General features: G+C 45.3%; 47 protein-coding genes and 1 riboswitch. Of the genes, 14 read left to right on the forward strand and 33 right to left on the reverse strand.

Features of this window, described 5'->3' with window-relative positions; all coding sequences use genetic code 11:
* Positions 1-262: 262 nt before the first annotated feature.
* The gene (locus NV381_RS34995) at positions 263-1,399 is read right to left on the reverse strand and encodes a SpoIIE family protein phosphatase (protein ID WP_258217901.1); all 1,137 of its coding nucleotides are present in this window, start codon (positions 1,397-1,399) and stop codon (positions 263-265) included.
* Positions 1,400-1,713: 314 nt separating this feature from the next.
* On the opposite strand from NV381_RS34995, the gene NV381_RS35000 reads away from it, so the two are divergent.
* Complete coding sequence (locus tag NV381_RS35000; protein WP_258217902.1) at positions 1,714-2,163, forward strand: general stress protein; 450 nt, start codon at positions 1,714-1,716, stop codon at positions 2,161-2,163.
* 70 nt (positions 2,164-2,233) lie between these two features.
* The gene (locus tag NV381_RS35005; RefSeq protein ID WP_258217903.1) at positions 2,234-2,398 is read left to right on the forward strand and encodes a DUF1328 domain-containing protein; all 165 of its coding nucleotides are present in this window, start codon (positions 2,234-2,236) and stop codon (positions 2,396-2,398) included.
* A gap of 116 nt (positions 2,399-2,514) precedes the next feature.
* Here the strand turns inward: NV381_RS35005 and dgoD are convergent, their stop codons facing one another.
* The 3 genes from dgoD to NV381_RS35020 all read right to left on the reverse strand — a co-directional run bounded on the left by dgoD (position 2,515) and on the right by NV381_RS35020 (position 5,396).
* On the reverse strand, positions 2,515-3,663 hold the full coding sequence (gene dgoD / locus NV381_RS35010) for a galactonate dehydratase (protein WP_258217942.1): 1,149 nt from the start codon (positions 3,661-3,663) through the stop codon (positions 2,515-2,517).
* Complete coding sequence (locus NV381_RS35015; RefSeq protein ID WP_258217904.1) at positions 3,660-4,346, reverse strand: FadR/GntR family transcriptional regulator; 687 nt, start codon at positions 4,344-4,346, stop codon at positions 3,660-3,662. Before NV381_RS35015 ends, dgoD begins: the two co-directional genes overlap by 4 nt.
* Before the next feature lie 276 nt (positions 4,347-4,622).
* Complete coding sequence (locus NV381_RS35020) at positions 4,623-5,396, reverse strand: SDR family NAD(P)-dependent oxidoreductase (RefSeq protein ID WP_258217905.1); 774 nt, start codon at positions 5,394-5,396, stop codon at positions 4,623-4,625.
* A gap of 207 nt (positions 5,397-5,603) precedes the next feature.
* Here NV381_RS35020 and NV381_RS35025 point away from each other — a divergent pair, with 207 nt between their 5' ends.
* Complete coding sequence (locus NV381_RS35025; RefSeq protein ID WP_258217906.1) at positions 5,604-6,323, forward strand: response regulator transcription factor; 720 nt, start codon at positions 5,604-5,606, stop codon at positions 6,321-6,323.
* A gap of 209 nt (positions 6,324-6,532) precedes the next feature.
* Positions 6,533-7,708 carry a sensor histidine kinase gene (locus tag NV381_RS35030; RefSeq protein ID WP_258217907.1) on the forward strand — a complete coding sequence of 392 codons (1,176 nt, stop codon included), beginning with the start codon at positions 6,533-6,535 and terminating at the stop codon, positions 7,706-7,708.
* A gap of 230 nt (positions 7,709-7,938) precedes the next feature.
* On the opposite strand, the gene NV381_RS35035 is transcribed toward NV381_RS35030, so the two are convergent.
* The 3 genes from NV381_RS35035 to NV381_RS35045 all read right to left on the reverse strand — a co-directional run bounded on the left by NV381_RS35035 (position 7,939) and on the right by NV381_RS35045 (position 9,688).
* The gene (locus NV381_RS35035; protein ID WP_419182330.1) at positions 7,939-8,421 is read right to left on the reverse strand and encodes a C40 family peptidase; all 483 of its coding nucleotides are present in this window, start codon (positions 8,419-8,421) and stop codon (positions 7,939-7,941) included.
* A 228-nt stretch (positions 8,422-8,649) separates the two neighbouring features.
* Entirely contained in the window at positions 8,650-9,081 is a 432-nt protein-coding gene (locus tag NV381_RS35040; RefSeq protein ID WP_258217908.1) for a chemotaxis protein CheW, read from the reverse strand.
* A gap of 40 nt (positions 9,082-9,121) precedes the next feature.
* Positions 9,122-9,688: an HD-GYP domain-containing protein gene (locus NV381_RS35045; RefSeq protein WP_258217909.1), complete on the reverse strand. Its 567-nt coding sequence runs from the start codon at positions 9,686-9,688 to the stop codon at positions 9,122-9,124.
* A gap of 132 nt (positions 9,689-9,820) precedes the next feature.
* Here NV381_RS35045 and NV381_RS35050 point away from each other — a divergent pair, with 132 nt between their 5' ends.
* Positions 9,821-10,774 (forward strand): tyrosine-type recombinase/integrase, encoded by a 954-nt coding sequence (locus NV381_RS35050; RefSeq protein ID WP_258217910.1) that lies wholly within the window; start codon positions 9,821-9,823, stop codon positions 10,772-10,774.
* A gap of 248 nt (positions 10,775-11,022) precedes the next feature.
* Here the strand turns inward: NV381_RS35050 and NV381_RS35055 are convergent, their stop codons facing one another.
* The 3 genes from NV381_RS35055 to NV381_RS35065 form a co-directional block, all read right to left on the reverse strand.
* Positions 11,023-12,108, reverse strand: coding sequence for a DUF3048 domain-containing protein (locus tag NV381_RS35055; protein WP_258217911.1), 1,086 nt, complete (start codon positions 12,106-12,108; stop codon positions 11,023-11,025).
* Positions 12,109-12,348: 240 nt separating this feature from the next.
* Positions 12,349-12,570, reverse strand: a complete 222-nt coding sequence (locus NV381_RS35060) for a DUF2905 domain-containing protein (RefSeq protein WP_258217912.1) — start codon at positions 12,568-12,570, stop codon at positions 12,349-12,351.
* Between the two features lie 189 nt (positions 12,571-12,759).
* Positions 12,760-13,617, reverse strand: coding sequence for a sugar phosphate isomerase/epimerase family protein (locus tag NV381_RS35065; protein WP_258217913.1), 858 nt, complete (start codon positions 13,615-13,617; stop codon positions 12,760-12,762).
* A 171-nt stretch (positions 13,618-13,788) separates the two neighbouring features.
* Here NV381_RS35065 and NV381_RS35070 point away from each other — a divergent pair, with 171 nt between their 5' ends.
* Both NV381_RS35070 and NV381_RS35075 read left to right on the forward strand, forming a co-directional pair.
* Positions 13,789-14,559, forward strand: a complete 771-nt coding sequence (locus tag NV381_RS35070) for a DODA-type extradiol aromatic ring-opening family dioxygenase (protein WP_258217914.1) — start codon at positions 13,789-13,791, stop codon at positions 14,557-14,559.
* A 42-nt stretch (positions 14,560-14,601) separates the two neighbouring features.
* A complete protein-coding gene (locus NV381_RS35075; RefSeq protein WP_258217915.1) occupies positions 14,602-15,843 on the forward strand; it encodes an MFS transporter in 1,242 nt (413 codons plus the stop codon).
* Between the two features lie 36 nt (positions 15,844-15,879).
* On the opposite strand, the gene NV381_RS35080 is transcribed toward NV381_RS35075, so the two are convergent.
* The 7 genes from NV381_RS35080 to NV381_RS35110 all read right to left on the reverse strand — a co-directional run bounded on the left by NV381_RS35080 (position 15,880) and on the right by NV381_RS35110 (position 22,864).
* Complete coding sequence (locus tag NV381_RS35080; RefSeq protein ID WP_258217916.1) at positions 15,880-16,683, reverse strand: aminoglycoside adenylyltransferase domain-containing protein; 804 nt, start codon at positions 16,681-16,683, stop codon at positions 15,880-15,882.
* Between the two features lie 665 nt (positions 16,684-17,348).
* Positions 17,349-17,669: a thioredoxin gene (gene trxA, locus NV381_RS35085; protein ID WP_258217917.1), complete on the reverse strand. Its 321-nt coding sequence runs from the start codon at positions 17,667-17,669 to the stop codon at positions 17,349-17,351.
* Positions 17,670-17,773: 104 nt separating this feature from the next.
* Positions 17,774-18,166, reverse strand: a complete 393-nt coding sequence (locus NV381_RS35090; RefSeq protein ID WP_258217918.1) for a hypothetical protein — start codon at positions 18,164-18,166, stop codon at positions 17,774-17,776.
* 240 nt (positions 18,167-18,406) lie between these two features.
* Positions 18,407-18,832, reverse strand: coding sequence for an RrF2 family transcriptional regulator (locus NV381_RS35095; protein WP_258217919.1), 426 nt, complete (start codon positions 18,830-18,832; stop codon positions 18,407-18,409).
* Between the two features lie 216 nt (positions 18,833-19,048).
* A complete protein-coding gene (locus NV381_RS35100) occupies positions 19,049-19,999 on the reverse strand; it encodes a polyprenyl synthetase family protein (RefSeq protein WP_258217920.1) in 951 nt (316 codons plus the stop codon).
* Positions 20,000-20,015: 16 nt separating this feature from the next.
* Positions 20,016-20,648 (reverse strand): response regulator transcription factor, encoded by a 633-nt coding sequence (locus NV381_RS35105; protein WP_258217921.1) that lies wholly within the window; start codon positions 20,646-20,648, stop codon positions 20,016-20,018.
* On the reverse strand, positions 20,645-22,864 hold the full coding sequence (locus NV381_RS35110; protein ID WP_258217922.1) for an ATP-binding protein: 2,220 nt from the start codon (positions 22,862-22,864) through the stop codon (positions 20,645-20,647). The genes NV381_RS35105 and NV381_RS35110 overlap by 4 nt, the downstream gene beginning before the upstream one ends.
* 191 nt (positions 22,865-23,055) lie before the next feature.
* On the opposite strand from NV381_RS35110, the gene NV381_RS35115 reads away from it, so the two are divergent.
* Both NV381_RS35115 and sda read left to right on the forward strand, forming a co-directional pair.
* On the forward strand, positions 23,056-23,268 hold the full coding sequence (locus tag NV381_RS35115; RefSeq protein ID WP_258217923.1) for a hypothetical protein: 213 nt from the start codon (positions 23,056-23,058) through the stop codon (positions 23,266-23,268).
* Between the two features lie 247 nt (positions 23,269-23,515).
* A complete protein-coding gene (sda, locus tag NV381_RS35120; protein ID WP_258217944.1) occupies positions 23,516-23,716 on the forward strand; it encodes a sporulation histidine kinase inhibitor Sda in 201 nt (66 codons plus the stop codon).
* 157 nt (positions 23,717-23,873) lie between these two features.
* Here sda and purD read toward each other — a convergent pair whose 3' ends face one another.
* From purD to NV381_RS35200, 16 genes are all read right to left on the reverse strand, one after another.
* The gene (gene purD, locus NV381_RS35125; protein ID WP_258217924.1) at positions 23,874-25,133 is read right to left on the reverse strand and encodes a phosphoribosylamine--glycine ligase; all 1,260 of its coding nucleotides are present in this window, start codon (positions 25,131-25,133) and stop codon (positions 23,874-23,876) included.
* 12 nt (positions 25,134-25,145) lie between these two features.
* Positions 25,146-25,883: an IMP cyclohydrolase gene (locus NV381_RS35130; RefSeq protein WP_379366891.1), complete on the reverse strand. Its 738-nt coding sequence runs from the start codon at positions 25,881-25,883 to the stop codon at positions 25,146-25,148.
* Positions 25,884-26,079: 196 nt separating this feature from the next.
* Entirely contained in the window at positions 26,080-27,258 is a 1,179-nt protein-coding gene (locus tag NV381_RS35135; RefSeq protein ID WP_258217926.1) for a phosphoribosylaminoimidazolecarboxamide formyltransferase, read from the reverse strand.
* 14 nt (positions 27,259-27,272) lie between these two features.
* Positions 27,273-27,926, reverse strand: coding sequence for a phosphoribosylglycinamide formyltransferase (gene purN, locus NV381_RS35140; protein WP_258217927.1), 654 nt, complete (start codon positions 27,924-27,926; stop codon positions 27,273-27,275).
* On the reverse strand, positions 27,923-28,963 hold the full coding sequence (gene purM / locus NV381_RS35145) for a phosphoribosylformylglycinamidine cyclo-ligase (RefSeq protein WP_258217928.1): 1,041 nt from the start codon (positions 28,961-28,963) through the stop codon (positions 27,923-27,925). The genes purN and purM overlap by 4 nt, the downstream gene beginning before the upstream one ends.
* Positions 28,964-30,097: 1,134 nt before the next feature.
* Entirely contained in the window at positions 30,098-31,582 is a 1,485-nt protein-coding gene (gene purF / locus NV381_RS35150; RefSeq protein WP_258217929.1) for an amidophosphoribosyltransferase, read from the reverse strand.
* Positions 31,567-33,810 carry a phosphoribosylformylglycinamidine synthase subunit PurL gene (gene purL / locus NV381_RS35155; RefSeq protein ID WP_258217930.1) on the reverse strand — a complete coding sequence of 748 codons (2,244 nt, stop codon included), beginning with the start codon at positions 33,808-33,810 and terminating at the stop codon, positions 31,567-31,569. Before purL ends, purF begins: the two co-directional genes overlap by 16 nt.
* Positions 33,788-34,483 carry a phosphoribosylformylglycinamidine synthase subunit PurQ gene (gene purQ, locus NV381_RS35160; RefSeq protein WP_258217931.1) on the reverse strand — a complete coding sequence of 232 codons (696 nt, stop codon included), beginning with the start codon at positions 34,481-34,483 and terminating at the stop codon, positions 33,788-33,790. The genes purL and purQ overlap by 23 nt, the downstream gene beginning before the upstream one ends.
* A 54-nt stretch (positions 34,484-34,537) precedes the next feature.
* Entirely contained in the window at positions 34,538-34,780 is a 243-nt protein-coding gene (purS, locus tag NV381_RS35165) for a phosphoribosylformylglycinamidine synthase subunit PurS (protein ID WP_171656641.1), read from the reverse strand.
* 234 nt (positions 34,781-35,014) lie between these two features.
* The gene (locus tag NV381_RS35170) at positions 35,015-35,899 is read right to left on the reverse strand and encodes a phosphoribosylaminoimidazolesuccinocarboxamide synthase (RefSeq protein WP_258217932.1); all 885 of its coding nucleotides are present in this window, start codon (positions 35,897-35,899) and stop codon (positions 35,015-35,017) included.
* Between the two features lie 217 nt (positions 35,900-36,116).
* Positions 36,117-37,412, reverse strand: a complete 1,296-nt coding sequence (gene purB / locus NV381_RS35175; RefSeq protein ID WP_171656643.1) for an adenylosuccinate lyase — start codon at positions 37,410-37,412, stop codon at positions 36,117-36,119.
* A gap of 337 nt (positions 37,413-37,749) precedes the next feature.
* Entirely contained in the window at positions 37,750-38,931 is a 1,182-nt protein-coding gene (gene purK / locus NV381_RS35180; RefSeq protein WP_258217933.1) for a 5-(carboxyamino)imidazole ribonucleotide synthase, read from the reverse strand.
* Positions 38,928-39,413 carry a 5-(carboxyamino)imidazole ribonucleotide mutase gene (gene purE / locus NV381_RS35185; RefSeq protein WP_258217934.1) on the reverse strand — a complete coding sequence of 162 codons (486 nt, stop codon included), beginning with the start codon at positions 39,411-39,413 and terminating at the stop codon, positions 38,928-38,930. The genes purK and purE overlap by 4 nt, the downstream gene beginning before the upstream one ends.
* 198 nt (positions 39,414-39,611) lie before the next feature.
* Positions 39,612-39,713: riboswitch (purine riboswitch) on the reverse strand.
* Between the two features lie 138 nt (positions 39,714-39,851).
* Positions 39,852-40,523, reverse strand: a complete 672-nt coding sequence (locus NV381_RS35190; protein WP_258217935.1) for a DUF6483 family protein — start codon at positions 40,521-40,523, stop codon at positions 39,852-39,854.
* A gap of 96 nt (positions 40,524-40,619) precedes the next feature.
* Positions 40,620-42,899: an S-layer homology domain-containing protein gene (locus tag NV381_RS35195; RefSeq protein WP_258217936.1), complete on the reverse strand. Its 2,280-nt coding sequence runs from the start codon at positions 42,897-42,899 to the stop codon at positions 40,620-40,622.
* Positions 42,900-42,999: 100 nt separating this feature from the next.
* Positions 43,000-44,490, reverse strand: coding sequence for an O-antigen ligase family protein (locus NV381_RS35200; RefSeq protein WP_258217937.1), 1,491 nt, complete (start codon positions 44,488-44,490; stop codon positions 43,000-43,002).
* Between the two features lie 282 nt (positions 44,491-44,772).
* Here NV381_RS35200 and NV381_RS35205 point away from each other — a divergent pair, with 282 nt between their 5' ends.
* The 5 genes from NV381_RS35205 (at position 44,773) to NV381_RS35225 (ending at position 53,189) form a co-directional block, all read left to right on the forward strand.
* The gene (locus NV381_RS35205) at positions 44,773-47,076 is read left to right on the forward strand and encodes a glycoside hydrolase family 95 protein (protein WP_258217938.1); all 2,304 of its coding nucleotides are present in this window, start codon (positions 44,773-44,775) and stop codon (positions 47,074-47,076) included.
* A 97-nt stretch (positions 47,077-47,173) separates the two neighbouring features.
* Positions 47,174-49,489: a helix-turn-helix domain-containing protein gene (locus tag NV381_RS35210; protein WP_258217939.1), complete on the forward strand. Its 2,316-nt coding sequence runs from the start codon at positions 47,174-47,176 to the stop codon at positions 49,487-49,489.
* 129 nt (positions 49,490-49,618) lie between these two features.
* Positions 49,619-50,587, forward strand: coding sequence for an ABC transporter permease (locus NV381_RS35215; RefSeq protein ID WP_419182331.1), 969 nt, complete (start codon positions 49,619-49,621; stop codon positions 50,585-50,587).
* A 12-nt stretch (positions 50,588-50,599) separates the two neighbouring features.
* Positions 50,600-51,478 (forward strand): carbohydrate ABC transporter permease, encoded by an 879-nt coding sequence (locus NV381_RS35220; protein WP_258217940.1) that lies wholly within the window; start codon positions 50,600-50,602, stop codon positions 51,476-51,478.
* A gap of 55 nt (positions 51,479-51,533) precedes the next feature.
* Positions 51,534-53,189: an extracellular solute-binding protein gene (locus NV381_RS35225; protein ID WP_258217941.1), complete on the forward strand. Its 1,656-nt coding sequence runs from the start codon at positions 51,534-51,536 to the stop codon at positions 53,187-53,189.
* Positions 53,190-53,571 lie beyond the last annotated feature (382 nt).

Below are 53,571 nucleotides of genomic sequence, written 5' to 3' on the forward strand. Positions count from 1 at the left end.
TTTTACAACCGTAAGAGAATTCATGGTTCTTTGGGCTATGTTTCACCGGATCAATACGAGGCCATGTATTACAAAAAGGTTGTGTGATATCTCTTATTTGAGTGTCTACTTTCTTGACAGAGATCCAGATTTCCTTTTATTATATTTCTCTATTAATATATTTCTCTAAAACTATCGAAAATTGAAAACCTTGCACTCCTAGGATGGAAATGAAGCAGGCTTTCCAATTAAGACACTATACCACTGTATGACTTTACTCCCACTAATGAGCGCGCAGCATAACCATACAAATATCATCTTCCTGCTGATCACGGATTTCAGCCGGCAGCAGAACATTCATAATATCCACGAGTTCCCGAGGCTCACAAGCTTCAATAGACTTAACGAGCGTCTCCACCTCATCCTCGTCTTCCTTTTCTATAGCTTCCAGAAGTCCATCAGTGTATAGAAATAGCCGCATGTCATTCTCATAGGACAACACGCCTTTTACAATATCCATCTGCTCAAAGAACCCAACCGCACAGCTACCTTGATCCAGCAGGATAGTAGGCTTGTTCGCTTCCATAAGAATGCCTGGAGGATGGCCCGCATTAACATACTCGATTGTTTGGTGATGAGTATCAATAACCAAATAAATGGCGGTAAAGTAATAGCTCACGGAGGCATTTCGATTCAACTGATTCATGTAACGGTTCAATTCCGCTATAACTGTTTCCGGTTGAACGAACCGGGTAATGGTATCCTGCATAACAGATGAAATAAACATGCAAACCAACGAGGAGGAAATCCCATGCCCCATCATATCGAGCAAAATAATCCCATGCCGATTCGAGTCAATCGGATACCAAGAGTATAAATCTCCGGCAAGCTCGAAGGACGGATGATAGGATGCGCTTATATCCAATCTTTCTTTTCGGAGCGGTTGGCTTAGTACGCTGCTCTGCACTTGTTTGGCCAAATCCAGTTCACTGCGGATACGTGCTTCATTCTCCTTATGCCAATCCTTCTCATACTTTAATCGCAGAGCTACACGAATCCGCGCAATTAATTCCACCTTATTGATCGGCTTCATTACATAATCAACGGCACCCGCTTCCATAGCGTCAGCCAGCAGATTCGAATCCCCCATAGCGGTCACGATAATGATAGGAATATCGCGCAGTGCCTCATCTTCCTGTATAGAACGGCAGGCTTGAAGACCGTCCATCACAGGCATCATCATATCGAGCAGGATTAAATCCACCGGCACCTCGGGCCCTTCTCCAGTCCCCACCTTCAACAGCTCCAGCAGTTCAATAGCAGAGGGCAATTTAATACAGTGCTTATATCCGGCGCTTTTCACTATTTTTTCTATTACCATCAAATTTACAGGATTGTCATCAACTATTACGATATTCATTACATGACTCCTAACTTTCGTGGCTTCTACTTTTCATTACATTATAGCGCTATCTATAACAATTATGTACCCGCCAATCCGGCCTTCTGAATCAACAAATAGAATGGTTCATGATTTTCCCAGATGGTTAATAGAGGACATGCCGGTCACAACCGAATCTATCCATATAACAAGCCAGTCGACTGCAGTACTTACATGGAATTTTTCGGGCCGCTTAGTCGCTTAGTACTTCGTTCAGAAAAATCGCTAAGGCAAAGCTCAGCCGTGCTTACGGTACAAGTGTCGCCTGGCGCAACTCAAAGGAGGAACAACCTATGGACAACAAAGCCAAGTTGGTATCTTATGAGGAGCAAGCTATTCAGGAAATTCGCAGTTTTCAAAGGGAAGGCTACACACTGGACGAGATTTACGTATTAGCGCATGATGATGAAACAACAGAAGGATTAACTAAGCTGATGAGCACGAATACAGTTGGAGTCATGGAGGAGGGCATTGGAGATGCTTTTGCCAATCTCTTTCGCTCCAGAGGCGATCAATTGCGTTCCAAAATGCAGTCGTTAGGACTGTCCAAAGCGCAAGCCGATCATTTCGAGAAAGAGCTGGATAAAGGGAAAATACTTGTTATGGTGTGGAACGACAATCTGGATCATGACGACATGAATGCTCACCGCAGAAACAGCGGGATCCGAGATGAGGTTGTCGTTCCTAAGGACGGAGTCTACGTAACGAACCGACCGGGTCCCGGCCGAAACAATGTATGGTAATTTTTAAGCAGCAGCAATAGCTGTAATCCGCAAAGGCACTGGAAAAACATTATCCAGGAGGTGTGTTAGCATGTTAAAATGGGCTCTTATCTTTTTAGTCGTTGCTATAGTCGCCGGTGTATTTGGATTTCTGGGAATCGCCTCAGCGGCAGCAGGCATAGCCAAAGTACTATTCGTTGTGTTCCTGATCTTGTTTATCTTGACCTTAGTGATGGGTCGAAGGCCTTCAGCCTAACCTATCTTATCCCGAAAAAGCCACTCTCGGCAGAGAGCGGCTTTTTGCTGTATGCATATTAGAATTAAAAGGATTAGTTCTACTATCAAAATTATATCCGTATTACTCGTTAAATTTTACCACTCCGTAACCGTGCCGTCTTCAGTGCGCCACACTGGATTACGCCACTGATGGCCTATTGCGGCCATTTCACGAACCTTAGCTTCATTAATCTCGATGCCAAGACCAGGCTTGGTCATTCGTTTCACGAAACCATCCTTATAATCGAACACCGAAGGGTCGACCAAATAATCAAGCAGATCGGAGCCTTGGTTGTAATGAATGCCCAAGCTCTGTTCTTGAATAAACGCATTCGGCGTGCAGAAGTCAAGCTGCAGCGATGAAGCCAACGCAATAGGCCCAAGCGGGCAATGAGGCGCAACTGCAACATCGAAGGCTTCCGCCATTGCCGCAATCTTGCGCACTTCCCAAATTCCACCGGCATGACTTAAATCCGGTTGAATAATGTCGACTCCCCCCTGCGTAAGAAGCCGTTTGAAATCCCAACGCGTATACATCCTCTCGCCTGTAGCAATCGGAACGCTGGACCCTCTTGTGATTTCGAGCAGCGCTTCGTTGTTCTCCGATAGAACCGGCTCCTCGATGAACATTGGCTTGTACTGCTCCATCTCCTTGATCAGTACCTTGGCCATTGTCTTGTGGACGCGTCCATGGAAGTCCACGCCAATTCCGTTGCCGGGACCAATTGCTTCGCGCACAGCAGCCAGGCGTTCAACCGCCTCCTGCACCTTGAGCGACGAATCGATCCACTCCATCTCGGCGGTGCCGTTCATCTTGATCGCAGTGTAGCCCTGCGCGATCTTTTCCTTCGCGGCCTCAGCCACATCCGATGGCTTATCCCCGCCAATCCAGGCGTAGACGCGCATCTTCTCCTTGCACGGGCCGCCCAGCAAATCATAGACGGGCACGCCCAGGCTCTTGCCCTTAATGTCCCACAGCGCCTGCTCGATTCCGGAGATAGCGCTCGTCAAGATCGGCCCGCCGCGATAAAATCCGCCGCGGTACAGCACCTGCCACAAATCCTCAATGTGGCCCGGATCTCTGCCGATCAGGAATTCGCTCATCTCTTCCACGGCTGTGCGCACCGTATCCGCTTTACCCTCAACAACCGGCTCTCCCCAACCGACGATACCGTCATCCGTCGTAATTTTGAGAAACAACCACCGCGGCGGCACTTTAAATAGCTCCATAGATTTTATTTTCATAATGAATCCTCTCCTTTGTGAAATTCGAACAGCATATCCTCCAAATGGCATTTCATAAGAGCACGCGCCTGAGTCGGATTCCGCTGAATAATGGCCTGTGCGATCAAGTAATGAAATGACGAGGCTTTCTCATGCATCCCCGGCCATTTCATGGATTTACGCCGACTATCCACCAGCAAGTCACTCATTCGGTCCAGCATGTGGAACATAATATCGTTGTGGGAAGCTTTCGCGATCAATTCATGAAAATGGATGTCCTCTTTCAAGAAATCCCGCTGCTTCTCAACCTTGCGTTTCATAGCCTCAGCAGTAGCCATGATTGCCTTCGCTTCTTCATCGGTAGCCTTCTCTGCAGCCATAGCGGCAAGCTCCGGTTCGATAATAAGCCTTGCTTCCGTCAATTGCAGCATGGTAGCCCGCTCCAGGAAATCAAGTCGGTCGGCTGGCGCATCAGTCAAATCATTGTCTACATAGGTGCCTCGCCCTTGCTCGATTCGCAAAATTTTCTGCTTCCCGAGTATACGAACGGCCTCTCGCACAGAGGATATGCCAACGCCCAGCTCAGCCGATAGCTGCTCCAATGGCGGAAGCTGCTCCCCTTGCTTCCAGTGACCTGCTTTAATATTGCTTTTGATACGGTCGTATACGGTTTCGTAAGTTAATTTCTTCGATATGATAACCACCTGCAGACTTTATAAATAACAAACATTCATATGATGTATTTATAATATATAACAAGTCATATGATGTTTCAACAGAAATATTTACTCTTCTAATATTGCTGGGGAGAGATATTTTCATTCATCTGCTGTTAAGCAGCCAACGAATAACAGAAAAAAACCTGCTCTCGTTAGAAACGAAACCTTTTGCAAGGCAGATTCTATCGAAAACAGGTATTGGTATCATTTCTTATGAAAATCAGGATTCTTATAATCCTGCAATATCACCTGATTATCTGACTACTGCATGATAATGCTTTGATGCCCCGCCAAAAATCCCCCGTCGACCGGTATGCAGGTACCTGTAATATAGGACGCCTCCGGCGATGCCAGGAAACAGACAGCTTCCGCTACCTCACCAGTCCCACCGAAACGTCCCATAGGAGTTTTTCCTAGCACCGCGTCTCGAAATGACTCTTTCTTGAAGTTGCCCGCTGTTAAATCGGTTTCAATGTAGCCCGGACTTACTGAGTTGACCCGTACCCCATATTTGGCCCATTCCACAGCTAGTACCTTGCTGTACTGCATCAGGCCTCCCTTGGAAGCCGCATACGCGCTTTGATTCGGAGTACCAATATGCGAAAGCATGGAAGTAATCGTTACTATAGAACCGCTTCCTTGCTCAATCATCCTTTTCCCAACCTCCTGGCAGCTCATAAATCCGCCCTTCAGGTTCACTCCGACTACCTCGTCCCAATCTTCTACTGCATATTGCTCCGCTGGTACACGCTTGTTAATGCCGGCGCAATAGACGAAGCTGTCGATACGTCCGTACAGCTCATTCGCCTGCTTCACAAAGTGCTGAATACTTCCCTGATCCTGAACATCTAGCATCAGCCCGTGTGCCTCGCCGCCATTCTGCCGCAAGTGTTCAGCTGTGCCCAAATATTGCTCTTGCGTCCGGCTGCCTATGATAACCTTACATCCATAGCCTGCTAATTTCTCAGCGATGGCTCTCCCGATTCCTCTTCCGCCTCCGGCGATGACCGCTACTTGGTTATGTAATCCACGCATCTACAATCCCCCATTTCAACTTTTCAACAGGTAACTCTCCACTATCAAGTCTTACGTTATGTATCTCTACATACATCTTATCAATGCCTCCGCAGGAGTACAATTGCCCCTGGAAAAATTGTAAAAACTGTTTTGTACGCATTCCCTCTCATATTTCCAACTTTCAAACACATACTACATCTATGCAAAGAAACGGTGAGGGATATCATGAAGCCAACCATATTAATTATTGAAGATGAGGATAAAATAGCACGGGTGCTGCAGCTGGAATTAGAACATGAAGGCTACTCCCCTCAGCATGCCAAAGATGGCCGCGAAGGCTTGGATATGGCACTGGCCCAGAGCTGGGACATGATCCTGCTCGATATCATGCTGCCTGAGCTGAACGGTATGGAGGTACTGCGCCGAATGAGGCAGAGCGGCTGTCATACTCCTGTTATTTTACTGACAGCCAGAGACACCATACCCGACCGGGTGAGCGGGCTTGATCAGGGTGCGAATGACTATATAACAAAGCCCTTTGCCATTGAAGAGCTGCTGGCACGTATTCGCAACCTGCTCCGAATGACAGCTAACCAGCCGAATGCCGAAGGCGGAGCTACCTTCCACAACGAAGATGAGCTCCGTATCGATGGCTTGACTATGAATATACGAACCCGTCAGGTTATCCGGGAAGATCAGCTCATCGAGCTTACCCCGAAGGAATTCGATCTTCTGAGCTATTTGGTAACTCATACGGGTGAGGTGCTTTCCCGCGAGCAAATTTTATCCGATGTATGGGGATATGGCTTTATCGGTGATACCAATGTTGTAGATGTGTATATCCGCTACTTACGGCAGAAGGTAGATCAAGGGTTCACCTGCAAACTTATTCATACGCTACGGGGCGTCGGCTATTTGGTCAAAGAATGTGATACGGCTACATGAGGATTCGAATCAAAATCACACTTCTGATCGCAGCTTCATTGCTGCTGGTCATGCTGCTGTTCAATATTGTCACGTACTTTACGGTTGTGCGCATCACAACGAAAAGCCAGATCCAGCTTCTGTGGAATGCGATCACACCTTTGATGTCTCAAACCGAGCTCTACAATCCAGCACGCTGGACCCGCACCTCATGGCTCAAGCCCTTCCTGATGCCACAAGCCCTGATCCGTATTATTGATAAGGATTCTGTTATACAAACACAACTAGCTACAAATGATAAGCTCAAGGAGATTCCGGCCGAGTTCAGCATTCGCAGCTTTTCCAGAACACTCAAAACACCCGAAGCACTGATCGTCTACATTCAGACCCCTATTATTGATGATAAAAATGAAACTCTCGGCGCTGTGCAAATCATACGCAGGCTGGATACTTTGGAAGAATATTTGGACGTGCTGATCAATGTACTCATGCTGACCACCATGGGGTCTGTTATATTCGCGCTGGCCTGTGGAATGTATTACGCCAAAATCATTCTTCGGCCTATCCACCAGCTTGCCTTTGTTATGGAGTCGAATCAACGAAACGGTGTCTTCAAGAAGCTGGAGCTCCCCCCTTCCAAACACCAAGACGAGCTGGGGCAGCTGATACATACCTTTAATTCTATGATCGGGAAAATGGAGCATAACTTCAATCTGCAAAAGCAATTTCTGGCTGATGCCTCCCACGAGCTAAAAACTCCGCTGACTATCATAGAAAGCTATGCCGATCTTTTGAGGCGTTGGGGCGGCAGCAATACGGAGGTGCGAACGGAAGCCGTTGAAGCCATTCACTCCGAAGCCGCGCGGCTGCGCAAGCTCACCCATGAACTGCTTACAGTCGCTAATACCGAATCAGGAGAGCATATGCAGTGGGAAGCCTTTAATCTCTCCGAGCTAGTGAGCACAACGGCAGCTACCTTGCAGCAAGCCTTTCACCGCGAGCTTCGCTGCCAGCTGGATAACGCGTTTGATAGCGTAACCATGAGCGGGAGCCCAGGGCAGATCAAGCAGCTGCTGATCATCCTGCTTGATAACGCCATCAAGTACAGCCAGGACGCTGTACTTGTGACGCTGCAGCCGGATCCGCGCGATGCGCAGATCGCCGTGCTGCAGGTAACCGACCGCGGCATCGGCATCGAGCCCGCGGATATCCCGCGCCTGTTCGACCGGTTTTACCGGGTCGATAGGGCTCGCAGCCGCTCCACGGGCGGGAGCGGACTCGGACTCTCGATCGCGCATAACATTGTGCGGCTGCACAAGGGTACGATCGTGATCGACAGCAAGCCCGGCAAGGGCACGCGTATCACCGTGAAGCTGCCACTGAACGCATCGCCTCCTTGCCGCTAAGCCAAGGAGGCGATGCATTGATTAGGGTATTTTTAGGCCTATAAGTTACCCACTGCCAAAAATACCGCCTTCCCAAGGATGTAATTGCATATAATTTCCTTGCAACAAAAAGAGCACGTTTGGCGTCATTACTCATGACACCAAACGTGCTACTTCTTCTTACAAACTCTCCCTGTCGATAGGGGCCCGCGATGTATGAGGTATTTTGAACGGAGTTTGTTATTGCGAGACTACAAAACGCGGCGAGCTGTTTTATACTTCGATTTCCAGAAGCTGTTGTTCATATTAGAAATTTTTACGCCTCCGGCTCCATAGGTATGAAGCATGTTGCCATTTCCGATATAGATACCCACGTGATGAATCGGAGAATAGAAAAATACAAGATCCCCAGGCTTCAAATTACTTTTTGACACATAAGTACCCACATGAGATTGTGCTTGTGAAGTACGTGGCAGCTGAACGCCATATTTACCATATACATACTGTGTAAAAGAAGAACAGTCAAAGTTACGAGTCTGTCCGGCCGTTGCCCCAAACTTATAAGGCACGCCCATATAGCGCTTACCTGTTGCAATAACACTGCTCGCCTTTGAAGAGCTGTAAGCATAAGCTGTATTGGATGGAGTTGCAATGGTTCCGGATAACATAACAGAAAGACCTACAGTGGCAACCATCAATGTCTTACCCAACTGTTGTTTTTTCAGAAGTTTCATAATTTCTCTCCTTATCAACAATAGATTGGAGTACAGGATGCTTGTCCCTGTCTCGATTTCGAGTATACCACGTAAAAAAAAGCCAACATGTACCAAGGGCCTTGCAAACCCTCATTACATCCGGCTTTCATTCCGTTTATTAGAATCAAATAAGAATTTTTTAATCTTGGCGCTCTTGACAGAGCTGCTTCTTCAAGCTTTTCCACTAGCCATCCACAAAAAGCTATCCTAAAACCGAAGAAGCACCTCGTCCATATTAATAATTCCCACCTGTTTACCGTCACATTGACTGATTCCCGAAAAGAAAGAACCGTTAACCATTCTCATATCTTTTAAAGGGGCGGCTTGAATCGTATCATACGTTGATATTTTATTGACTTGATCTACAACAATACCTGCGTAGCCTCGATCACACCTCACTACTATAACCCTTGTAGCTTTTGTATACTCCGCTTCCGGTAAATCAAATAATCGCCTCAGGCTTATTAGCTTAACCTCTTTGCTGCGCAGATAGAGCACATGATTTAGATAAGGATCGGGCGTTTCCGCTTCCTCCAATGCTTCCATCTTAATAATCTTATAAATATCTCTAGTTTTTACTGCAAAATAACCCTTATCCAACACAATTTCGATGTACTGCTCTTGTACACATATACTCATATGATCACATCCGAGTTTAAAATTGCAGCTGTCGATTCATTTATTCATTCAGATTCAACTGCTGGATAAAAATATGCACGTATTGCTTGTCAAATTGCGTCCCTGCATTTAGCACCAGTTGGTCTATTGCTTCATTCACGGTTAATCCCCTATGATAGGATCGCCTCGAAATCATACAGTCGAAAGCGTCAATAATAGAGCATATCCGCGCAAAAACAGGAATATCCTGTCCCTTTAATCCAGCGCAATATCCATCCCCACTCCATCTTTCATGATGAAATTCGACCACGTCGATGATTTCCTGATCTATAAAAGCATACTCTTTCAGCATGTTGGCCCCCACGGTTGGGTGTAGCCTCATCAAATCCCATTCATGCGGCGCCAATCCTGAAGGTTTATTCAATATTTCCATAGGAATCCGCAATTTTCCGATATCGTGCAAGTAACAACCGTTTACCAGCTGATAGGTTTGCTTAGGGTCCAATTTCAACCCATGGGCCATAACCTTAGCCATTGATGCTACTCTTACACTGTGATCATAAGTTTCGCTGTCCCTTTCCAATAATTGATTCATCTCGTTGTGCATCAAAACTAACTGCATTTGCATTCGCCGGTCTGCACCACCTTCCAAAAAAATACACATCACGTATACATTTGCATGTTAATACAGATTTCGTACCTGTTCCATCATGTCGTACAATAACTGTTGTACGACACAATATTGCAGAGGAGGCAACTTATGTTGAAGCAAGAACCCTTAACTACTCAGATCTCTATTTACAACAACAACCACGAATCCTACACAGATGAACAAATAATAGAAATGTTTCTAGCCGTATGTAACCGCTCTAAATATACGATACGGAATTACAAATTGGCGATAGAACGCTTTCGGCAGTTTATTTCCTACAAAGCATTATCCGAGGTAACCTGGCAAGAAATTGAAGTTTATAAAATTGGTTTAATAAAAGGATTTTGCAGCAAACAAAAAAAACCGATGTCATCAGCTACTGTTGCTAGCTTTATCGCTCCATTGCGTTCATTATACAAATGGGGAAGCGATCCCAATATAAAGCTGTTCCAAATTAATCCGACATCTTGCGTGAGCACTCCCCGAATAACAGTTAACAGCGGCAATCATTATTTAACCAAACAAGAGGTCGGACACCTGCTAGATCAGTTAAAAAAACAACGTTTTCGCGACTATCTTATCGGTTTAACCTTTGTTCTAATGGGTCTTCGCGTATCTGAACTCAGTTCAATGGAATGGGGACATTTTGCTACGGATGTAACGGAGACATCGGTCTGGTTAACGATAATGGATGGTAAAGGCGGCAAAAAACGTACGATTAAGGTACCGCAGCAATTATCGGAGTTATTTATGGAGTATGCGAAATCCAGGGATACAAGCTCTGAGGATCAACGGGTATTTTTATTGTCTTCGCGCCAAGTAGAACGCGTCATTCAAAAAGCGAGCAAGCAGTGCAATCTGGGGAAAAAATTCACTCCTCACTGGTTGCGGCATACAAATGCTACATTAGCTTTGCTCTATGGAGCATCTCTTCAACAGGTTCAACAGAACCTGGGACACTCCCATATCAACACAACCCAACGATATTTACATACGGTAGAGCAGCTGAAAAAAGCAGCTCCTGATTTTGTTCAAGATGGATTAAGCGAGTTTCTAAAGTGAAAACACAACATTTTGGGACCGTTAGGAAAGTCGAAATATTCATAAATTTATTGATTTAATAGTTCTAGTGGACTATACTTTATTGAGTAAATAAGTAATATTTGGTCAAATCTTGGAATTTCCTCGCACAAAATGTCGTACAACAGTTATTGTACGACATTTTTTTATTTTCATTATTTTCATCTAACATTTACCATTGTCACCAAAATATTGAATGGACTAAACATACACCTGAATGTTATGTACAGCTACCGGTTTTCAGATTGAATCGTCAGGTGCTCCTCAAAGGTTGGCTTATTCGGCACGATCAAATAATGCGTTTTACCGGGGAATAAGCCTAACTCTTTTCCATTCTGATACAGATGGAATCGGTCAAACACATCATTTCTTCTCCACTCAACGGGCTGGGCGATGTTTCTTTGAAACAGATATCCTGTGCCGCTCCCAACCATCTTGATATCTCTTCGCCCTTCATTATCTAACACAATATGCTCTGCGGCTAGAACGACAACATTCGATGCCGCTAGTTGTTCATTATTACCCAAATCCAGATGTGGCGCATCATTAATAAACCGCTTATACAGCTTAAGCTCAGCATCATATGTATAGGATACTGCATAGCTCTTCAGCAAAAAGGTAACGCGCATACCTGAGGCGAGCATTCCTGGCTTGTCCGTATTCTCCGGTAAATAAGCTGGCATCGCTTGAACGGCACTATATTCGTTACGCAGGCCCAGCTTCTCCGTTCCCATTCTTATTTTCTCAAGTCCTGTATACAAATTATGAGGTGCCTTTCGAAATGCTTCCCGCCAGAAGAATCTTCCTGCATTAGTGATTTCATCAAGGTGATCGAGCTTCTGCTCGTCCAGCTGAGTATAAGCGTCAGGACTACCGCCTGCATGGATAAGCACAGCATCGTATATTTTTCCAAGATCCATATAATAGGGTCTAATACTGCGTACAGGCCCAATAGTAAAGTTTACATCCGCGCTTTGATATAAGGCTGCTATCCGGGTGACTTCCCCTTCAGCCAGGCTTTCATACAGCACATCAGCGTAGCTTAGGCCAGATTGGGGCCTTGCTGACTGATGGTTGTTCACCATCACCAACAGGGGACGACTCTCATTTCTTTGCTCTGAAAATAAACCTGTAAAAGGTGCCTTGTACAGCATTTCCCGTTCTTTAACTGCTGTTGGGGCTACGGACGGAGTCGGGACAGGAACTGCGGGTGCCATTGCAGGAGATGTCTTAGCCGCCCCGTGCTCGAAGCTGCAAGATGTAATCAGAAATGTTACCATTAACGTGGCAATGAGACGGGTCATTCTTGTAACCACCAACATTCCTCCTTTAGAGTTCCGTCTAACATAAGCATAATGTCGATTGAGGGACTTTTTTGCATATAAGGAGTGTATGCACCTTGCTCTATATTATACTTCTTGTCTGGCCCTGTTTTACAGCTTAGCCGACTTCCGCGATTATACGAAGGGAAGTAGAAGTGTATGGAAACCGGGGGATTAACTTAACGGGGAGAGCTGTAGGAATTACTTTTATCCAGATATAAACATATCAGGCTGTTACTTGGTGAACCAACGGATTATATACATAATTAGCGACAACACCACACTAATAATAATGCAGGTCACTATCGGGAAATAAACTTTGAAGTTTCCTTTCTCAACCGCAATGTCTCCTGGCAGCCTTCCCAGGTTCAGAAACTTGCCTCCAACAGCCCACAGAACTCCTGCGACGATCATAACAATTCCGCCAATGATAAGCAGCTTAGCTACAGGATTCAATGCAATACCTCCTAATATAGTTGCCAGTTTCTTATTATTATAGTCGAAAGAGACTCACTTGCAAAAACACTTAAGACTGTGATGTAGGTACTCAGCTTCTCCTATAACAATATTTTTCACAGCATCGAAAAAACACCCGCTCCTTGTAGTTTGATAACCTACTGAGCGGGTGTTCAATATTCGTATGATTTAGATGCTTGCCAAAAGAGCACGGGTTTCTTCGCCGTACTTTTGAAGCAGTTCCTTCGAACCATAAAGGCCGCTGAAATCTTCGACGCCGAGGTAACCTTCGTAACCAACTGCTTTCAGATCAGTTAGCACTTGCTTCCAATTTACAACACCTTGGAAGTTAGGCTCCCAATAAGAAGTCCAGGCTTGAGAGCCGTCTTCACGAACTTCCGTTTTCTTCCAACCTGTATTTTTGATGTGAACATGAGCCAGATAAGGTCCGAGAATTTCCAAGCCCATACGGAAATTTTCATATCCTTCATGTACCATGTTGCCCGGATCGAATAATACGCCGATATGCTTTGGATCAAATTGACTTACCAAACGATAAGCGCCTGAAACACTTGCGGTAATCGTATTATGATGAGTTTCCACCAAGCACTTCACGCCATACTGCTTAGCTAGCGACTCTACGCCCTTCAGGTACTCAAGCTCAAGTGCATACAGCTCGTTAAAATGCTGCGTGCCATTGTATGCCGGTACGCCTACACGAATCGTCTCTGCACCCAGCTTTTGCGCTACTTGCAGCACACGTTCTGTACTTTTTAAATCACCTGGCTGCAAATAAGGGGTAACACTTACTGTTTTCAATCCGTTATCTTGAGCTGCACGAGCAAAGCGCTCCAGCTCAGCATCGGTTGCTGCTGGGTCAATGGAACATAGATTTCTCCGCCAGAAGGAAGGTTTTTCCTCCAAAGCATCTTGTGGAATGTCTTTAAAACGCCATTCAATACCATCAATACCTGCTTCTTTGGCTGCTACGGCAAGCTCTTCAGGTGTCAAATCCGGTGTAACTACAGTAAAAACAGATAATTTCATTAGAGTAACCTCCAGCTTGTATTGAACTTTTGCCACTATTGAAATTATAACAGGCAATTAAAAATATATCTATGTTAACGTGAACATTACAAATATTCTGAAATATCTGATTGTATTGAGCATCTCTTTGCGCATATGATAACTTTATATCAACCAATTGGAGGTGCTGTTATGTTCCCATCCTTTTTCATGGCTCATGGCGCACCGACACTCGTACTGGAGCACCATCCGTACACGCGTTTTCTGAGAATTCTTGGTGCACAGATACCCAAACCCGAAGGTGTTGTCATAGTGAGTGCCCATTGGGAGAGCCCTAGACAATTAATTTCAGGAGCTTCCCAGTTGGAGACACTCCATGATTTCTTCGGCTACCCGCAGGAACTATACGATATAACCTATCCTGCTGCTGGAAACATTGTGCTGAGCCTTCATATCCAGCGACTCCTTGCATCCGAAGGGGTTGCCTGCTCTATAGACGATTCACGGGGGCTGGACCATGGTGCTTGGGCGCCCCTTTCACTGCTGCTTCCACAAGCAGATACGCCCATAGTAGCTCTTTCCGTGAACCCTCGCCTGGTGCCGGAAGAACAATATCGAATCGGTAAAGCACTTCTGCACTTAAGGCAGCAAGGCATTCTAATCATTGGCAGCGGAGGCACCGTGCACAATGCCGGCTTATTAAGCTGGGACTCCAAAGATGCAGAGGATTGGGCTATCGAATTCGATCAATGGATTGCGGAGCGAATTCATATTTGGGATTTGGAAGCTTTATTTGATTATGAGAACCGCGCGCCTTTTGCTGCCAAAGCCGTGCCAACCAAAGAACATCTTGCTCCACTGTTTATTAGCATGGGGGCCGCAGATCGCATGAGAAAAGCTACTCTCCTCCATCAACAATATCAACTGGGTACATTAAGCTTAGGGTGCTGGATGTTCAGTTAAATCTCCTATTGAACGGAACCAATTATGAAATGAGGGAAAGCTTTGTTCAACAAGCTACAAGGAAACGCCAGAGGATGCATGCTGTATGAGCCGATGTTTCTATTGCCGTACAGCCTGTATTTGACCTATGCCTCGGTCTATATGCTGGAGCTTGGCGTAAGCGAAACGCAGATCGGTTTACTTACGTCCCTCGGACTTATGCTTCAAATATTCACTTCACTAATAAGCGGATATTTAACCGACCGGATGGGCCGTAAAAAAGCATTGATGATTTTTGATTTCGTGAGCTGGAGTACAGCGACTCTGCTGTGGGCTGTTTCCCAAAATATTTGGTTTTTCCTGGCGGCAGCCATCTTTAACAGCTTTCAAAAGGTTCCCAATACCGCATGGTATTGTCTGCTTGTTGAAGATACGAAGCCGGATGAACGCCCGCATATTTTTAATGTCCTTCAATTGATCAATATAATATGTGGATTATTTGCTCCTCTCGGCGGGCTTCTTGTCAGCCACTACGGTTTAGTTCCCGCGAATCGAATCATGTACTTGATTGCTTTTGTAAGTATGACATTGATGTTTATAGGTCGTAATTACGCCACCCATGAAACGGAAATGGGGATTCGCAAAAGTCAGGAGCAGGGTCCCTTTCAGCCCCGCATTATCCTGAGCGATTATTGGCAAGTAGTGAAAATGGTTTTCGCCAATACACCGCTGCTGCTCCTATTCGGCATTTATATTCTGTATCAGTTTCAGCTTAATATGCGCAATACCTATCTTTCCATACACCTTGTGAAAGCGCTTAATTTTAGCGAAGCTTTTATAGCCTGGTTTCCTGCCGTCACCTCTGTGTCCATGCTGCTGTTAATCTTGTACGTGGTACCGCGAATTAAACCCGTCCATGTAAACCGGTATATGGTTATGGGGTTCCTTTTATCGGCCGCGGCTATGGTGCTGCAGATTGTGGCGCCTGTCGAAGGCACTTTTTGGATTGTCGGAAGCACCATTCTATTCGCTGTAGGCACTATTATTACATACCCTTATCTGGAAGCCTCCGTTGCCAATGTCATACAGGATGAAGAACGTGCCAAAGTGTTTTCCATTCTATCCGTCATGATTTTAATTTTCGTTTCCCCATCTGGCGTTATAGGAGGCTGGTCATACGCTATTAACCCACGGCTGCCATTTGTTTTGATTGTTATCTCGTTTGTCGCGAGTGCGCTGCTGATGTGCTGGTTTATGAGAAAACAAGCCACGATAGCTGCTGCTGAATCAAATACAGGTTTCTAACCTGCCTGCTTTTCCATTTTCGCTATGTCCTATGAATCATTTATCTAAATGATATTGCTCGGTGCACACTTTCACCATGTATCTGATGAAGCTCTGTGTCTGTGCTGCGCGTTCAGCAATAGAAGGGAAATATTCGTTCTCACTCATCCCTTGACGAATTCGCATAGCTTCATAAATAAGGGCGTGCCATTCAGGCGGGAGTGTCTGCATTAGATAGCGGCCACCTTGATCCTTGGTTACCACAGATTGGTGTTCAAGAGTGTAGGCAATCCGTCCTAACGTCAATACTGTATCATCTACCCAATTGTCCTGTAAAAACAACTCATAGTTATCCGCTTTTTCCGTCCAGTACGTATGTAAATTATATTTCATCGCCTTCAGCAAATCTGGCCACCCGACATGAATATCCAGATCACTAACCTCGGGTCCCAAAAGTGTCAGACCATGCTTCTTTAAAATCCATAAAGCCGTATCGTCTATCTGACCTTTTGTAAGTCCCCTGTTCTCGCCATAAAAATATTTCGGAAACTGCTCCCGCTCCAATGGAGCGGTTTTTCTTAGATGATCCAGTGTTGTATATTGGCCCTCCATAACGCTGTAATAGTCATGTTTGCTCTTCAAATGTTCATGGAGGAGATCTATTCGATTAATTTCATCCGATGTTAACGGTCCGGATACAACGGTAATAAAATCAATGTCGCTTCTACCGGGAATAAATCCACCCAGAGCTATTGAGCCCTGAAGGTAAACTCCATAAACAACTTCCGGTATATGCGAGGAAATCAGCTGTACATAGTCCTGTAACAGCGGGAGTATAACACTGGGAACTCGTGGTAGCATAGTGGTCACCCTTCCTCTTTTCTCAAACAGATAACTGCACCTGTTCCAATTCTATCATATAAGAAAAGCTTCTATTCGAAGCCCTCTCGAAGAAGATACATTCGTGTCTAAGCGGTGGCTTTTCTTGCAATATTAGAAAGGTTAACCTCCGGTTCAAACTTATACTAATATTATAAAAAAGGCTCAACCTCAAAATCAGTGCTTGATCCTCATTCGAACATCGGTCCTCAAAAAAACCTGCAAACATACAGTTATTTTCTAACAAAATTGCTGTTGCGGGAACATACCTGCAAAAATACATCAATTTTCATGGAAGACTCTTGGATCCAGCTAAGAATGAAAAAATAACTGCACATTTGCATGAATTCAAGAAGACTGCCGACATGCAAGCCAAAAGGATGTATAAAAGCAGGTTTTAGGAAGAGGTGCTGGCTTCGAATCGAATAATTCGGATAATGTCGTGTGTGCTAGCATGGCCGTTCTTAAAGTTTGGTGCTTCAACTGAGTAGGGCACGGCACGGAGACAAAATCGAATGACTTCATCAAGCGCTGATTTTATTTTTGAGCCATAAGAAAAGCTTTTTTCTACAAAGAAAAGGACAGGAAGCATTCCTCTATAAGGGAATACTCCTGTCCTTGTTTGTACCGTATGAATTACTATCGTATTATGCTAATTGCGGCTCTACCCAAGCCATCATATCCTGCAGCGGTTTAAAGCCGACTATTGTGGATACCTCTACACCGTTTTTGAACAGCTTCAACGTCGGGATACTCATGACGCCATATGTTCCTGGCGTTTCCGGGTTATCGTCAACATTCAGTTTGGCAATCGTCAACCGATCTCCCAGCTGGTTGCTCATTTCCTCCAACACTGGAGCAATCATTTTGCAAGGACCGCACCATGGAGCCCAGAAATCAACCAGCACCAACCCGTCCTGTGCAATCGTTTCTTTGAAATTATTATCTTCTACTTTTATTAATGCCATAGCGCATCACTCCTACAATAAATTTAGTTTATCCAACTTCATTTAAACAGCCTTTGAGCCTCGTTAAACACATTCATTATTTATATGGTAAACATGTAGCATGTTTAATCAATTTTTACTCTGCGAGCCCAGCTCCCATTTCCATTGCCATTATGCTTGCCTTTACCGGCGGAGCCGCGAGCCTTCTCTTGAGCGATTCGGAGAGCGGCAGCCAATTCGTTAAACCATGCTTGGTCACGCGTCATTAGAGCCAAATCCATCAGGCTTTGCAGATCATTCACCTCATTAGGCACATAATCATCCAGCTTTTCGAGCTTCGATAAAGTACCTTCTATCCATTCGCCTACGGCCTCATCATGATCGCTTTGGGTAACATACACCATCACTTTGCCGTTTCCGTTGATAGACTCCAAATACCCTATAAATCTTTCATCTAACAAAGAAGTACCACTTACCCAATCGCCAACTTGAACCGTTTGTTGTTTTGCCCATGCCATACTTGCCACTCTCCCTTCCTAATTTCAAAACCGAACTGATACTATTTAAGTAACAGTTCAAAAACAATTGTGCAATTCATAACACCTACACACCTAATAGTAAGTAAATGACTTACTACAAATACTACCTCCAAAACTGAAACAAATCAAGTAACAGTTTAACTAGAGAGAAAACGATAACACCATCCTCAAGGAATTACAGGTAAGATAGAGCTGAGCGAATCACCATTCTATACTCAACTATTTAGCTGCTTTCTCCCGTACCTGCTTAAGCACATCTTGAATAGTGGATGCATTAAAATAATCAATCAGATGCTTCTCAGCACCTGCAAATAATTGATCCATCACACTCGCCATGTTGCAAGCAACCATACAATCCTGTTCCACATCACCAGAGCACCAATTCGGTTTCACGGATCCCATCGAGGTCAGACGATAAATCTCTGCAAGTGTCACTTGATCGGGAGCACAATTCAACAAAAACCCGCCGCCGGTTCCTTCCTTCGCCGCCACATACCCTTGCTTCCGCAGCAGCGCCATCACTTTACGAACTCTTGCAGGATGGGTACAAACATTATGGGCAATCATATCACTCGTTGCCATATGATCGGGTCTATAAGCAAGCAGGACCAAACTATGAACCGCTATAGTAAACTCGCTATTCATTGAATGCCCTCCTTACTCTGTATGGCTTATTGCAGCTAAGTTATACTGTTATTATAATTATTACAGTTGATGATGTCAAGCAGATTTGTACTGAAACCGGCAGAGGATTATTGTACGAGTCAAAAAATGAGCGAAAAACAGAACCATTTTCAAAAATACCGTTAATCCTGTTCTCCCAATTGCCGCGCTTGTTTTCCTCTGCCACACCATTATGATTTATCTTGTGCTTTCTTCTTTAATCTCATAGGAGGCAAACGTGATTTCTTTAAATTCCTCTCTCCAAGGCGAGCATGATGGCATCGAAGCATACAGATCATTCGCCCTGTTAAAGTATAGCGACTGTACGATTTTACAATACTCTATGCACCCTGAATCCGCTATGTATTGCAGGCATGCCAGCTTATGCTTAAGAAATTGCTCCGCCGATAAATCTCCTTCATAAAATTGCTTCAATATTGGAAAATCCTGATCGCCATGCTGTAGAAGGAATATAATTGGCAGCGTGCGTTTCTTTTGGAGCAGATCATTTTTCAAATCAAATCTCATAACGTCCTTCATATCATTCTCAATTTGAGCCATAATACCGATACAGTCAGCCAACTCGTTCATTTGTGCGATTGTCTCTTGAGAGCAGTTCTCTACAAACGCATAACCCATATAGCAAGCAAGCTTAATCAATGAGCCTGATTTCTCCCTAACCATAACCAAGCAATCCGCTTCCATAGTAACGCTACCGTTCAAATCCTTCTGTTGGCCATTGATCGCTCCCGCCAGAATGCGGCTAGCTTCCTCTACGAGGTTTGACGACCCGCCATAACTTTGCTGAAGCCTCCCCATTTCACCCATAAATATCGTTTGAAATGCGAGCAGCGCGTTTAAAGTAAATTGTGGAGCACAAGTCATCCATGGTTTAGCCGTATTATCCTGATCCTGTAGATCATCAACTATATCCAGAGCTAGAATAATTATTTCACTAAGGGCGGCCACTTGACCAATATGAGAGAATGTCCCCCCCAGCATTCTGTGACTATATTCCGTAATCCTAGACCATATGCTGTTCTCTGAAGCCTTCTCTTGTACAAACTGTTTGATTAGAATATTCAGATCATTGGAATATATGTATTCATCAATAACCCGGTATATTTCCTCTACCACATAACGATCCATATTATTCACCCCACTTCTAAGTATAATATTTACTCTGGACAAACTTCTCTATAGCTTGCGCCTTGGATTTCACTTCCATTTTTTCATAGATTTTTTTCAAATAATTATCGACAGATCGCTTGCTTACGTAAATCTCATTGGCAATTTGTTCATGTGTTGCGCCTCTTACCAGCATAGCCATAATTTGGACCTCGTCATTGCTCAGCATAATCTCATAAGGGGAATCGCTAGCCACCAGCCTCATATGACGATAAACAGAAATCGGCAGTGCTGTATATCCCTCTATAATGCAATATACCATGTTACGTACAACATTCTCACTGGATTCCTTGGAAATAATTCCACTTACCCCTAATTCTAGCAAATGGTTATACATATCGGCTACATCGATTCCTGTAAAAATAATAACATGGGTTTTCGGATACCTCTCCTTGATTTGTTTAGCAACGGCACTTCCAAATTGATCCGGAAGATGGTAATCCAGAAAAACAATGTCCGGTTGATTCAGCTCGATAAAATCCAAACACTGCTTCCCGTTACCGGCATTACCTATGACCTCTATTCCTTCAATTTGCTCCAAAATGGCCATTGTTGCTTTAACCATGACCGGATGATCGTCAACAATTAGAACTCTCAGAATGCTCCTCATGCCGTCAAGACCCTTCTCAGCGGTAATGTGATCCACACTGTCATCCCTGTTCCCCGATTTGCCGCCACCTCAAGATGCCCGTTTAGATGCAGGACACGACTTTTCATTTGTTCCATTCCCATACCTGATGCTCCAATTTGCTTCTCTACTTCAGACTTTGGTGTAAACCCTATCCCATCATCTTCGTACAGCAGCCGAAAGGAATCCGCCTCCTTTGTTATACGAATACTCACTTTAGATGCTTCTGAATGCTTCTTCGCATTATTTAACAGCTCCTGTATGATGCGAAAAACATGACGTTTGGTTTCCATATCCCAGAACTCTATCATTTCAGCCCCTTGGGCACTGAATTCCAAATGAAACGGAAGTAGCGCACCTTCTTGTTCAACGACCTTAGTCACCGTTTGAATAAGTCCGATCTCATGAAGCAGATGGGGGTTCAATTCAAAGCAGCTCTGGCGTAAATTAGTGTTGATAATTTCAACATAATCGATGATTCCGCTCATTTTCTCAAGCTCTTCTGCCTGAAAAGGATAGCTATTTAAAATAGCGGCGAATCTTTTCTTCAGAAAAAACAAGTCCTGCAGCGTAGTATCATGCAGATCGGTGGCAATACGTCTGCGCTCCGTCTCCTGCAGCTCAAACATCAGCTTGCGGAACCACATGAAATCCTGCGCCACTTGCTCATTGGGCATTTGAGACGCCAAATGCTGTAATCGCACATTCAGCTTCCCTATTAAATGTAAATTTTCCAAGCTTACCGCCAAATACGAAATAATCAAATTCAACCATTGTAATTCCTCTTGCCCCAGAAGCGTGTTCGTTCTTTTCCTTGTGATGATGAGGTAGCTCGAGTATTCCTCATGACGATTGATCTCTATGCACGAATAGGATGGATGGTCCCATGCCCCTGATGCTGCCATCCGTTCAACTTCATCAGACTGAATGTCTCCTGTGATAACCGTCTCCACGCTGTCATTGTACTTAAATACGATAGCCGCCCCGAATACTTCAAGCGTATTAACCATATCAACCAAAATAATATCCTTCAGCTCGCGGAAGCTGGAAATAGATCGAAGCTTTGTAGCTATGTTTTTCAATGCATTCTGCAGATGGTATTTGCGTGGAAACATAATTTTTTGCAGCTTCGTGGTTAAGTATTCATATGAATAAAGCACAGACGAAATAATGACAACTGAGAAAATAAAGCTTAGGAGGATGTGTGTGACAGACGTTTCACTTTGAAAAATAACCAAATTCAATGCTGCTATAGCTATGCTTGGTACAATGGATAATAAAATTGTAAACACTACACGGCGCAGCACAATATCGATGTCGTATAATTGCTTGGAAATAATGAGATAAGCAAAGGAAATAGGAAAGAACAATACAAACCATGAACTATAGTAAGGATTTACCCATTCGTATCCCAGAAATAGTCGGGGGATAAATGAAAAACAAGCAAACGGGAAAAATGAAATATTTAAACTCCACCAAACCGTCTTAATTATGGCAGACAAATTAGATCTTTCTTTCCTGTATTTAAAATAATAAAAAGTAAGAAACGAGAATGTAGCAAAGAGCCCTATTAAGAAGACTGATATGACGAGGTTAGTAGCAAATTGATAGTAATAGTAAGTCCAGGGTGGAATCAAGTAAGTTACATGTGGCAATAACACAATAAGAACTATCCCGTATAAATAGTTTAAGAATCTCTTCGGAGGTTGTATACTTCCCCTTTCTTTTAGGAAAACAACCAGAAAATAAAGAAAGAGAATTGGCAACGTCATCATAAGTACATTAATAAATAATTTGCCTAAGGAGTCTCCTCTAACGGAAGCGCCAAGGCTCGCAAAAATAAACCCAATGTTCAAAAAAACAAGTGATAGAAATCGGCCTGACAAGGAATTACGTACCTTTAAGTAAATCATGCTTGCAAAAATAAGGCATAAAATTTCTCCTAAAACGGGAAAAAAACCTGTACTTGCAGTCGAGCTTATTTTTTTGGTCAATACTTCAATCTGCTCGCCATTACGAGATACTACAATTCTTTCTGCTTGCTCAATCGCTCTCCATTTCTTAACAGTAATGTAATCACCCGGATCTTGTCCATCCACCTCTTTAATAATATCACCAACCTGCAGATTTAAGTTCAAGCTGGCGCTGTCCGTGTCTAGTTTCCGAATAATATATTGGTTATTCTCATCCTTTATCAAAAGAACACCTAAGAAAGGATATAAAAATGTAAGATAAACAAACCAAATATGAATGGCGATTAGCAAAGCTATACCGATTCGAATATAAATTTTCTTATTAATTGGAATATTCCCCCTTGCAATTCACAAATTTCTGGTATAATAGAAATGCACATAATATGTAAATATTTGTCGGAAGCGAGGTGATAATCATGCAAAGCATAACTTACTCACCAGGACTTACTAACGCAGTTCGTTCGCTTAAGCAATTTGATTCACAACAACTTGTTGCTCTCTTCAAAGATTCAAAATGGTTTGAAGCTTTCTCATTGTCCGCAGAAGAAGGCACTAGCTTAATGAAGCTTTTTGCAAAGCCATCAAGTGATCGCATACAGAAATCAAACAATATAGACGGCTGGAGCTAATATTACTTCTTTATTTTACCAAATGAAAAAGAGATTGCATATCGGGACTTGTCCGATTTTGCAATCTCTTTTTCATATTTTGTCACATAAAAGTAAATAAAGATGCAAACAAAATGTGCATAAATGCAAACATTTTGCACAGCGTTGGAGTCCCTTTTATTTTATGATATAAGTATATATTTTACATTTGTGGAAGATTACATGAATGACTTATAGACATAGAATGAAGGGAGTAAGGGATAATAGAATGTATGACTCGCTTAAAGATACAGATTTGGTTAACTCATATGTAAATGCTGTAGGAATGAAGCTCGACCAAGATTTCATAGACATGCTATTCGCTGAACTCAAACGGAGAAAACTGCAAATAATAGCGAAACAATCTTTCACTTCCAGCACTCCTAATGATAAATCATATATACAGCCATCCGAAGGTGAGAAATCTTAACCCAACTGCAGCAGGAACAATAATCGCTCAACGCAAAAACGTCCTTTGACTCCACTGGAGCAGGACGTTTTTTTAAATAACAACACGCCCGCAAGGACAACTACAAATAAAAGCTGGATTCCTTAGTGTAAGGAAATCCAGCTTTTGGTCTAATTTATTATACCAATGCTTTCTTAGCTATATCCGAACGGTAATGCTTACCATCGAACCGAATACTATCCGCAGCAGAGTATGCTTTCTCACGTGCTTCTGCGATATCTTTGCCGAGCGCGGTAACGCCTAGTACACGGCCTCCGTTAGTTACGATCTGACCGTCCTTCAACGCTGTTCCAGCATGGAACACCTGAGCATCCTTCACATTATCCAAGCCTTCAATTGGAAGCCCTTTTGGATAAGAGCCAGGGTAACCCTCCGAAGCCAGAATTACGCATACAGCTGCCTCGTCACTCCATTGGATATCCATTTGCTCCAGGTGACCGTTCACTGCCGCCAAGAAAATATCAAGAAGGTCGGTTTTCAACCGCGGCAGCACAACTTGAGTTTCCGGGTCGCCGAAGCGCGCGTTGAACTCAATGGTTTTGGGGCCTTGCGGCGTTATCATAAGCCCTGCAAACAGCACGCCGCGGAAAGAACGGCCTTCGCTGACCATCGCTGCTGCGGTCGGCTTAATGATAGTCTCAATCGCTTCATCGATGACAGATTGAGGAATATGCGGCAGCGGCGTATACGTACCCATGCCGCCTGTGTTCGGGCCTTTGTCATCATCGAACACAGCCTTATGATCCTGCGCAGGCACCATAGGGTGCACAACTGTACCGTCCACAAAGGACAGGATAGACATTTCTTGTCCGCTCAGGAACTCTTCGATCACAACCTGATCTCCGGAAGCTCCGAAAATTTTAGTAACCATGATATCATGAAGCGCCTTCTCGGCTTCCTCCATCGATTGAGCAACTACAACGCCTTTTCCGGCCGCCAAGCCATCCGCCTTGATAACGATCGGAATTTGCTGCTTATGCAAGTAGCTTAACGCTTCATCGTAGCTTTCGAAGGATTCGTAGGCTGCGGTCGGAATGTTGTACTTTTTGAACAAATCCTTGGAGAATACTTTGCTTGCCTCAAGAATCGCCGCATTCTTCCGCGGACCAAACACTGGAATTTTCTTTGCCTCCAAGTGATCGACAATACCTTCGGATAACGGATCATCGGGCCCGATAACGACCAAATCAATGGAGTGGTCCAAAGCGAATTCCCCAATCTCCTCGAACTGATTCACTTGTAGGGGCACGCATTCCGCAACCTCAGCAATACCTCCGTTACCCGGCGCACAGTACAGCTCCCGAACCTTGGGGCTTTTTTTCAAAGCCCAACAAATCGCATGCTCACGGCCTCCGCCGCCAATGACTAATACCCGCATTCCGTGCACCTCCTACTTGTTAATAACCCGCATTTCCGTCTGTCCATTATCGATAGAGATCGTTTTAACCAGCAATGAAATTTTATTTTCTTCATTCAAACGGTCCCAATAGGCATTTGCCGTTTGCTCTATATCGTTGTACACAGGTACAAGCACAGGCTCTCCATTGAAGGATGGCAGCGGATTGCCGTCTTCAGAATAAGTATGAATGCAGTGTCCAAAACCAGGGATGCCCTGTTCATAGTGGAAAAACTGGCGAAGCGTTTGCTCCGGATTGCCTGCATTCGTTTTTAAGATCGACAGCTTGTATTGGCACTGCTTGTTATTCAAATCAACTAAACCAGATATCCGCGGCGTGTAGTTAGGCGCATCCGGCTCAAAGGTCCGTGTAGTCAAGGCTTGCTCGAAGGAGCCCCCGCTGTTCAATGCATCGTAAATAGTATCAGTCTGGTCACCATTCGTTACAATGTGTGCACCATCCGTATATCTCACAGGATAATAAATAATAAGGGACGGGTCTGTAAGCTTTGCCGGATCCTTAGCTTCCGTACGTAGAAAACCATTGTCTTCCTGTACAAAAATCCGGTTGCGGCTGTTTTCGCTGCGCCCCATAATCCAATATACTTGAACCAAGCGTGTGCCATCCGGCGTTAAACCAATAACAATTCCGCGTCCTGGATAAGGATTTTGTTTCAGTCCATCCAAGTTATGTTCAGCTGTACTGCTCCATTGTGCTGTTGCCGTCACGATTAGTTCCTCCTTAGAGTTTTGGCTTGAGCCAAAACTTTTTTCGTAAGCTAGTTCGAGTTTCGCTTTTTACGATACTTTCTTTATATGCCTGTACTTAGTTTCGGCTCTTACCAAACTTTTCTTCGTAAGCTTGTACTCGTTGCCAAGTGAGCTTGAATTATAAATTAGTTAAAGGTTGCTGCATAAGCTCTATCTTCTAATGATGGAACAAACGCACGCCTGAATAGGTCATGACCATGTCATAATCATTAGCTGCTTGTACAACCTCTTCATCACGCATGGAGCTGCCAGCCTGTACAACATACTTCACGCCGCTGCGGCTCGCACGGTCAATGTTATCGCGGAATGGCAGGAATGCATCCGAACCGTAGGTAACACCTTGCAGCTTATTCAACCACTCGCGTTTCTCCTCACGTGTCAGACGTGCCGGAACTTCCGAGAAGCAGCTTTCCCAGCTTGCGTTTTCTACAGCAGTAACTTCATCCTCCAGCCAAAGATCGATCGCGTTGTTCTGCTCAGCACGGGATAAGCCCGGACGGAACGCCATCGAAAGCGCTTTGGGATGCTGGCGAAGGAACCAACGGTCCGTTTTATCACCGGCTAGACGAGTACAATGAATTCTGGATTGCTGTCCTGCACCAATACCTATAGTTTGACCATCAAGGGCATAACAAATGGAGTTGGATTGCGTATATTTCAAGGTAACCAAGCTAACAAGCATGTCGCGTTTGGCTGATTCCGGCAAATCTTTATTTTTCGTAACAATATTAGTCAGAGCAGATTCGTCTATCACTGCATTATTGCGCTGCTGTTCTAAGGTCATGCCGAATAAATTGCGCTTTTCAACAGGATTCGCCACGTATTCCGGATCGATCTGCAAAATTAAGTAACCACCGTTTTTCTTTTCTTTCAAAATTTGCAAAGCTTCCTCTGTATAACCAGGTGCAACAACCAAGTCGGATACTTCGCGTTTCAGCAATCTGGCTGTGGAAGCATCAACAATATCGCTAAGCGCCGCACAATCACCGAATGAGGACATCCGATCTGCTCCTCTGGCTCTAGCGTAGGCTGTTGCAAGTGGAGACAGCTCCAGACCCTCTACGAAGTAAGCTTTAGCCAACTCAGGGCTGATCGGTGCATAAACCGCTGCTCCAGCCGGACTAACATGCTTAAATGAAGCGGCAGCAGGAAGCCCTGTTGCCTGTCTAAGCTCTCTTGCAAGCTGGTAGCTGTTAAGAGCGTCCAACAGATTAATGAAGCCAGGATCGCCATTTACTACCGTTAGAGGCAGCTTGCCGTTCTCACTGTAGATCTTTGCTTCCTTTTGGTGCGGGTTCATGCCATAGCGTAAATGAAGCTCGTTCGAGTTACTCATTGGTTTATCCCTTCCTAACTGGTTATAGTGATATTCCCTTGCAATTGAACCTGTCCTCTAGCAATTCGTTCTATGACTTGAGGCAGCAGCACATGTTCTATCTCATGGATGCGCGCAGCCAAGCTTTCTTCCGTGTCCTGAGGTGTAATTTCAACGCTCCTCTGAGCGATAATTGGCCCTGTATCCATACCGCCATCAACGTAATGTACCGTAACTCCGGTCACTTTTACACCATAATCCAGCGCTTGTTTAATAGCATCCAAGCCGGGAAAAGACGGCAGCAGCGACGGGTGAATATTAATCAGACGTCCATACAACGGCTCGACCAGCACATTTGTAATAAGACGCATATAACCGGCCATCACTACCAAATCGATCTCAAGCGCCTGCAGCCGCTCTAATATTTCTTTTTCATAAGTTTCGCGGTCTGCATAGTCCTTCGGGCGAAACACAAACGCAGGCACCCCTAATTGCCTCGCTCGTTCCACCACTTGAGCCTTCGGTCTGTCACATACAAGAAGCTCGATGCGAACATCGAGCCTCGGATGCATGGGCGAGTCGGTGACAGAGTCACCAGCCAACCTGCCTGCATTCACCGCATCCGCGATAGCCTGAAAATTCGAGCCGCTACCGGACGCGAAAACGGCGATGCGAAACGGTTTCGTCATACTACCGCTCCTTGAAACGTAACAATCCTCTCACCGGCTGTTACCCGACCCAGTGTGTATACTTTTTCTCCGTGCTGTTCAAAAATTGCTTTGGCTTCCGCTGCCTGCTGCTCGGATACAACAATAACCATACCGATGCCCATGTTAAAGGTACGGAACATATCGTTATTGCTAATACCACCCTCTTGCTGCATCAGCTGGAAAATTGGCAGAATCGGCCATGAGCCGTAATCGATATCCACATTCACATCATCTGGAAGCATACGCGGGATATTCTCGATAAAACCGCCACCTGTGATATGCGCCAGTCCTTTAAGCTGTACCTTCTCCAAAGCTGCAAGAACGGACTTCACATAGATCTTGGTCGGTTCCAGAATCACATCGCCCAGCTTACCGCCCAGTGCATCTACGTGATCATGCAGGCTGTAGCCTTTTTCCTCAAGCAGCAGTCTGCGAACTAGCGAGAACCCATTGCTGTGTACGCCAGTGGAAGCAAGGCCGATAACTACGTCGCCCGGTGTGATTGTTGAACCATTGATAATCTTCTTCTTGTCCACTACGCCAACCGTAAAGCCTGCAATATCATACTCGCCTTCGGAGTACATCCCTGGCATTTCGGCCGTTTCGCCACCGATTAAAGCACAGCCGGATTGTACGCAGCCATCGCTAATTCCTTTGATGATCGACTCGATTTTTTCTGGAATGACTTTATCGCAAGCCAGGTAATCCAGGAAAAATAGCGGCTCTGCACCTTGTACGATAATATCATTCACACACATAGCCACAGCATCAATACCAATCGTATCATGCTTATCCATGGCAAAAGCAATCTTAAGCTTCGTACCCACGCCATCTGTACCTGAAACGAGCACTGGTTCGTCGTATTTATCCTTATTCAAGCCGAAAAGCCCGCCGAATCCACCCAAATCCGTCATCACTTCGGGACGGAAGGTTGTTTTCACGTGCTTTTTCATACGTTCTACGGCTTCGTTGCCTGCCGCTATGTCGACTCCGGCCTTCTTATATGCATCCGACACTGGGAATCATCTCCTTTGGGTTTTGATTAGAGCAGTAATTCGACCGCCTAAACCGGCTCCGTTCTGTGTGCCGCCTGCGGCCGCTGTTGAATGCGTGTTCCCTGATTAGAATAGGACGTAGCAACACGCATTCAAAGGCGGCTCGTAAACTCTCCGGCTGGCACACAGACCTCCGCCTTGCCGGCGATCAGCTGCTTTAAAAACAAAACGCACGCAACAACCGTGCGTTTTATAGGTTTGGGCGGGGATGGCGCATGCCACCCAGCCATTTATTGTTACTCCACACAGACAGGAGTGTGTGTGGAGTAATGATGGAGGGCACGTGCAAGTGCTCCATCTTGCAACACTAACTGGAAAAACTCCCGCTAATTTCTCCCTAATACGGCCTGTAAGATGATTTAGCTGGAAAACCTACTGCTAATTATGCCAAAATCCGCCTCAACACAAGGAATCAGTCAAATTAGAGGTAGAAATTCCTGTTAATCCTCGTCCATTCAAAAAAATGAACAGATTAGCGGTACCTTTTCCAGTTATTTTTTTGAAGACCAACAGCAGCCAGTAATTTGATGTAGAGTTATTACATTTGGCGCCAAATCCAATATATATTACCAAATAAACTGCAAATTTCTATATTATCAATCAACACTTCTGATCCTTAGCACAACTATTTAACCAACCCACACTTCAGATCTCAGCGCGACCATTTTACCAATCAACACTTCTGATCCTTAGCACAACTATATAACCAATCACACTTCTGATCCTCAGCGCAACTATTTTACCAACCCACACTTCAGATCTCGGCACGACTATTTACTAAATCAACACTTCAGATCCTCAGTACGACCATATTACCAATCCACACTTCTGATCCTTAGCACCACTATTTTACCAATCAACACTTCTGATCCTTAGTCACAACTATTTTACCAATCAACACTTCAGATCTCGGCACGACCACTTACTAATCAACACTTCTGATCCTTAGCACCATTATATTTCCAATCAACTTCTGATCCTTAGTACAACTTTTTAACCAACCAACACTTCAGATCTTAGCACCACTATACTACCAATCACATTACAGATCCTTAGTCTCCAACTATATTACCAACCATTCCTGAGGCCAGGCTCTTAGTCACACCCACAGCCGATCTCTGTCTCTTCGGTGATGCGAGTAGGGTAGCTGTTGTCGAAGCAGGCTGTACAGTGGCCGCGGTTCAGCTCCACATTCGGACGGCCGATGGAGCCCAGCAGGCCGTCCTTGCTCAAGAAATGCAGCGAATCGGCGTTGATCGCCTGGCGAATTTCTTCGATCGACTTCTGCGCGGCGATCAGTTCCTTGCGGTCCGGCGTATCGATGCCGTAGTAGCAAGGATTCATAAACGGTGGCGAGCTGATACGCACGTGGACTTCAGTTGCTCCCGCTTCGCGCAGCAGGTTCACGATGCGAAGGGATGTCGTGCCGCGAACGATAGAGTCATCGATCATGACGACTCGTTTGCCGGCTACGATGCTGCGCACCGCGCTCAGCTTCATCTTAACGCCCTGCTCACGCAGCTCTTGGCTCGGCTGGATAAAGGTCCGGCCTGTGTAGCGGTTTTTGATCAGCCCCAGCTCGTAAGGGATGCCCGTCTGCTCAGCATAGCCGATAGCCGCTGAAATACTGGAATCCGGCACGCCGGTTACAATATCAGCGTCAACGAAGGCTTCAAGCGCCAGCTGACGTCCCATCCGTTTGCGTGCGGAGTGGATATTGATTGAATCTATATCACTGTCTGGACGCGCAAAGTAAATGTATTCCATAGCACAAATAGCACGTTGCTTGATTGGTGAGAAGCGATCCTCAACAATCCCGCTTTTCGTATCAATCACGAGCAGCTCGCCTGGTTCTACATCACGATAGTAAGTACCTCCTACCGCGTCGAATGCACAGGTCTCGGAAGCAAACAAATACGCGTTCCCCAACCGTCCCATTACAAAAGGACGCAAGCCATGCGGATCCCGCGCAGCAATCAGCTTATCCTTTGTTTGAAACAAGAAAGCATAAGCTCCGTCTACTTTCAACAGCGCTTCCTTGACTGCCAGCACGATGTCATCGTGTTTCGAGCGTGCTATTAAGTGAGCTACTACCTCTGTATCACTTGTTGTTTGAAAAATAGAGCCTTGGTTCTCAAGGTCCTGCTTAATCGCCGCTGCATTGGTCAAGTTACCGTTAGTAGCGATCGCAAGATCGCCGCCGCGGTATTTGAAAATAAGCGGTTGTGCGTTAGCTAGCTTGCTCTCACCAGCTGTCGAATAACGAACATGGGCAATCGCCGAAGTACCGACTAAGGTACTCAAGGTATCGTTAACGAATACTTCTTTGACCAAGCCCATTCCACGGTGATATTTAAAACCAGCACCGTCTGCTACGCAAATACCTGCGCTCTCTTGACCACGGTGCTGAAGTGCATGCAATCCGTAATAAGAAAGTGATGCTGCCTCGGAGTGACCGAACACCCCGAAAACACCACACTCCTCGCGAAGCTTGTCAAACAGCCCATCATGGCTGTTGATTCCATCATTATAGAAACGTCCTGTCCATAGCTCTTGCGATGTCTTTATTTCATCAGACATGGAATCGCATCCTTCCAAACCTTTTCTAATTGAGTAACTTCCGCTTGGATGACTGGTTTAGCGTTAACTTGGATTAGCAGATCTTTTCCTTGGACTTGACCTAATTCTTGATAGGAGACTCCTTGCTGTTCGATCAACTGCTTTAACTCAGCAGCCTTTTCCGGAGATGCGCTTAACAATATACGTGACTGACTTTCGCTGAACAATGCAATATCATTGCGCAGTTCTGTGTTGAAGTTGACTTGAGCGCCTAGACGACCGCTCATGCAGCTTTCCGCCAACGCCACTGCAAGCCCGCCTTCGGACAAATCATGTGCAGAAGCCACAAGGCCTTTTTGAATAGCGCCAAGAACGGTATCCAGCAGCTTTTTCTCAACATCGAGATCAATTTGCGGAGGACGTCCTTCAGTTACGCCATGAATGACATATTGGAACTCACTACCACCGAGCTCTGCTTTCGTGTCGCCGAGCACGAGAATGATGTCGCCCTCTTTTTTGAAGCCTTGAGTTGTAATATGATCTGTATCATGAACGAGTCCGACCATACCGATAACCGGTGTTGGATAAATCGCGCCTTTGGAATTTTCGTTGTACAAGCTTACGTTTCCTCCGATAACCGGAGCATTCAGCTTGCGGCAGGCCTCGGAAATACCATCAGCCGCTTTCTCAAGCTGCCAGAAAATTTCCGGCTTTTCCGGACTTCCGAAGTTAAGGTTATCCGTGATGGCCAGCGGCTCTCCGCCGGAACATACGTTATTACGAGCTGCTTCTGCTACTGCAATCATCCCGCCCACTTCAGGATCCAGGTAGACGAAACGTCCGTTGCAATCCGTGGACATGGACAATGCTTTGCGTGAGCCTTGAATCGTCACTACCGCAGCATCTGACCCTGGACGAACCGCTGTGCTGGTACGCACCATGTAGTCATATTGATTATATACCCATTCTTTGCTAGCTACTGTAGGGGAAGATAATACTTTATTTAAAGCGCCATTCAAATCCGTTACTTCCGCATAGCGATTTGTATCTACAGACGCATTCTCTACATAATAAGCAGGTACTTGAGAAGGCTTGTTGTAAACCGGGCACTCATCAACTAACGCTGTAACAGGCATATCAGCAACCATCTCGCCGCCATGGAACAGCTTCAAACGGCCGTCATTCGATACTTTACCAACCTTCGCGCAATGCAAGCCCCAACGTTCAAAAATAGCTCTCGCCTGAGCTTCATCCTTAGGCTCAACAACGAACAGCATCCGCTCTTGGGATTCCGACAGCATCATTTCATAAGGCGTCATGCCAACCTCACGCTGCGGCACTTCGTCAAGGTACAGTTCCATACCATTGCCGGCTTTACTTGCCATCTCAGCGCTTGAGCATGTAAGACCCGCCGCGCCCATATCCTGAATACCGAGTACGATACCGGAATTAATCAAATCAAGACAAGCTTCCAATACCAGCTTCTCCATGAACGGATCGCCGACCTGCACCGCAGGACGTTTCGCTTCGGATTCGGCTGTCAGTTCCTCAGAAGCAAACGTAGCTCCATGAATACCATCGCGTCCAGTTGCAGGACCCACGTAAAACACTGGGTTGCCTACGCCTTTAGCAACACCCTTCTGAATCTTGTCATGGTCGATAAGACCAACGCACATTGCATTAACGAGCGGATTACCTTCGTAGCTCTCATCGAACATGACTTCGCCGCCAACCGTTGGAATACCTATACAGTTGCCGTAGCCTGCGATCCCTGAAACTACATGCTCGAACAAATATTTAACGCGTTCATTTTCCAGACGGCCGAAGCGCAAGCTGTTCAGCAAAGCTACTGGACGTGCGCCCATGGAGAAAATATCACGAATAATGCCGCCCACACCTGTTGCCGCGCCTTGGAAAGGCTCAATCGCCGAAGGGTGGTTATGGCTTTCTATTTTAAACACAACGGCTTGGTTATCACCGATATCAACAATCCCTGCGCCCTCGCCAGGACCCATCAATACGCGAGGACCTGTGATTGGAAATTTGCGAAGCACCGGCTTCGAATTTTTGTAAGAGCAATGCTCAGACCACATAACGCTAAAAACACCGATTTCCACATAGTTCGGTTGGCGACCCAGGAACCCACAGATTTTATCAAACTCTGCATCGGTAACGCCCATTTGTTTATATATTTTCTGCTCCGCGATTTGCTCTGCGGTTGGTTCCTTAGCTGTTAACTGCTGCGCCATGCTTTTCCCTCCATGTGCTCAAAATCGAAGTAAACATCCGTTTGCCGTCCGCCGAGCCCAACAGCTCATGAATCGCGCGCTCAGGATGCGGCATCATGCCAAGCACGTTGCCCGCTTTGTTGCAAATTCCCGCTATATCATCAACGGATCCGTTCGGGTTATTACCCGCTTCATAACGGAACACGATCTGGTTATTAGCTTTAAGCTCTGCCAGTGTTTCATCGTCACAGTAATAATTGCCTTCACCATGTGCGATGGGAATATTGATCAGTTCACCTTGCTTGTACTCCGCCGTGAATGGCGTATTCGTATTTTCTACCTGCAGCATAGCCGCATGACAACGGAATTTAAGGGATTCATTACGCAGCATCGCCCCCGGCAGCAAGCCGGATTCGAGCAAAATTTGGAATCCGTTACAGATGCCGATAATATATTTGCCTTGCTCAGCCGCTTGAACCAATGCAGTCATAACTGGAGCAAAACGTGCGATTGCGCCGCAGCGCAAGTAGTCCCCATAAGAGAAACCTCCGGGAACGATAATGCCATCATATTTAGATAAATCCGTTTCGGTATGCCATACATATTCAACAGGTTGGCCGATCGTTTCTTCAACTGCTTTGTAGCAATCAATATCACAATTGGAGCCTGGAAACACCAGTACTGCGAAATTCATCACATGGTCCTCCTTCACTTTGGTTGCTGCCTTTTATATTCCGTTTGCCAAGTCTTAAACCAATTCGTAACGGTAATCTTCGATAACGGTATTAGCCAAAAGCTTCTCGCACATTGCTTTCACACGTTGCTCAGCTTCAGCGCGATCGCTTGTACCAAGCTCAAGCTCCAAATACTTCCCTACACGCACTTTGCCCACTTCATCAAAACCCATAGAATGCAGCGCGCCTTGTACCGCAACTCCTTGCGGATCTAGTACGCTTTGTTTGATCGTTACATAAACGGTTGCTTTTAACATTGAGGTGAATCCTCCTAGAGAGTGGGATTAAGTTAAAAAAGCCAATGTTTTCCGAAAAGGGAAGGGATGCACGCTGTAAGCTTAACCTCAGAAACAAGTTTGCAAGCAAACTGTCCGGCACATTCCCTATCTCTCAACCTGCTTTTTAAAACTTGTTTTATATAAAATAGAAAAAATTACATGTCCAAATCTCACTGCCACCTTACGAATCATGGCTGCTGTTCCAATTACTATTTATTTCACCAAACGCTCAAGAATGTTTCTGTAACGGCGGGAGGTTTCCTCTACTACTTCAGATGGCAAAGGATCCGGCTCGCTGTTTTTATCCCAATTGGTACTGGACAGATATGTCCGTACAGGCTCTTTATCCATACCGTCGATCTCAATATCGTAAGCGTAGTTTTCCTTGGCCCAGAAACGGGAGGAATCAGGAGTGAAAATCTCATCAATCAAAATGATTTCTCCATCAATCAAGCCGAATTCAAACTTCGTATCTGCTAAAATAATGCCGCGCTCCTCACAAAATTGACGAGCGAACTCATACAGCATGATGCTTTTTGCTTCCAGCTGCTCCGTCAATTCAGCGCCAACCAGCTCTTTCATCCGCTCGATCGAGATATCCTCGTCGTGGCCGACATCGTTTTTCGCTGCTGGCGTGAAGATCGGCTTGGCGAAGCGTTCGTTTTTGCGAAGGCCTTCCGGCAGCTTATGCCCGTTGACTTCGCCGGTTTTTTCGTATTGGCGCCATCCGCCGCCAGTAATGTAGCCGCGCACCACGCATTCGATGTCGATGCGCTCAGCCTTTTTCGTGACCATGAAGCGGTCCTTCATGATCTCGCGGTCTGTTACGATGTCACCCAGCTGGTCAACATCAGTGTGTACCACATGGTTCGGCATCAGATGAGCCGTTTGCTTAAACCAGAAAGCGCTCAAGCTGTTGAGCACATTGCCTTTATCCGGCACGGCTGGCGACAGCACCCAGTCAAAAGCCGAGATGCGATCCGTTACTGCGATCAAGTAATGCTCTCCCAAATCGTACAGCTCGCGAACCTTGCCTTTGTAAAGCAAAGGCGCTGTAACGTAGGCTTCGGCGCTCGATATTGCTTTTGTTGAGACCATTGTCCGTGGTCCTCCCCTGAGATTATGTTTTTCAACCGTGCAAGAAAGCGATCAATGAAAAGTACCTACAGAATCTATTGAAGCTGGGTTACTTTGATTAGATTTAATGGTTGTAACACAGCTTCAAAAAGATTCGCGTAAACTTTCCGGTATCTTTTCATTGTCGCCAGCGCACGGTTGAAAAACATATAAATTTTATATAAAAAGAAAGAATAAATTAATTCAGACCTAAACGAGTGAAGATAGTGTCTACATGCTTCAAATGCCAGCTAGGATTAAAGCAGTCCTCAATTTCCTCGAGGCTCAATTGCTCGCGGATGACCGAAGCATTCTCCACGATATCGCGGAAAGAGCGCTGCTCTTCCCAAGCTTGCATCGCACGCGGCTGAACCGTATCATACGCTTGCTCGCGGCTAAAGCCCTTGTCGATCAGCTTCGTCATAACGCGACCTGAGAAAGGCACGCCGTAAGTGCTTTGCATGTTGCGCTTCATGTTTTCCGGGAACACCGTCAAGTTCTTCACAATGTTGCCGAAGCGATTCAGCATATAGTTAAGCAGGATGGTAGCATCCGGCAGGATGATCCGCTCAACGGAGGAGTGCGAAATATCGCGCTCATGCCATAACGTAACATTCTCATAAGCCGAGATCATGTGGCCACGGATTACACGAGACAAGCCGGAAATGCTCTCGCAGCCGATCGGGTTACGCTTATGAGGCATCGCCGATGAACCTTTTTGACCTTTGGCAAAAGCTTCTTCCACCTCGCGGAATTCGCTCTTTTGCAGCGCGCGGATTTCCGTTGCGAACTTGTCCATCGAAGTAGCTATCAAAGCCAGTGTCGCCATATATTCAGCATGACGGTCACGCTGCAATGTTTGAGTCGAGATTGGTGCAGCTTTTGTGCCTAATTTCTCGCAAACATAAGTTTCAACAAACGGATCAATATTCGCGTACGTACCAACTGCACCGGAAATTTTTCCATACTGCACACCGTCAGCTGCAAAGCGGAAACGCTCCAGATTACGCTTCATTTCCTCCCACCACAACGCCATTTTCAAACCAAATGTTGTTGGCTCTGCATGGACGCCATGTGTACGACCCATCATAGGTGTATCTTTATATTGAACTGCTTTATCCTTCAAAATCTCGATGAAGTTCAGCAGGTCCTTTTCCAAAATTTCATTTGCTTGGCGTAGCAAATACCCAAGTGCCGTATCCACCACGTCAGTGGAAGTCAATCCGTAGTGCACCCATTTGCGCTCAGGGCCCACTTTTTCAGAAACTGCACGGGTAAAAGCTATAACATCATGACGAGTTTCCTGCTCGATTTCGTAAATACGGTCGATGTCAAAAGCGGCATTCTTGCGCAGCTCCACCACATCTTCTTTAGGAATGACGCCAAGCTCGGCCCAGGCCTCACAGGAAAGCAATTCAACCTCCAGCCATGCATTGAATTTGTTTTCCTCCGTCCAAATACGCGCCATTTCCGGTCTGCTGTAACGATCGATCATTGATTAAATCCTCCTTCTATATTCTACCCACCCAAGCCTTTCCTTATAGGCTTGTCGGTGGTTCACCGTTCATGCTTTTGGGTCTCTTATGGAACAAGTTTCACTATAGCACTTCTAAGTATCTCTAACTGCCCTCGCCCTCCCGCATGTAAGCGTGGAGAGGCTCGCTCCGCGAAGCCAGAGCAGCCTCGACAAACGCGCTCCCACCACCAAAGCCCCTTTGAAGCATCAAGCCAATCTCCTTCCCCCCAGCCTGGCGGGTGTCCAGAGGGCGGCAGCCCTTTGGAGCCCTCCCGGCGGGGAGGGTTTGGGTGGGGGCTACTGGTTTGGGTGGGGGCTACCTCCATATGTTTGAAGCCTCTATCCATTGCAGTGCTTCATCGACTGAAGCCGCTAATACGTTCACATGCCCCATCTTGCGGTTGTGCTTAGCCTCATGCTTGCCGTACAAATGAACTTTAGCGGTTTCACCACCAGCTTGCTGCTCGGATTCAGGCTGCACAATCCAATCCAGCAAAGGCTCGACATGCTGTCCCAGCACATTGCCCATTACAACCGGCGTCAGCAGCTCTGTTGAACCCAGAGGCAGATTGCAGATCGCTCGCACATGCTGCTCGAACTGCGATGTTTTGCAGGCCTCCATCGTGTAGTGACCTGAATTGTGCGGCCGCGGGGCCAGCTCGTTAACGAACAGCTCACCTTCCCGGGTCAAAAACAGCTCAACAGCAATCAGCCCTATCACACCCATCGATTCGGCAATTTGCACCGCCAGTCGCTCTGCTTCCTGCTGAATATGCTCTGATGTTCGGGCAGGAACTATAGATAGATGCAAAATATTATTTACATGTATATTTTCCGCTGCCGGGAAAGCTTTCACTTCACCTCGCGGACTTCTAGCCGCAATAACTGAGAGCTCCTTCTCGAAGTGGATGAACTGTTCCAAGACAAGCTCCGTCTTAGCACGGCTCAACGTTTCGTAAGCTTCCTCCACTTCATCAAGCGAGCGGATAACCCACTGCCCTTTGCCGTCATAACCGCCGGTTGCGGTCTTCAGCACACATGGCGTGCCGAAGCGTATCACCGCGTCTCGCAGCTCAGATGCGCTGCTGATTTCCGCATACGGCGCTACCTTCACGCCAGCGGCTTCAATAGCACGCTTCTCGCGCAGACGATGCTGCGTCGTGTACAGCAGCCTGCTGCCCTGTGGCACATAAGACTCTGCCATCAGCAGCTCTGTAACATCGGCGTCGACATTTTCGAACTCGTACGTGATGACGTCCGACTCCTCTGCGAGTGCCCGTGCTGCCTCCACATCGTGGTAAGCCGCCGTAATTTGCCGGTCAGCCACTTGGCCGCACGGCGCATCCGGCGTCGGGTCCAGTGTGACGAAGCGATAGCCCATCGCCCGACCTGACAAGGCAAGCATCCGACCTAGCTGGCCGCCGCCCAGAACACCGATGGTGCTACCTGGACGAATCACCTTTGCCGCATCCAAACTGCCACTCCGCTTGTCACTCATTCCAGCACGCTGCTTTCGATTACCGCTTGACGAGTGCGCTCGCGGCGATCACGTACCTTTTCCTGCAAAGCAGGGTCGAAAGCCCCGATGATTTGTGCCGCCAACAAACCTGCGTTGGTTGCCCCAGCATGGCCTATCGCTACAGTAGCTACCGGAATGCCTCCCGGCATCTGCACAATGGACAAGAGCGAGTCCAGACCGTTGAGTGTGGACGTTTTGACAGGAACACCAATAACCGGCAGCTCCGTTTTCGCGGCAACCATACCGGGTAGATGAGCGGCTCCGCCCGCTCCAGCGATAATGACCTTTAATCCTCGTTCAGCCGCCGATGCCGCATAATCAAACATCAGATCAGGCGTGCGGTGGGCTGAGACAACCTTTTTCTCATAAGGAACCCCTAACTCTTCCAACATGTCGCAAGCATGCTTCATGGTCTCCCAATCCGACTTGCTTCCCATAATGACTCCTACAAGAACAGACATTTCGAACCTCCATGGTTTGCACTATATAAAAAAACAAAAACGCCCGGCAAATAGAACGCCTAACACAAGATGTCGTTTGTAAGGTATTACCTAAATTCTTCCCCTTCAACAAAATCGACAATCCCTATAAGCAGCCTATCAACAGGACGACAAGAATAAACTCAAGCGCAAGCTAAGGCCTAGCACCATTGTGCTGACCTTTCCGTTTACGCTACTCGTAGTCCAAAAATTAAAGGTTTCTGGGTAGATACTTACGGGCCATATCCCCGACATTATACGAGACGCATCGACATTTTTAGCTAAAAAAAACAGTTAACTTTTACGTTTTTAGTTTACCAGTGATCAAAGGCTCATGTCAACCTAAAAAGACGAACGATATGTGAAATCCCACGTTAAAAGGTTCGCATTTCATCTAAATCAAAGGTCATATTCCTTCCACTAGCTTCCATTTTGTTTCAATTTAATAAGTATCTCATAGATTGCACGAATTTCTTCTTCCGTTAAATTCCCTGCTGACAGCTCTTCTGCTGTATATTCCAGCCATTTTTCAACCATTTGCAGCCCTTTTTCAAGAAAAATCTCATTGTCCGGGTCATCCTCCAGCAGAAAAAACAGCATATCCTCCGCTTTTGCCAACTGCCCGTTCTCCGAATGATAAAACATCAATAGCTCCGTAATCCGTGACGACGTCCGATAATGCTGTACCTTCGGCAATAATTCATCCATTCTTTCCTTAATATCCGACTTGTAATCCAGCGCCTCTGGAAGTTGGTTTATTTCGAGCAGCAGCTCCAAAGACTTCAACCGACATCCCCAGCCATCCGCTTCCTGACCGTTTTCGAGCAGTACTTCACTTTCTGCCTTCAGCATATCGCTAAGAAGCAGCCCTTTTCCCGTATCAAAGTATCCTTGCGAGGACAGCAAAGAAATCAAATCTTTGGCAGATAAAGCTCTCACCAGCTTCGAATTAAGCCCCAACAGCTGTTTCATCGCTTGTGCCAACAGCTCCAACGCCTCGGTAAACCGCTGATTCCGCCGCTGAAAAATAACCTTGCCCAGCACCACACTGAATTGTTCGATCATTCGCAGCAGATAGTCTCTTTGGTACATCCCGGTTCCCCCTCCGTAATGAAAAATGATTAGGCAGTTTTGGGCTATACACCTGAACCACCTAATCTATTTTTTGTATATAGTAACCTAGCTCAATTAACGATTCATAAAATCCGCTAGCTGAAGCATTCTTCTTATCATCACTGCAGCCTGGGCACGTGTTACATTACCATTCGGAACAAAACGAGAAGCGTCGCTACCATTCATAAGTCCCGTATTCACAGCTTGCGCTGCCGCCTCTTTTGACCATTCTTGAATGAATGCTTTGTCTACAAAAATGTTAAGTACTTCTTCTGAAACCTCTGACTTGGTTGTTTGGGTTCCTGTAAATTTCAACGCCCTCATGATCAGAACCGCCATCTGTTCGCGTGTTACCGGATCATCTGGTTTCATCATTCCGTCTTCATAGCCTTGAATAAGTCCAGCATTAGCAGCAGCTGTAAAGTAAGGTGCATACCACTCCCAATCGGGTACGTCCTTCCAAATTGATTTTACTGACTTCGTCCCAGACTCCAAACCAAGGGATTTAACCAACAGCGCTGCCAGTTGGGATCTGGTCAAGGCCCCTTCCGGTACAAATTGTTTCTCCTTGATTCCCTGGATCACCATTTTTTTAGAAAGCTGCTCAATATCCGCTTTGGCCCAGTGTCCACTTATATCATTATACAATGTCTGGGTATAACCAATCGCATATGTACCGTTTCCCGGCCTTTTAATCTTTACGACAGACTTGTCCTCTACAGTTGAAAAAACAGAGGGAACAAAAGTCAATTCCCTTTTATCAGGATTATAAAGCAGCGCTGTCGCAACTTTGCCGTCAACCGCCTGCGGAATAGCAGCTGTACTTGTTATGTAGTTACCGCCAAAATCATTTACTTCCAGCTTTCTTCCGCCTGCCCCGGCCTCCACTTTGAACTCAACAATTGGACCGAGCAAAGTAATGTTATTCCTTTTCGCATCACTCCGAATCCTCTCGTAGGAAGCTCCCTCCAGCTGATTGATCCCTATATGGATTTCCATTTGTTTTAAATCCGTTCCCAAACCGAAAGACAACGCAGCTATATTCAAGGCACGCAACGGCATATCATAGCTATACTCTTTAAAAATTAGGGATATGACAGCTTCTGAAGACGTATTCTCAGCTAAGTCCGCTGCTGACATCACAACCTTCGCTCTTGAGGATAAGTTATCAACGCAAACCAAAATGCGCTGCTCGTTCTTTGTTTTATTTGGGAGCGATTGCAGTGCCTTCTTAAGAGCTTCGGAATCCAAAACCGCCTGAACCTCGGATACCCCATCTAGTATATTAAGAACGGTTTGTGCAGATACCTTCAGACCTTTTTCCTGAACAGGCACGCAATCCGGTGCCGGAACTATGCCTCCACCCCCACCTCTTCCTCCGGAGGATGTATTCGGAGAACTGACCGCCGGGCTTGCGGGTTTGAAGACCAGGTTATCGAAAAAGATAATATTACTGGGATCATACATGATCTCAGAATAATTACCAACACGATACGTAAAAACTGAACCGATAGTTAGCCTACCTGAATAAGTTCCATTAGCAGGGACCCTGATTTCATTTCCTTCTGCTAAGGGTGACATCTTCAATATATAGGTATGGCCTTGAATAAACGGAGCCGCCGCTTCCACATTTATTGTATTCTTAGATGAGTCCATTACGTAAATAGCAGGTTTATTCAGACTGCTCAAAGCAATATCCGTTCCCGTAGTTGTATCTGTAATCACGAAATCGGTTAAGGAGAGCTTAGTATAATCGATATTGGTAGCATAGGGTAGAGCATTTTCTAGATTCGGAAAGCTGAGCTCCACTGCATTCGCATCACTATTCACTGGAGTAAAGGCGACAAGCGCCTTATTTGCCTGAATATATGAGGACGCGGCGATAGTGGTAAGGTATTGATTACCTTGGATTCGATAAAGACTCAGCCGTGGTGGATTATTATTTCCTGAGAAACGAGTATGATCTCCTTCCTCAGTCTTAGTAAAAAAAATAGCATCTTGCCCATCAGTAACGGAAACCGTATCCGGAATCTTATTCTCCTCATAATCGACTAAATTAAAAACTACATTATAATATCCCCGATTATCGTCATCATACAGGGAAGGGCTGCTTGGAACTTTAACACCATAGGTATTATAAGTGACTGTCGTAACTTCGGAGCCTTTAGTGAAAGTGACAGTGGCTTTCTGTGGATCCTGTACATAGACATAACCGTGGAGCTTGCCGCGCCACTCTTCACCGAACAAAAATCGACCCGGCATGGCAAAAGTCAATACAGGAATAAGCAGTTGAACAACCATTACCGCAATTAGGCTAAAAATGAACTTACGTCTTATTTTGCTCCGATACTTCATGAATTGATTCCACCTCTGCCACATTTTGAAAATACCGATTCATTGTATCACACAATTTATGGGTTTAAATGAACTTTTTATCATATTTTGTCTTATTTTATCATTTTATCTTTTGAATTTCGGTTAATAGGGATTGGTATAGTTGTTCGCGCGGGACCATTTGGACAGATTGTGATATTTCTGTCTTAGCATTTTCGTAGTGCTTCCTATCTTGAGTAGCATTACCAAATAATATATAAAGCTTGGCCGATTCATAGTGAGCTGATGCTGCCCATGGAATCCATTTGGCAGACTGCGCAAAACTATTCAGCGCTTTCACCCACTCACCTTGTTCAACCTGCGCTTGACCTTGATTCTTGTAAAACTGGCCTATAGCAATCCAGAGAATGCAAAGGACTACAGGTAGGACCCCCAATATTACAATAGGAATTCTAATACGGCTGAGTTGGATCGATAAAGCAAGGCCCTCACTACTGACAATTCCAGAGAAGAATAAAAATAGGCCGAATAACAACAAGAAGCTGTAATCAAAGTCAAATCCGCTATGAAGCAGCAAAACCGTGTTTCCAATCAACAGCCCTTTTGTCCATAAAACCTTTTCAGGGTCCATTGTTGTATGTAACGTTTGCCCTGCCTGTTTATAAAATAGAATAATAAGAGCAACTAATATAATAATACCTACTACTCCTACGTCCAGCCCTACCTGTAAGTAATGATTGTGTACAAATCGTACGAAATATGGTTCCGATCGGTAATAGGGTAGCAAGACACTCCATCCACCGCCACCTGTCCCGCTCCATAGATGATCCTTTATCATCATCAAGCTGTCTTGCCAATAAACGGTACGAAGTTGATATTCCGATGCTTGAGTATGAATATTTCTGGCACGATTCCAAAAAGCTGATAAATCTTGTTTGATCATAGCGGAGACAACTAAACTTAATGCATGCATCGAAATAATGGAAACCAACACGGTCTTTTCCCTCATTTGCTTAAAGGCAATTATGCAGCACACAATCAATAATGCCCACAAAACCCACACCGATCTTGAAAACGTCAGCCATAGTCCTATAGCATTGATCAATAAAAGAATAAGTTGGCTTCTCTTCCTCTCCAATATATAAAACAATATGGACAGGAGCACGGCCAACAGCAAAAAAATGGCTAATGCATTTGCGTACTGCAGAGTCGACTCCAACCTCCCCTGCCGTTCCAATTCAAATATTAATCCTACTGCGACAAGAAATATCCCAATCCAGGGAATAGATCTAAGAATAACCTGATGTCCTGCAGTCGTCTGGATTGAAACAAGAAAAGAAAGCGGAATAAGGCCAATAACTCTCAGTGCTTCTAGCAGTGCCTTTTCCTTGTCTACAGAATAAAACAAACTAATAATATACAGCCCGATGAAAATGAAAAGCAAAAAATGTTCAGCGCGCAATTTAATTTCCTTTTGGCGAAAAACAACGGCTGCTAAGCATATAAATAAAAAAATGTCCGCATACAAATAGTCCATTTCGTACAAATATCCGTGAAAAAGCGCCCCTACCCAGAAAAACAGCAGCAAGGCGATGTTTATAAATGGGTTCACCAGTCTTCCTCCCACCAATGTGTGTCATCGATGTAATCTTATTCCAGTCCATTACGCAAGGCAATCATTTTTCTTTGTAGCATCAATTTATCCTACTGATTAAAAATGTTTTCTCCATCATCACTAAACATATTAGTTTTGTATAAATCTAGACGTATATCGTTTATTGTTCTATGGCGTAAAACTCTATACACTAACAGGTATTGCAGATGGATGGGAATGAATGACTGGCGCAAATGTTTATTTTTGCATACTATTATACATAATTGAGGGGGATTCAATATGAGTTCAAGCCAATACAATCAAGAGACCAAGCTGTATTATCGCAATCCGGCAAAACGCTGGCTCCAGGCGCTGCCGCTTGGCAACGGGCGGATCGGCGCAATGGTCCATGGTGAAATCAACCGTGAAGTTATCCAACTCAATGAGGACTCCGTTTGGGCACGAGGTCCAAAAAATCGCAACAATCCGGATTCTCAGCACACAGCCGAAAAAATCCGGAGACTTCTAATAGAAGGAAAGCTTGAGGAAGCTCATGATTTGGCCGATATGGGCATGATGGGCGTGTCACGAAGACAGCCTCCTTATCAAACGTTGGGGGAGCTTAATCTGGTCCTCCCTGGACATAGCGAGAGTGAAGCGTCAGACTACTACCGTGAGCTGGATTTGGAAACCGGTATTGTCAAAGTGAGCTACCGCATTGGCACTATTGTGTATACAAGAGAGGTATTTGCCAGCGCTGCCGATCAGGCATTGATCGTGAGATTAACGGCCGATCAGCCGAATCAAATTCGTGTTGGCGCTAATTTGTTCCGTAAATTCGATGCGCTCACGGAAATTGAAAGCACGGATTCTGTTTCCATGGACGGACAATGCGGAATATGGGGAACGCGGTTTCACGTAAAATTGAAAGCTGTTCATGAAGGAGGAAGCAGCAGGACGCTCGGAGACCATATCTACGTAGAGGATGCCGATTCCGTCACTTTCATTTTGACAGTCGCTACCGACTACCGGCATAAAGAGTATCGGAATCACTGCTTGGAGGAGTTGCAAAATGCCGCCAGCCTGTCATTTAACCGACTGCGTGAGCGACATATTGCAGAGCATCGCCAATGGTTTGACCGAATGGAGCTGTCGATTTCCGGTAAAAGTGGCGATTTACATAATCTTGCGACAGATGACCGTCTCGATTTTGTCAGAAACGGTGGAGAGGATCTTGGGCTGGTGACGCTCTTTTTCCACTATGGACGTTATCTGCTCATTGCAAGCAGCCGCCCGGGCACAATACCAGCCAACCTGCAAGGAATCTGGAATGACAGCTACGTCCCTTCCTGGGATTCGAAATATACAATTAATATTAATATTCAAATGAATTACTGGCCTGCGGAGGTTTGCAACCTCTCGGAACTGCATTTCCCTTTATTCGATCATTTGGATGCCATGCTGCCTAACGGCTGTGAAACAGCGCGGGTACAGTACAATTCCCGAGGCTTTATGTGTCATCACAATACGGATCTTTGGGGAGATACTGCACCGACCGACTTTGCACGGGCTGGATTATGGCAGATGGGAGCGGCTTGGTTGTGCTATCATTTATGGGAGCATTATACATATAGCCTGGACAAGGAGTTTCTCGCAGCCCGTGCCTATCCTTTAATGAAGGAAGCCGCCCTATTTATTCTGGACTTTATGATTAAGGATGAACAAGGGAATCTACATATCGGGCCCTCGGTTTCTCCCGAAAATAGTTACCGGCTTCCGAATGGGCAAACAGGTCGAATTTGCATGGATCCGGCGATGGATGTCCAGATTGCCAAAGGACTTTTTGAACGGTGCATAGAAGCTTCCGCTATACTGCAAATAGATGAGCAGCTGCGAAACGAATGGAAAGAGGCCGGCAGCCGATTGCCCGAACCGAAGATTGGGCAATATGGACAGCTTCAGGAATGGGACGAAGACTATGAGGAGGTCGACCCCGGGCATCGCCATCTCTCTCATCTGTTCGGGATTTATCCGGACCACCAGCTGCTGCGCGAGGAGAAATGGTCCGATGCGGCAAGAGCAGCATTAGAACGCCGGCTAGAGTATGGCGGCGGCGGTACGGGCTGGAGTCTCGCCTGGATTATCAGCTTGTGGGCACGATTCGGAGAAGGCGACCGCGCCAATGAAATGATCACCAAGCTGCTTCGTGTCAGTACGGCAGACAACATGCTCGATCTTCATCCGCCGCTTATTTTCCAAATAGACGGCAACTTGGGCGCAACTGCGGGTATCGCGGAAATGCTGCTTCAATCCCACGAAGGAGCCTTGCGCTTGCTTCCAGCGGTGCCAACCTCCTGGACTAATGGGTATGTCCGCGGACTACGGGCACGCGGCGGATACGAAGTTGCGCTTCGCTGGCAGGATGGTCAGCTGGAGCTTGCGGAGATCCAGTCTCTTGCAGGCGGACTCTGCACGATTCAGACGCCGGTCGACATTCATATTACCTGTGAAGGACAGCCTGTTACTGTGAAGAAGCTGCCATCCGGAAAGTATGAGTTTATGACCGTTCCAAACGCCATATATGAAATTCGATTGGTTGCATAAATTGTTTTAATTCATAAGTAAGACCAACTCCTGAATCATAAAAGGGGTTGGTCTTTAAGATTTTAATCAAGTAAACCAGCAAGCGAGGTAGTTAGAGATGAACATATTAAAAAAATGGTTTAATCGCCGTACCATGTATTCAAGTATTTTATTTTCCTATTTGCTCATGCTCATTATTCCGCTGTTAATTGAAACCTTCAGTTATTTTCAATATTCCAATTTGATCAATAAAGAAACCGAAATGTACAACTTATCCTTACTCAAACAATCCCAACGGGTTTTGGACGACCGTCTGCAAAGTATTGAGGAAATGACGATCAATCTTTCATTGGATACTCAGGTTCAGCGATTTATTAATGTATCGGAAAATATGGATGCGGTTGATAAATACAATATGAGCAAGTTGATCGAAAGCTTAGCCAGCTATAAGAAAACTAACAGCTTTATTCATGGCATTTATATATATTTTCCAAAATCAGGCTCCGTAATAACGGAAACCGCTAAATCGACGGTTCCTGACTTCTATAAATATGTTTATCGGTATGCGGACTGGGGCTTCGATGACTGGAAATATTCAATCAATCAAAATCACAACCTGGAATATCGAGCAGCTCAAGTCACATTAAGCGATGCATCTGATCCTAACCAAGTCATCTGTCTGCTGCAATCCGTATATCAAGGGTCCATCAAGCAGCCGGTGGCAACTATCGTAGTAACCATTGATGCCAAGAAAGTGGAAGCACTTCTCTCGGACGGACCCTCAGCGTTAGGTAACCTCTATGTTCTGGATCGTTCCGGCAGCACTATATTTGGACTCGGGGATCATTCTCTGTTATCCGCCATGTCTAACGAACAGTTGGTCAACCATCAAAGCTCTCGTATTCACGTGAACAACCAGTCTTTTCTTGTATCCAGTATTCACTCATCCTACCGTGACAGGCAATATGTATCGATCACATCTGTTGAATTTTTAAAAAATGATCTAAAACGAATTACCGATCTGGTCATCTTAGTTACGATTGGTTTAATTACCGCTGGAATTGTCCTGGCATTTATCCTCGCCAAAGGAAAGTACAGGCCGATCAAAAAATTGGCTGACGGGTTCCTGGCAAAAATGAGATCAGCACCTACCGATGCAGCTAACGAGCTTCAGCAAATTGAATGGGTTGCCGACACCGCTTTTAAGGAAAAAGAAAACTTCCTGCAAGCTATGCAAAGGCAAATGCCTGTCATGCGCTCCAACATGCTTTTAACCTTAATGAAGGGCAGCATTTCAGTCGAGGAAAACTCCTTCGAAGATATCGGCATACAATTTAACGCGCCTTATTTCAGCGTCATTGTTGTGCATGTGGATCAATACCACGAAAGTAAGCTTAAGGAACGAAACTTATCCAAATTTGTAATCAGCAATGTGCTCGAACATTTGGGTAGAGAAGTGGGGCCCTCCTATGCCGTAGACTTGGATGTCGACCGCGTGGCGCTGTTGATCAACTTGGCTGATGAGAGCGAAGCCGACCGCCAAAATTTACATGATGTCGCTGTAAAAGCATTGGAATTTATTCGAGCGAAGTTTAATAACACGATTACGATTAGTATCGGCGGCATACATGATGAGCTGGAAGGCATTTATCACTCCTATCTGGAGGCTTTCCGCGCGATGGAATATCAAATCATTAGAGGATATAGCAGCATCATAACCTTTGATGAAATTAAAGCCCTGCATAAAGCGCAAACCTATGTATACCCGATCCAGACGGAGGAGCTGCTCATAAGCAGTATTAAACACGGTGATCTTAAAAAAGTTCGTGAAATCATGAATGATGTTTATGAAATGAATTTTATATCCGGTCAATTGCCTTTGGAAATGGCCCGCTGTCTTTTCTTCGATATGATGGGAACATCCATAAAGGTACTCAACTCTTCGGTTATGGACTACGAAAAGATTTTTGCGGGCGGTCCGCAGCCCTACGAGCTGCTTATTTCCAGTCGTACCATCCAAGAGATGCAGGGAACACTTTTATGGATTTACGAGCAAATTTGCGAGCACATCCAGGAGGATAAAAAGAAGCACAGCCACCATCTGGAGGATCGTATCACCTCTTATTTACAGGAAAATTATACCGATCCCGATCTCAGCCTGACGAAAGTAGCAGGTGTTTTCAACCTGAGTTCCACGTATTTATCCGGATTTTTCAAAGAACAGAGCGGAGAAAACTTTCTGAATTATGTAAACAAGCTAAGAGTTGAAGCCGCCAAAAAGATTTTAGTGGAGCAATCGATATCCCTCCAAGAAATCGCAGCCCTAGTAGGCTATTCCAATAACGTAGTATTAATTAGGAATTTTAAGAAGTACGTCGGCATGACACCCGGTGAATACAGGGAAAAAAACACTTCAACGGACCATAAGAAATGATAATGAAAATAATATAATCGCTTTCCGCAAATATAATCAATGCCTGGAAGTATTGTTTCTTTACCGAATCCTGCGATTTCTTTATGATAAGCCTCATGCAGCGATAGATAAGGAATGGAGGTAGAGGTTATGGAGGCAACCCGCAAGGAAGCAACCACGGAAGTATTCAAACAGCGGCGTGCTGAGCCCACCAAGCTTCAAGTACTCGGCAAGGATCTTCTGAAGAATAAATACATTTATCTGATGATGCTTCCCGGGATTGTGTATTATATCGTATTTCATTATATTCCCATGTATGGTGCTACGATTGCATTTAAAAACTTCACACCGGTGGCCGGCATATGGGGAAGCGCCTGGATAGGCTTCAAACATTTTCAAGACTTTTTCAACAGCTATTATTTTTTGCGAATCATTAAAAACACCCTATTAATTAATTTCTATTCCTTATTATTTGGTTTCCCCGCACCGATCATTTTGGCTTTGTTATTGAATGAGGTACGGAAGCTGTGGTTTAAAAGAACGGTTCAAACGTTAACTTATTTACCTCACTTCGTATCTGTAATGGTTATATCCGGTTTGATTGTCGATTTCACTTCCAAAAACGGATTGATCAACGATATCATCGAATGGTTTGGCGGTACCCGGGCAAATTTGCTGATGAATGAAGATCTGTTTCGTACGATTTTTGTCAGCTCCGGCATTTGGCAGGAGATCGGGTGGGGTTCGATTATTTATTTAGCGGCCTTGTCAGGAATTGACCAGGAGCAGTACGATGCAGCGAATATTGATGGTGCTGGCCGCTTCAGGCAGATGCTAAGCGTTACGCTGCCGGGTATTATGCCGACCATTATCATTTTGCTCATACTGAGAATCGGCCATATGATGGATGTGGGATTCGAGAAGGTCATCCTGCTGTATAACCCTTCCACTTACGCAACAGCTGATGTCATATCTTCCTTTGTTTTTCGAAAAGGGATAGTTGATGCCAATTACAGCTACAGTGCAGCTATCGGGTTATTCAACTCCCTCATTAATTTTATCCTGCTGATTGGGGCCAATAAATTAAGCCGGAAATATTCGGATTCGAGCTTATGGTAAGGAGTGAAACATGTGAAACGAAATATAGGCGAGACTCTTTTTGATACAACGAATGTCATCCTTTTAGGTTTACTGACCATTGCCACATTATATCCCTTTTTGCACGTAGCTTTCGCTTCCATCAGCAGCCCTTCAGAGCTTGCGGGCCACAGCGGTTTACTGTTGTTTCCACGCGGCTTCCAATGGGAAGCGTACAAGCTTGTGCTCAGCAATAATTTGATCCTAACCGGCTACAAGAACACTCTAATCTATGTAGTGGTAGGAACTACGCTAAATATCATTGTGACGTCATTAATGGCGTATGCGCTTTCCCGCAGAGGAGTTATGCTGCGAAACCATGTTATGATGTTCGTCGTATTTACGATGTTTTTTAGCGGGGGCTTGATTCCAACCTATCTTATGATAAAGGGCTTGGGACTTTTAAATACAATGGGCGCCATTGTTTTACCGGGCTTGATCAGTACGATGAATCTCATTATTATGAGAACTTATTTTCAATCGATCCCGGAGAGCCTGGAGGAATCTGCGAAGCTTGACGGTGCTGGAGATTGGGTTATTTTACTCAAAATTATTATCCCGCTATCCATGCCGGTTATTTCAGTAATGATATTGTACTACGGCGTTGGACACTGGAATGCATGGTTTAATGCATCTATTTACTTGAATAAGTCGGAGCTATTTCCTTTGCAGCTTGTTCTCCGAAATATATTGATCGGCAACAGCACCGATGACATGATGGTATCCCTTGGAGTTGACCAAAAAGGTCAGGACATGAGCGAGGTCATCAAATATACGACCATTATGGTTGCAACTATCCCGGTGCTGCTGGTGTATCCATTTCTGCAAAAGTATTTTGCCAAAGGCGTTATGATCGGCGCCATCAAAGGTTAAGCCATAGTTACTTCCTTTCGGGTATATAAACTAAAAAGTGTAGGGGGAAATTTTCATGAAAGTAAATAAATTAGTTAGCTCGCTATTGGCTTCCGTTCTACTAGGTGGTGCACTGGCCGGCTGCTCCAGCAGCGGCAAAGAAGCAGCCAATACACCTGCGGCACCGGATAAGGGCGCTCCTGAAACCTTAACGATGCCTATCACGCAAAAACCGATCACAATCAAATGGTATCAACGAAATTACGTGGAAACTGAATTGAAAAGCATGGGAGAAATGGAAGCGTTTAAAGAGCTGGAAAAAAAGACGGGAATTCATATTGAATTTGTGCATCCACCCAATACTCCCGATGCATTGAATGTTATGCTGGCTTCAGGCGATTATCCGGATGTTGTATTCTGGGATTGGGGAACGGTTCCTAGAGGCTTAACAGGACTAATTAATGATGGTATCGCGATCAAGCTGAACGATTACATGGACAAGTATGCCGTTAACTACAAAAAAACGATCGATAAATACCCGGATTTAAAAAAGTTCGTTACCCTGGATGATGGAACGTACCCAGCTTTCTTCCAATTGGATCCCGATCCGATGAGAACAAGCTATAACGGTCTGATTACCCGCAAGGACTGGCTCGATAAGCTTGGTTTGAAACCGCCTACTACGATTGACGAATGGCACACTGTATTAAAAGCGTTTAAAGAAAAAGATCCTAACGGCAATGGTAAAGCCGATGAGATCCCTTATAGCATTGCCAAAAGTCCAAGTGGCACAGCGCTTGGGGGTGTCGGAAGCGGAATGTCCGAATTCACCGCTGCTTGGGGGATTTTGGATGGATTTTATAAAGACCCTGCCAGCGGAAAGCTGCTTTACGGGCCTATGCAGCCACAATACAAGGATTTCTTGACAACAATGGCTTCCTGGTACAAAGAAGGACTGATCGATTCCGAATTCGCTTCTACGGATGCTAAGGGTTTAACAACAAAGCTGCAGAATGAATTGGTCGGTACCACTTATGGCTCGCTCGGATCTATCATCGGCAACACGACCACAGCCGCCAGAACCAAAAATCCAAACTTTTCATTAATCGGGGTTAAGCCTCCAATTGGCCCAGGCGGCAAAGCTTATAACTATTCGGCATCCACTATTCAAAAGGTTGGCCTTTCGGCTATTATTACCAAGAGCTCCAAATACCCTAAAGAAATCGTTAGGCTCATTGACTACATGTACTCAGATGAAGGTCAGGCGCTTCTGAACTGGGGTGTGGAAGGCAAAAGCTATGTGGTTAAAGATGGCAAGAAATCCTATTCAGAAGATATTATGAAAAGTAAAGACGGCAAATCACCTCAGCAAGCCATTTACCGCTACGCGACACCTGTATTTGGACATACAAAAGTGATGGAATACGACGCTTGGAGTCAAATATCTTTGCCGTTCCCGGAGCAGCAGGACTCTATTAAAACCTTCGCGAGCGCGGATACTTCCTTGAATACGACAACATCGCTTAGCTTAACGACGGATGAGAGCTCCAAGCTGGGCTCGATTATGAGCGATATCAATACGTATAAGCAAGAAACCGTTCTTAGAATTATTATGGGCGCCGATCCGGTAAGCAAAATTGATGAATTCCAAAAAAGGCTGAAGAGTATGGGCATAGATGATGCCAACAAGATTTATCAGGCTGCCTTCGATCGCTTCAATGCAAGAAAGTAAGCTTCACAGCTAGAGCTGTAGTAGAAAAGCTTCTATTCGAAGCCCTCTCGTTGAAGATACATTCGTGTCTCTAGAGGTAGCATTTCTTGCAATAACAGACTTGTTCCGCTCCGCTGAAAACTTATAAAGTCTGTTATTATAAGAAAAACGCCTTGCGGCGTCCTTGGTGTACAATCTACGTTTGTGTGTTGGGAGGGAATCGGGTATGGGATTCCGGCCGCTGTTGAAGTCGTGTTCCTTTGAATGGAAGGCTTACAGCGGGAGGAACACAAGCTTCAAAGGCGGACGCTATCGCTCCTCCATCCCACACCCGTTCCCTCTTACAGTTCTACTTTACTGCCTTCTGCTACCTCTTTCTTTGCTGCGCCTAACCTATCGGTCA

The organism is Paenibacillus radicis (ex Xue et al. 2023) (genome assembly GCF_024722015.1).
In the GTDB taxonomy this organism is placed as follows: Bacteria; Bacillota; Bacilli; order Paenibacillales; family NBRC-103111; genus Paenibacillus_S.

Excerpts from the sequence above, each read along its gene's own strand:
- NV381_RS34995 (WP_258217901.1), bottom strand. The coding sequence starts at position 1,399 with ATGAATATCGTAATAGTTGATGACAATCCTGTAAATTTGATGGTAATA.
- NV381_RS35000 (WP_258217902.1), top strand. The coding sequence starts at position 1,714 with ATGGACAACAAAGCCAAGTTGGTATCTTATGAGGAGCAAGCTATTCAG.
- NV381_RS35005 (WP_258217903.1), top strand. The coding sequence starts at position 2,234 with ATGTTAAAATGGGCTCTTATCTTTTTAGTCGTTGCTATAGTCGCCGGT.
- dgoD (WP_258217942.1), bottom strand. The coding sequence starts at position 3,663 with ATGAAAATAAAATCTATGGAGCTATTTAAAGTGCCGCCGCGGTGGTTG.
- NV381_RS35020 (WP_258217905.1), bottom strand. The coding sequence starts at position 5,396 with ATGCGTGGATTACATAACCAAGTAGCGGTCATCGCCGGAGGCGGAAGA.
- NV381_RS35025 (WP_258217906.1), top strand. The coding sequence starts at position 5,604 with ATGAAGCCAACCATATTAATTATTGAAGATGAGGATAAAATAGCACGG.
- NV381_RS35030 (WP_258217907.1), top strand. The coding sequence starts at position 6,533 with ATGCCACAAGCCCTGATCCGTATTATTGATAAGGATTCTGTTATACAA.
- NV381_RS35035 (WP_419182330.1), bottom strand. The coding sequence starts at position 8,421 with ATGAAACTTCTGAAAAAACAACAGTTGGGTAAGACATTGATGGTTGCC.
- NV381_RS35040 (WP_258217908.1), bottom strand. The coding sequence starts at position 9,081 with ATGAGTATATGTGTACAAGAGCAGTACATCGAAATTGTGTTGGATAAG.
- NV381_RS35045 (WP_258217909.1), bottom strand. The coding sequence starts at position 9,688 with ATGCAAATGCAGTTAGTTTTGATGCACAACGAGATGAATCAATTATTG.
- NV381_RS35050 (WP_258217910.1), top strand. The coding sequence starts at position 9,821 with ATGTTGAAGCAAGAACCCTTAACTACTCAGATCTCTATTTACAACAAC.
- NV381_RS35065 (WP_258217913.1), bottom strand. The coding sequence starts at position 13,617 with ATGAAATTATCTGTTTTTACTGTAGTTACACCGGATTTGACACCTGAA.
- NV381_RS35070 (WP_258217914.1), top strand. The coding sequence starts at position 13,789 with ATGTTCCCATCCTTTTTCATGGCTCATGGCGCACCGACACTCGTACTG.
- NV381_RS35080 (WP_258217916.1), bottom strand. The coding sequence starts at position 16,683 with ATGCTACCACGAGTTCCCAGTGTTATACTCCCGCTGTTACAGGACTAT.
- trxA (WP_258217917.1), bottom strand. The coding sequence starts at position 17,669 with ATGGCATTAATAAAAGTAGAAGATAATAATTTCAAAGAAACGATTGCA.
- NV381_RS35090 (WP_258217918.1), bottom strand. The coding sequence starts at position 18,166 with ATGGCATGGGCAAAACAACAAACGGTTCAAGTTGGCGATTGGGTAAGT.
- NV381_RS35095 (WP_258217919.1), bottom strand. The coding sequence starts at position 18,832 with ATGAATAGCGAGTTTACTATAGCGGTTCATAGTTTGGTCCTGCTTGCT.
- NV381_RS35100 (WP_258217920.1), bottom strand. The coding sequence starts at position 19,999 with ATGGATCGTTATGTGGTAGAGGAAATATACCGGGTTATTGATGAATAC.
- NV381_RS35105 (WP_258217921.1), bottom strand. The coding sequence starts at position 20,648 with ATGAGGAGCATTCTGAGAGTTCTAATTGTTGACGATCATCCGGTCATG.
- NV381_RS35115 (WP_258217923.1), top strand. The coding sequence starts at position 23,056 with ATGCAAAGCATAACTTACTCACCAGGACTTACTAACGCAGTTCGTTCG.
- sda (WP_258217944.1), top strand. The coding sequence starts at position 23,516 with ATGTATGACTCGCTTAAAGATACAGATTTGGTTAACTCATATGTAAAT.
- purD (WP_258217924.1), bottom strand. The coding sequence starts at position 25,133 with ATGCGGGTATTAGTCATTGGCGGCGGAGGCCGTGAGCATGCGATTTGT.
- NV381_RS35135 (WP_258217926.1), bottom strand. The coding sequence starts at position 27,258 with ATGAGTAACTCGAACGAGCTTCATTTACGCTATGGCATGAACCCGCAC.
- purN (WP_258217927.1), bottom strand. The coding sequence starts at position 27,926 with ATGACGAAACCGTTTCGCATCGCCGTTTTCGCGTCCGGTAGCGGCTCG.
- purF (WP_258217929.1), bottom strand. The coding sequence starts at position 31,582 with ATGTCTGATGAAATAAAGACATCGCAAGAGCTATGGACAGGACGTTTC.
- purL (WP_258217930.1), bottom strand. The coding sequence starts at position 33,810 with ATGGCGCAGCAGTTAACAGCTAAGGAACCAACCGCAGAGCAAATCGCG.
- purQ (WP_258217931.1), bottom strand. The coding sequence starts at position 34,483 with ATGAATTTCGCAGTACTGGTGTTTCCAGGCTCCAATTGTGATATTGAT.
- purS (WP_171656641.1), bottom strand. The coding sequence starts at position 34,780 with ATGTTAAAAGCAACCGTTTATGTAACGATCAAACAAAGCGTACTAGAT.
- NV381_RS35170 (WP_258217932.1), bottom strand. The coding sequence starts at position 35,899 with ATGGTCTCAACAAAAGCAATATCGAGCGCCGAAGCCTACGTTACAGCG.
- purB (WP_171656643.1), bottom strand. The coding sequence starts at position 37,412 with ATGATCGATCGTTACAGCAGACCGGAAATGGCGCGTATTTGGACGGAG.
- purK (WP_258217933.1), bottom strand. The coding sequence starts at position 38,931 with ATGAGTGACAAGCGGAGTGGCAGTTTGGATGCGGCAAAGGTGATTCGT.
- purE (WP_258217934.1), bottom strand. The coding sequence starts at position 39,413 with ATGTCTGTTCTTGTAGGAGTCATTATGGGAAGCAAGTCGGATTGGGAG.
- NV381_RS35190 (WP_258217935.1), bottom strand. The coding sequence starts at position 40,523 with ATGTACCAAAGAGACTATCTGCTGCGAATGATCGAACAATTCAGTGTG.
- NV381_RS35195 (WP_258217936.1), bottom strand. The coding sequence starts at position 42,899 with ATGAAGTATCGGAGCAAAATAAGACGTAAGTTCATTTTTAGCCTAATT.
- NV381_RS35205 (WP_258217938.1), top strand. The coding sequence starts at position 44,773 with ATGAGTTCAAGCCAATACAATCAAGAGACCAAGCTGTATTATCGCAAT.
- NV381_RS35210 (WP_258217939.1), top strand. The coding sequence starts at position 47,174 with ATGAACATATTAAAAAAATGGTTTAATCGCCGTACCATGTATTCAAGT.
- NV381_RS35215 (WP_419182331.1), top strand. The coding sequence starts at position 49,619 with ATGGAGGCAACCCGCAAGGAAGCAACCACGGAAGTATTCAAACAGCGG.
- NV381_RS35225 (WP_258217941.1), top strand. The coding sequence starts at position 51,534 with ATGAAAGTAAATAAATTAGTTAGCTCGCTATTGGCTTCCGTTCTACTA.